At 67.7% G+C, this 56,391-nt stretch carries 51 protein-coding genes and 1 other RNA gene (2 of these 52 running past the window's edge); 33 read left to right on the plus strand and 19 right to left on the minus strand.

What is annotated here, in order from left to right:
* The 4 genes from thrC to CY652_RS04440 form a co-directional block, all read left to right on the plus strand.
* Positions 1-134 carry the final stretch of a threonine synthase gene (thrC, locus tag CY652_RS04425; RefSeq protein WP_102129492.1) on the plus strand. 1,318 nt of this gene lie to the left of the window's left edge, so 134 of the gene's 1,452 nt are visible here — the last part of the coding sequence; the start codon falls outside the window, past its left edge; it ends in the stop codon at positions 132-134.
* A gap of 212 nt (positions 135-346) precedes the next feature.
* Positions 347-1,573: a molybdopterin molybdotransferase MoeA gene (locus CY652_RS04430; RefSeq protein WP_102129493.1), complete on the plus strand. Its 1,227-nt coding sequence runs from the start codon at positions 347-349 to the stop codon at positions 1,571-1,573.
* A 71-nt stretch (positions 1,574-1,644) separates the two neighbouring features.
* Entirely contained in the window at positions 1,645-1,902 is a 258-nt protein-coding gene (gene moaD / locus CY652_RS04435) for a molybdopterin converting factor subunit 1 (protein ID WP_102129494.1), read from the plus strand.
* A 12-nt stretch (positions 1,903-1,914) separates the two neighbouring features.
* Entirely contained in the window at positions 1,915-2,412 is a 498-nt protein-coding gene (locus tag CY652_RS04440; protein WP_102129495.1) for a molybdenum cofactor biosynthesis protein MoaE, read from the plus strand.
* A gap of 46 nt (positions 2,413-2,458) precedes the next feature.
* Here the strand turns inward: CY652_RS04440 and CY652_RS04445 are convergent, their stop codons facing one another.
* Positions 2,459-3,010 carry a group III truncated hemoglobin gene (locus CY652_RS04445; RefSeq protein WP_102129496.1) on the minus strand — a complete coding sequence of 184 codons (552 nt, stop codon included), beginning with the start codon at positions 3,008-3,010 and terminating at the stop codon, positions 2,459-2,461.
* A 266-nt stretch (positions 3,011-3,276) separates the two neighbouring features.
* Between CY652_RS04445 and CY652_RS04450 the strand changes: the two genes are divergently transcribed.
* Together CY652_RS04450 and clpB are read left to right on the plus strand one after the other, a co-directional pair.
* Positions 3,277-3,795, plus strand: a complete 519-nt coding sequence (locus CY652_RS04450; protein ID WP_102129497.1) for an Rrf2 family transcriptional regulator — start codon at positions 3,277-3,279, stop codon at positions 3,793-3,795.
* 138 nt (positions 3,796-3,933) lie between these two features.
* A complete protein-coding gene (gene clpB / locus CY652_RS04455) occupies positions 3,934-6,531 on the plus strand; it encodes an ATP-dependent chaperone ClpB (protein ID WP_102129498.1) in 2,598 nt (865 codons plus the stop codon).
* Positions 6,532-6,640: 109 nt separating this feature from the next.
* Here the strand turns inward: clpB and CY652_RS04460 are convergent, their stop codons facing one another.
* The 8 genes from CY652_RS04460 to trxA all read right to left on the minus strand — a co-directional run bounded on the left by CY652_RS04460 (position 6,641) and on the right by trxA (position 14,701).
* Entirely contained in the window at positions 6,641-7,090 is a 450-nt protein-coding gene (locus CY652_RS04460; protein WP_374703627.1) for a YidB family protein, read from the minus strand.
* Between the two features lie 143 nt (positions 7,091-7,233).
* Positions 7,234-7,827 carry a ComEA family DNA-binding protein gene (locus tag CY652_RS04465; RefSeq protein ID WP_102129500.1) on the minus strand — a complete coding sequence of 198 codons (594 nt, stop codon included), beginning with the start codon at positions 7,825-7,827 and terminating at the stop codon, positions 7,234-7,236.
* A gap of 192 nt (positions 7,828-8,019) precedes the next feature.
* Positions 8,020-9,411 (minus strand): MATE family efflux transporter, encoded by a 1,392-nt coding sequence (locus CY652_RS04470; protein ID WP_102129501.1) that lies wholly within the window; start codon positions 9,409-9,411, stop codon positions 8,020-8,022.
* Positions 9,412-9,421: 10 nt separating this feature from the next.
* A complete protein-coding gene (locus CY652_RS04475) occupies positions 9,422-11,182 on the minus strand; it encodes an ArnT family glycosyltransferase (protein ID WP_102129502.1) in 1,761 nt (586 codons plus the stop codon).
* 251 nt (positions 11,183-11,433) lie between these two features.
* Complete coding sequence (locus CY652_RS04480) at positions 11,434-11,697, minus strand: type B 50S ribosomal protein L31 (RefSeq protein ID WP_102129503.1); 264 nt, start codon at positions 11,695-11,697, stop codon at positions 11,434-11,436.
* Between the two features lie 174 nt (positions 11,698-11,871).
* Positions 11,872-12,708, minus strand: coding sequence for a zinc-dependent peptidase (locus CY652_RS04485; protein WP_102129504.1), 837 nt, complete (start codon positions 12,706-12,708; stop codon positions 11,872-11,874).
* A 200-nt stretch (positions 12,709-12,908) separates the two neighbouring features.
* On the minus strand, positions 12,909-14,171 hold the full coding sequence (gene rho, locus CY652_RS04490; protein WP_102129505.1) for a transcription termination factor Rho: 1,263 nt from the start codon (positions 14,169-14,171) through the stop codon (positions 12,909-12,911).
* A 203-nt stretch (positions 14,172-14,374) separates the two neighbouring features.
* Positions 14,375-14,701: a thioredoxin TrxA gene (trxA, locus tag CY652_RS04495; protein WP_102129506.1), complete on the minus strand. Its 327-nt coding sequence runs from the start codon at positions 14,699-14,701 to the stop codon at positions 14,375-14,377.
* A 414-nt stretch (positions 14,702-15,115) separates the two neighbouring features.
* Between trxA and ffs the strand changes: the two genes are divergently transcribed.
* Positions 15,116-15,214: signal recognition particle sRNA small type (gene ffs / locus CY652_RS04500), an RNA gene on the plus strand.
* A gap of 90 nt (positions 15,215-15,304) precedes the next feature.
* Here the strand turns inward: ffs and CY652_RS23820 are convergent.
* Positions 15,305-15,778: a hypothetical protein gene (locus CY652_RS23820; RefSeq protein WP_146010026.1), complete on the minus strand. Its 474-nt coding sequence runs from the start codon at positions 15,776-15,778 to the stop codon at positions 15,305-15,307.
* A gap of 259 nt (positions 15,779-16,037) precedes the next feature.
* On the opposite strand from CY652_RS23820, the gene dnaX reads away from it, so the two are divergent.
* The 9 genes from dnaX to rlmD all read left to right on the plus strand — a co-directional run bounded on the left by dnaX (position 16,038) and on the right by rlmD (position 25,874).
* Complete coding sequence (gene dnaX / locus CY652_RS04505) at positions 16,038-18,437, plus strand: DNA polymerase III subunit gamma/tau (protein WP_102129507.1); 2,400 nt, start codon at positions 16,038-16,040, stop codon at positions 18,435-18,437.
* Between the two features lie 76 nt (positions 18,438-18,513).
* A complete protein-coding gene (locus CY652_RS04510) occupies positions 18,514-18,840 on the plus strand; it encodes a YbaB/EbfC family nucleoid-associated protein (protein ID WP_102129626.1) in 327 nt (108 codons plus the stop codon).
* A 120-nt stretch (positions 18,841-18,960) separates the two neighbouring features.
* On the plus strand, positions 18,961-19,557 hold the full coding sequence (gene recR, locus CY652_RS04515; RefSeq protein WP_102129508.1) for a recombination mediator RecR: 597 nt from the start codon (positions 18,961-18,963) through the stop codon (positions 19,555-19,557).
* A gap of 118 nt (positions 19,558-19,675) precedes the next feature.
* The gene (surE, locus tag CY652_RS04520; protein ID WP_102129509.1) at positions 19,676-20,434 is read left to right on the plus strand and encodes a 5'/3'-nucleotidase SurE; all 759 of its coding nucleotides are present in this window, start codon (positions 19,676-19,678) and stop codon (positions 20,432-20,434) included.
* Complete coding sequence (locus CY652_RS04525; protein ID WP_102129510.1) at positions 20,404-21,483, plus strand: protein-L-isoaspartate(D-aspartate) O-methyltransferase; 1,080 nt, start codon at positions 20,404-20,406, stop codon at positions 21,481-21,483. Before surE ends, CY652_RS04525 begins: the two co-directional genes overlap by 31 nt.
* 5 nt (positions 21,484-21,488) lie before the next feature.
* Positions 21,489-22,502: a peptidoglycan DD-metalloendopeptidase family protein gene (locus CY652_RS04530; RefSeq protein WP_102129511.1), complete on the plus strand. Its 1,014-nt coding sequence runs from the start codon at positions 21,489-21,491 to the stop codon at positions 22,500-22,502.
* An 11-nt stretch (positions 22,503-22,513) separates the two neighbouring features.
* On the plus strand, positions 22,514-23,602 hold the full coding sequence (gene rpoS, locus CY652_RS04535) for an RNA polymerase sigma factor RpoS (protein WP_102129512.1): 1,089 nt from the start codon (positions 22,514-22,516) through the stop codon (positions 23,600-23,602).
* 3 nt (positions 23,603-23,605) lie between these two features.
* Positions 23,606-24,382: a 3'-5' exonuclease gene (locus CY652_RS04540; RefSeq protein WP_102129513.1), complete on the plus strand. Its 777-nt coding sequence runs from the start codon at positions 23,606-23,608 to the stop codon at positions 24,380-24,382.
* A 187-nt stretch (positions 24,383-24,569) separates the two neighbouring features.
* The gene (rlmD, locus tag CY652_RS04545) at positions 24,570-25,874 is read left to right on the plus strand and encodes a 23S rRNA (uracil(1939)-C(5))-methyltransferase RlmD (protein WP_374703628.1); all 1,305 of its coding nucleotides are present in this window, start codon (positions 24,570-24,572) and stop codon (positions 25,872-25,874) included.
* Between the two features lie 88 nt (positions 25,875-25,962).
* Here rlmD and CY652_RS04550 read toward each other — a convergent pair whose 3' ends face one another.
* On the minus strand, positions 25,963-26,781 hold the full coding sequence (locus tag CY652_RS04550; RefSeq protein WP_258002187.1) for an outer membrane protein assembly factor BamD: 819 nt from the start codon (positions 26,779-26,781) through the stop codon (positions 25,963-25,965).
* Between the two features lie 112 nt (positions 26,782-26,893).
* On the opposite strand from CY652_RS04550, the gene CY652_RS04555 reads away from it, so the two are divergent.
* The 11 genes from CY652_RS04555 (at position 26,894) to CY652_RS04605 (ending at position 40,657) form a co-directional block, all read left to right on the plus strand.
* On the plus strand, positions 26,894-28,114 hold the full coding sequence (locus CY652_RS04555) for an RluA family pseudouridine synthase (RefSeq protein WP_102129516.1): 1,221 nt from the start codon (positions 26,894-26,896) through the stop codon (positions 28,112-28,114).
* Positions 28,111-28,953 carry a peptidoglycan editing factor PgeF gene (pgeF, locus tag CY652_RS04560; RefSeq protein ID WP_102129517.1) on the plus strand — a complete coding sequence of 281 codons (843 nt, stop codon included), beginning with the start codon at positions 28,111-28,113 and terminating at the stop codon, positions 28,951-28,953. Before CY652_RS04555 ends, pgeF begins: the two co-directional genes overlap by 4 nt.
* Before the next feature lie 428 nt (positions 28,954-29,381).
* Positions 29,382-31,310, plus strand: coding sequence for a class I poly(R)-hydroxyalkanoic acid synthase (gene phaC / locus CY652_RS04565; protein WP_180970407.1), 1,929 nt, complete (start codon positions 29,382-29,384; stop codon positions 31,308-31,310).
* Positions 31,311-31,399: 89 nt separating this feature from the next.
* On the plus strand, positions 31,400-32,581 hold the full coding sequence (locus CY652_RS04570) for an acetyl-CoA C-acetyltransferase (protein WP_102129519.1): 1,182 nt from the start codon (positions 31,400-31,402) through the stop codon (positions 32,579-32,581).
* An 83-nt stretch (positions 32,582-32,664) separates the two neighbouring features.
* A complete protein-coding gene (locus tag CY652_RS04575; protein ID WP_102129520.1) occupies positions 32,665-33,405 on the plus strand; it encodes a 3-ketoacyl-ACP reductase in 741 nt (246 codons plus the stop codon).
* 141 nt (positions 33,406-33,546) lie between these two features.
* Entirely contained in the window at positions 33,547-34,143 is a 597-nt protein-coding gene (gene phaR / locus CY652_RS04580) for a polyhydroxyalkanoate synthesis repressor PhaR (protein WP_102129521.1), read from the plus strand.
* Positions 34,144-34,436: 293 nt separating this feature from the next.
* Positions 34,437-35,645 carry a CaiB/BaiF CoA transferase family protein gene (locus CY652_RS04585; protein ID WP_102129627.1) on the plus strand — a complete coding sequence of 403 codons (1,209 nt, stop codon included), beginning with the start codon at positions 34,437-34,439 and terminating at the stop codon, positions 35,643-35,645.
* Positions 35,646-35,680: 35 nt separating this feature from the next.
* Complete coding sequence (locus tag CY652_RS04590) at positions 35,681-37,141, plus strand: MFS transporter (RefSeq protein ID WP_102129522.1); 1,461 nt, start codon at positions 35,681-35,683, stop codon at positions 37,139-37,141.
* A 27-nt stretch (positions 37,142-37,168) separates the two neighbouring features.
* Positions 37,169-38,005, plus strand: coding sequence for a citryl-CoA lyase (locus CY652_RS04595; RefSeq protein WP_102129523.1), 837 nt, complete (start codon positions 37,169-37,171; stop codon positions 38,003-38,005).
* Entirely contained in the window at positions 38,002-38,910 is a 909-nt protein-coding gene (locus CY652_RS04600; protein WP_102129524.1) for an SMP-30/gluconolactonase/LRE family protein, read from the plus strand. The genes CY652_RS04595 and CY652_RS04600 overlap by 4 nt, the downstream gene beginning before the upstream one ends.
* A gap of 259 nt (positions 38,911-39,169) precedes the next feature.
* The gene (locus CY652_RS04605) at positions 39,170-40,657 is read left to right on the plus strand and encodes a SulP family inorganic anion transporter (RefSeq protein ID WP_102129525.1); all 1,488 of its coding nucleotides are present in this window, start codon (positions 39,170-39,172) and stop codon (positions 40,655-40,657) included.
* Positions 40,658-40,759: 102 nt separating this feature from the next.
* Here CY652_RS04605 and CY652_RS04610 read toward each other — a convergent pair whose 3' ends face one another.
* Positions 40,760-41,182, minus strand: a complete 423-nt coding sequence (locus tag CY652_RS04610) for a hypothetical protein (protein WP_102129526.1) — start codon at positions 41,180-41,182, stop codon at positions 40,760-40,762.
* Entirely contained in the window at positions 41,179-41,562 is a 384-nt protein-coding gene (locus CY652_RS04615) for a hypothetical protein (protein WP_258002188.1), read from the minus strand. The genes CY652_RS04610 and CY652_RS04615 overlap by 4 nt, the downstream gene beginning before the upstream one ends.
* Positions 41,563-42,080: 518 nt before the next feature.
* Between CY652_RS04615 and rimO the strand changes: the two genes are divergently transcribed.
* The 4 genes from rimO to CY652_RS04635 all read left to right on the plus strand — a co-directional run bounded on the left by rimO (position 42,081) and on the right by CY652_RS04635 (position 46,415).
* Complete coding sequence (gene rimO, locus CY652_RS04620) at positions 42,081-43,442, plus strand: 30S ribosomal protein S12 methylthiotransferase RimO (RefSeq protein ID WP_102129527.1); 1,362 nt, start codon at positions 42,081-42,083, stop codon at positions 43,440-43,442.
* On the plus strand, positions 43,439-44,434 hold the full coding sequence (locus CY652_RS04625) for a sugar kinase (RefSeq protein WP_258002189.1): 996 nt from the start codon (positions 43,439-43,441) through the stop codon (positions 44,432-44,434). The genes rimO and CY652_RS04625 overlap by 4 nt, the downstream gene beginning before the upstream one ends.
* A 21-nt stretch (positions 44,435-44,455) precedes the next feature.
* Positions 44,456-45,118 (plus strand): hypothetical protein, encoded by a 663-nt coding sequence (locus CY652_RS04630; RefSeq protein ID WP_102129528.1) that lies wholly within the window; start codon positions 44,456-44,458, stop codon positions 45,116-45,118.
* Between the two features lie 109 nt (positions 45,119-45,227).
* Complete coding sequence (locus CY652_RS04635) at positions 45,228-46,415, plus strand: cystathionine beta-lyase (protein WP_102129529.1); 1,188 nt, start codon at positions 45,228-45,230, stop codon at positions 46,413-46,415.
* 27 nt (positions 46,416-46,442) lie between these two features.
* On the opposite strand, the gene serB is transcribed toward CY652_RS04635, so the two are convergent.
* A complete protein-coding gene (serB, locus tag CY652_RS04640; protein WP_102129530.1) occupies positions 46,443-47,306 on the minus strand; it encodes a phosphoserine phosphatase SerB in 864 nt (287 codons plus the stop codon).
* A gap of 552 nt (positions 47,307-47,858) precedes the next feature.
* On the opposite strand from serB, the gene CY652_RS04645 reads away from it, so the two are divergent.
* Entirely contained in the window at positions 47,859-50,306 is a 2,448-nt protein-coding gene (locus tag CY652_RS04645) for an AsmA family protein (protein ID WP_102129531.1), read from the plus strand.
* Between the two features lies 1 nt (position 50,307).
* Here CY652_RS04645 and CY652_RS04650 read toward each other — a convergent pair whose 3' ends face one another.
* Complete coding sequence (locus CY652_RS04650; RefSeq protein ID WP_102129532.1) at positions 50,308-50,808, minus strand: hypothetical protein; 501 nt, start codon at positions 50,806-50,808, stop codon at positions 50,308-50,310.
* A 241-nt stretch (positions 50,809-51,049) separates the two neighbouring features.
* Positions 51,050-51,361: a hypothetical protein gene (locus tag CY652_RS23825; RefSeq protein WP_146010027.1), complete on the minus strand. Its 312-nt coding sequence runs from the start codon at positions 51,359-51,361 to the stop codon at positions 51,050-51,052.
* Between the two features lie 93 nt (positions 51,362-51,454).
* Here CY652_RS23825 and CY652_RS04655 point away from each other — a divergent pair, with 93 nt between their 5' ends.
* Positions 51,455-53,440 carry a hybrid sensor histidine kinase/response regulator gene (locus CY652_RS04655; RefSeq protein WP_102129533.1) on the plus strand — a complete coding sequence of 662 codons (1,986 nt, stop codon included), beginning with the start codon at positions 51,455-51,457 and terminating at the stop codon, positions 53,438-53,440.
* A 166-nt stretch (positions 53,441-53,606) separates the two neighbouring features.
* On the opposite strand, the gene mscL is transcribed toward CY652_RS04655, so the two are convergent.
* The 3 genes from mscL to argE form a co-directional block, all read right to left on the minus strand.
* Positions 53,607-54,053: a large conductance mechanosensitive channel protein MscL gene (gene mscL / locus CY652_RS04660; RefSeq protein WP_102129534.1), complete on the minus strand. Its 447-nt coding sequence runs from the start codon at positions 54,051-54,053 to the stop codon at positions 53,607-53,609.
* A 166-nt stretch (positions 54,054-54,219) separates the two neighbouring features.
* Positions 54,220-55,242 carry a threonine/serine dehydratase gene (locus CY652_RS04665; protein ID WP_102129535.1) on the minus strand — a complete coding sequence of 341 codons (1,023 nt, stop codon included), beginning with the start codon at positions 55,240-55,242 and terminating at the stop codon, positions 54,220-54,222.
* A 26-nt stretch (positions 55,243-55,268) separates the two neighbouring features.
* On the minus strand, positions 55,269-56,391 hold the 3' portion of the coding sequence (argE, locus tag CY652_RS04670; RefSeq protein ID WP_102129536.1) for an acetylornithine deacetylase. 110 nt of this gene lie beyond the right edge of the window; only the last 1,123 of its 1,233 coding nucleotides appear in the window; the start codon falls outside the window, past its right edge; its stop codon occupies positions 55,269-55,271.

Consider the following 56,391-nt stretch of genomic DNA (forward strand, 5'->3'; position numbering starts at 1 on the left):
GCGAGGCGCTGCGGCGCGAGCCCGAGCGCCCGGCCGCGTTCGCCGGGCTCGAAGACCTGCCGCAGCGCTTCGAGGTCGTGCCGGCCGACGCGCGGCGCGTGAAGGACTACATCGCGGCCCACGTGGCCGACTGAGGCCGGGGCGGGCCGGTTCGCGCCCCCGGGCCGGCAGCCTTTCGCTGCCGGCCGCGCCAAGGGGTGCCCGCCGCTGCCCCTTGCGTGGCGTTCGGCCGCTACAATACCGGGAAAGACTGCTTCCGGACCGACAGCCGCCGCGCTGATTTTCCCGACCACCGATGTCCACGCCCCATTCCCCGTCTTCCGCTTCCGAGGCGCCGCGCGCGCCGATGATCTCGACCGCCGATGCCCTGGCGACACTGCTGGGCGCTGCCCGGCCCGTCGACGGCGTCGAAACCGTGGCCACGCTCGATGCGCTGAACCGCGTGCTGGCCGCCGACGTCGTTTCGCCGCTCGACGTCCCGCCGATGCGCACGAGCGCGATGGACGGCTATGCCGTGCGCGTGGCCGATCTCGCGCAGGGCCGGCGGCTGCCGGTTTCGCAGCGCATTCCGGCGGGCCACGTCCCGCAGCCGCTCGCGGCCGGCACGACGGCGCGCATCTTCACGGGCGCGACCGTGCCGCCGGGCGCCGACGCCGTGGTGATGCAGGAGCAGGTTGAGAACGCGGACGGCGCCGTCACGGTCGTGCATACGCCGAAGGCGGGCGAGTGGATCACGGCGCAGGGCGCGGACATCCGCGCGGGCTCGGTGATCCTGCCGGCCGGCACGCGCCTGTCGCCCCAGGCGCTCGGGCTGGCCGCCTCGGTGGGCTGCGCGGAACTCGCCGCAGCGCGGCGCGTGAAGGTGGCCGTGTTCTTCACCGGCGACGAGCTGACGATGCCCGGCGAGCCGCTGCGTCCCGGCGCGATCTACAACTCGAATCGCTTTACGCTGCGCGGGCTGCTCGCGAACTTCGGCTGCGACGTGACGGATTACGGCATCGTGCCGGACCAGCTCGACGCGACGCGTTCGACGCTGCGCGAGGCCGCCGCCGACCACGACCTGATCCTGACCTGCGGCGGCGTATCGGTGGGCGAGGAGGATCACGTGAAGCCGGCCGTCGAGGCCGAAGGCCGTCTGTCGATGTGGCAGATCGCGATGAAGCCGGGCAAGCCGCTCGCGTTCGGCGCCGTGCGCCGGCCGGCAACGGCGGGCGGCGGGGCGAGCGCGCCGGAGGCGTTCTTCATCGGATTGCCCGGCAATCCGGTGTCGAGCTTCGTCACGTTCCTGCTGTTCGTGCGACCGTTTCTGCTGCGGCTCGCCGGCGCGACGCACGTGAGCCCGCGCGCGCTGTCGTTGCGCGCCGATTTCACGCAGGCGAAGGGCGACCGGCGCAACGAGTTCCTGCGCGCGCGCGTGAATCCGGCGGGCGGGCTCGACCTGTTCACGAACCAGAGTTCGGCCGTGCTGACTTCGACGGTCTGGGGCGACGGCCTGATCGACAATCCGCCGAATCACGCGATCAGCGCCGGCGAGACGGTGCGGTTCATTCCGTTTTCGGAGCTGCTGGGCTGAGTGCCGTTGCGGCCAACGTTGACCTGATTGAGGGATGCCTGCCGTGCCCCGGGCGCGGCGAGCGAACGCAGATGAAGATTCAGTTGAAATATTTCGCGAGCGTCCGCGAGGCGCTCGACCTCTCGGACGAGACCGTGACGCTGCCCGACGGCATCGCCACGGTCGGCGACGTGCGCGGCTGGCTGCGCGCGCGCGGCGGCGTCTGGGCCGAGACGCTTGCCGAGGGCCGCGCCCTGCGCATGGCCTGCAATCACGTGATGACGGACGCGGGCACGCGGCTCACCGACGGTTGCGAAGTCGCGTTTTTCCCGCCCGTCACGGGCGGCTGAAGGGGATCGGCCATGCCCGTTCGCGTCCAGACCGAGGATTTCGACCTGACCACGGAGGTGGCGCGGCTGCGCGCCGGCAATCCGTCGGTGGGCGCCGTGGCCTGCTTTGTCGGCACCGTGCGAGACCTGAACGACGGCAGCACGGTCGGCGAAATGGAGCTCGAGCATTATCCGGGCATGACGGAAAAGGCGCTCGAGGCCATCGTCGTGGAGGCGCAGCGCCGCTGGCCCGGCATCGAGGTGTCGATCGTGCACCGCGTCGGCAAGCTCTATCCGCTCGACCAGATCGTGCTCGTTGCGACGACGTCCGCGCACCGCCGCGACGCGTTCGCGTCGTGCGAGTTCGTAATGGATTATCTGAAGACGCAGGCGCCGTTCTGGAAGAAGGAGATGACCGGGAACGGCGCGCGCTGGGTCGATGCGCGCGCGACCGACGATGCGGCGCTCGCGCGTTGGGGCATCGCCGGATCGGCGAACGCCCCGGACGCAGGCGGCACGGGCCGCCAATAGGCCAGGCGCTGTCGGGGTTCAGGCCTTGTCGCCGGCTGAGGCCCGATCAGGCGCCGCCAGATGGTTGCCCGACGATTTTCGCCGGAAACGGCTCGCCGGCGGAACGCTCCGGCCGCGCATGGACCTCGTGATCGTCGTCCGCCGGCCGGCGGCGCGGCGCGATGCGTTCGAGCAGCGCCTGCTGCTCCGCGGGAATCGCGTAGTCCCAGCCGTACCGGCTGAATTGCAGGCTTTGCGCGATGCGCAGCGCGGGCTCCATGAAACGCACGGCGGCGGCCGGCGTATAGCGCGATTCGACGGTGTCGAGAAACAGATACAGCCAGCGGCTGAAGTGCTGCGGCTCGATGCCTTCGAGCGGCTGGTGGGCCTGCACGAGATTGCCCTGATACGTTTTCGCGCCGAGCACGAGGCTGGCCCAGAACCGGCACATCTTCGGCAGATGGGTGTCCCAGCGGCCGGCCAGCGCGGCCTCGAACACCGGGCCGAGCGTCGCATCTTCGCGAACGCGGTCGTAGAACGTGTAGACCAACGCGCGGATGTTGGTTTCGTCGGGCTCGTCGTGCCGCGTTCCGGCGGCTGGAATGGCGGATTGGGTCATCGGTTCGGGTGGGAAAGATGGGCGGGGGTTTTGCTGCGGAGCTGGGGGCGGTAAGCGTCGCCTCGCGGTTTCCCGGCGGCACTTCTTCCGGACTGCGCAACATGCCGCACCGGGCACGTTCGCCGTGGCGGCGGGACAAACTGGGACACAATGATACCCGCGCGTGTCGGAGCGTACCGTGCGTCGTAAGGTCCGTCGCGACGACGAGGGGCCCGGCGTGGCGGCACGGGCCCCGTGCCGCGGCAACTGGCGATCGACGCTCCCCAATGAGACTGACCGATTACACCGACTATTCGCTGCGCACGCTGCTCTACCTCGCCGTCCGGCCCGACGGGTTCGCGACGGTGCAGGAGATTTCGGATGCCTATGGTATTTCGAAGAACCATCTCATGAAGGTCGTGCGGCGGCTGGGCGAGCTGGGCTGGGTCGAGACGGTCCGGGGCCGCAACGGCGGTCTGCGGCTTGCGGCGGGTTCGGTCGCGTTGAGCATTGGCGAAGTGGTGCGGGCGACGGAGAGCGATTTTGCGCTGGTCGGCTGTTTCCCCGACGAGCATGGCGCGCGACGCGGTTGCGTCATCGAATCGCAATGCCGGCTCAGACACGTGCTCGATGCGGCGCGCCGGGCTTTTCTTGCCGAGCTGGACCGGCATACGCTGGGCGACCTGGCGCAGCCGGCCGACGTGCTCGCGGAGCTGCTCGGCATGGCACGGCCGTTGCGGCCGGGCGCGCGCGTGCCGGCGGCCAGCCGGTCCGTCGACCCGGCGGATCCGGCCGCCGGCTGCTGAGCCCCGGCCGGGGCGGACCCGATTCGGGCCCGTCCGGACGAATGCCGGAATCGGCGGAAAAGTGCCGAATTCGCGCTTGAAACCGCCGCAGTCAACCTCAAATTTGGTGACAGTCAGCATACGGAGGTCTCGTTCCAGATGAGAATCGACAAACTCACCACCAAGTTCCAGGAAGCGCTGGCGGACGCGCAGAGTCTCGCGGTCGGCCACGACAACCAGTACATCGAGCCGGTCCACCTGCTCGCGGCGCTCGTCGCCCAGCAGGACGGCTCGGCGCGCTCGCTGCTCTCGCGCGCGGGCGTCCACGTGCAGGCGCTGCAAGGCGCGCTCGAGCAGGCAATCGGCCGTCTGCCGCAGGTGCAGGGCACCGACGGCAACGTGCAGGTCGGCCGCGACCTCGCCGGGCTGCTCAACCAGGCCGACAAGGAAGCGCAGAAGCTCAACGACACCTACATCGCCAGCGAAATGTTCCTGCTCGCCGTCGCCGACGACCGGAGCGACGCGGGCCGCATCGCGCGCGAGCACGGCCTGACGCGCAAGGCGCTCGAAGCTGCCATCGCCGCCGTACGCGGCGGCTCGCAGGTGCACAGCCAGGACGCGGAGAGCCAGCGCGAAGCGCTCAAGAAGTACACGGTCGACCTGACCGAGCGCGCGCGTTCGGGCAAGCTCGACCCCGTGATCGGCCGCGACGACGAAATTCGCCGCTCGATCCAGATCCTGCAGCGCCGCACCAAGAACAACCCGGTGCTGATCGGCGAGCCGGGCGTCGGCAAGACGGCGATCGTCGAGGGGCTCGCGCAGCGCATCGTCAACGGCGAGGTGCCCGAAACGCTCAAGGGCAAGCGCGTGCTCGCGCTCGACATGGCGGCGCTGCTTGCCGGCGCGAAGTATCGCGGCGAGTTCGAGGAGCGCCTGAAGGCCGTGCTCAACGACATCGCGAAGGACGAAGGGCAGACCATCGTCTTCATCGACGAAATCCACACGATGGTCGGCGCGGGCAAGGCCGAGGGCGCGATGGACGCCGGCAACATGCTCAAGCCGGCGCTCTCGCGCGGCGAGCTGCACTGCATCGGCGCGACCACGCTCGACGAATACCGCAAGTACATCGAGAAGGACGCGGCGCTCGAACGCCGCTTCCAGAAGGTGCTCGTCGACGAGCCGTCGGTCGAGGCGACCATCGCGATCCTGCGCGGTCTGCAGGAGAAGTACGAACTGCATCATGGTGTCGAGATTACCGACCCGGCCATTGTCGCGGCCGCGGAGCTTTCGCATCGCTACATCACCGACCGGTTCCTGCCCGACAAGGCGATCGACCTGATCGACGAGGCTGCCTCGAAGATCAAGATGGAAATCGATTCGAAGCCCGAGGAAATGGACCGGCTCGACCGCAGGCTCATCCAGTTGAAGATCGAGCGCGAGGCCGTCAGGAAGGAGAAGGACGAGGCGTCGCAAAAGCGTCTGCAACTGATCGAGGAGGAAATCGAGCGGCTGAATCGCGAGTATTCCGACCTCGAGGAAATCTGGACGGCCGAGAAGGCGGCCGTGCAGGGCAGCGCGCAACTGAAGGAAGAGATCGAGCGGACGCGTGCGGAAATCGCGCGTCTGCAGCGCGAGGGCAAGCTCGAGAAGGTCGCCGAACTTCAGTACGGCAAGCTGCCCCAGCTCGAGGCTCAGCTCAAACAGGTGACGCAGGCCGAGGCGAAGGAGCAGGGCAATCCGGGCCGGCCGCGTCTGTTGCGCACGCAGGTCGGCGCGGAGGAAATCGCCGAGGTCGTCTCGCGCGCGACGGGCATTCCCGTCTCGCGCATGATGCAGGGCGAGCGCGAAAAGCTGCTGCACATCGAGGAGAAGCTGCACGAGCGCGTGGTCGGCCAGAACGAGGCCATCGATGCGGTCGCCGACGCGATCCGCCGCTCGCGCGCCGGGCTGTCGGACCCGAACCGGCCGTACGGTTCGTTCCTGTTCCTTGGCCCGACGGGCGTGGGCAAGACCGAGCTCTGCAAGGCGCTCGCGGGCTTCCTGTTCGATTCGGAGGAGCATCTGATCCGCATCGACATGAGCGAGTTCATGGAGAAGCACAGCGTCGCGCGATTGATCGGCGCGCCGCCGGGCTACGTCGGCTACGAGGAGGGCGGCTACCTGACCGAGGCCGTGCGCCGCAAGCCGTATAGCGTGATTCTGCTCGACGAGATCGAGAAGGCGCACCCGGACGTGTTCAACGTGCTGCTGCAGGTGCTTGACGACGGCCGCATGACCGACGGGCAGGGACGCACGGTCGACTTCAAGAACACGGTGATCGTGATGACGTCGAACCTGGGTTCGCAACTGATCCAGTCGATGGCCGACGAGTCGCAGGAAGCGGTGAAGGACGCGGTGTGGGCCGAGGTGAAGCTGCATTTCCGGCCCGAGTTCCTGAACCGGATCGACGACGTCGTCGTGTTCCATTCGCTCGGTCGCGAGAACATCCAGTCGATCGCGAAGATCCAGCTACAGCGGCTGCACGACCGGCTGGCGAAGCTAGACATGCAGCTCGTGGTGTCGGACGAGGCGCTCGAGCAGATCGGCAAGGTCGGCTACGACCCGCTCTTCGGGGCGAGGCCGTTGCGGCGCGCGATTCAGCAGGAGATCGAGAACCCGGTCGCGAAGCTGATTCTCGCGGGCCGGTTCGGTCCGAAGGACGTGATTCCGGTCGACGTCCACGACGGCAAGTTCGTGTTCGAGCGCGTCGTGCACTGAATGCGTACCGGGCGCATGCCGCGCCCGGTACGACGTCACGAAAGCGGCGACGAAAAAAGCAACGAAGCAGGGCGACGAAGTGATTCGTCGCCCTGCTTTTTTTGCCGTCTCAGGAGGCGCTCTTGCCGCCGAACAGCGAGGAGGCCAGTCCGCCGAGCGAGCCCAGCACGTTCTCGCTGCCGAGCGTGCCGTCGGCCGGCGCCTGGCCGTCCGGCGTGGCCGCGTTGACGACGTGAGGCAGCACCTGCGATAGCAGGCCGCTCACCTGGTCCGGCTGCAGGCCGATCTTCTGCGCGATGCCGGATACGGCGTCGGAACCGAGCAGGTTCTGGAGCTGGTCGGCCCCGATCGGCTGGTTTTCGCCGTTGCCGATCCACGACTGGATGACGTCGCCCGCGCCGCCTTGCTGGAACTTCTCGACCAGGCCGTTCAGCCCGCCGGGCTGGTTGTTGACGAAGTCCATCGCGGCGGCGACGAGCGCCTCGTGGCCGCCCTGCGGCGACGGCGAGTTGGACGAATTGAGCAGGGAACCGAGGGTGTCTAGCAGGCTCATGACGATCTCACTTGAAGAAAGGCGCGACGGGCTTGCGCCGTCGCGACGACATGCGGGCCGGTCGATCCCGTCGGGCTCGTCCGGCGCCGCGGAGCCGGACGGGACGGCCTATCGTCGTCCCGCCCGAATGCTTGTGTGGGAACGCGGGTTTAGCCGCCCGATGCGGTAGCCGCCGAGGCCGCCTTGCCGTGGTGTCCGCGTCTCGAGCGCGAGGTCTTCGCGGACGAGGCTGCCGTCGGCGCGCTGGCCCCGGCAGCGTCCGTCGCCGATGCGGCGCTCGCGGCTGCGCTGTTCTTCCTGCCGCGGCGTCTCGTATGCGCGGACCTGGCCGACGACGCGGTGTCGGCTGTCGTCGTCGCTGCGGGCGAGGGCGTGGCCGTGTCGGCTGCAGCGGCCGCGGTGGTCGTCGTGCCGGCGCCGGCGATGGCGCTGCTCTTGCCGCCCTTGCCGGCCTTGCTGCCGGTGGGCGCTGCTGCCGAGCCGTTGATGGTGAGTCCGGCCGCCTCAAGATTCACGACTGATTTCGGACCGATGCCCTTGACCCGGGCGACGAGGTCGTCCGCGTTCCTGAAGGGTCCGTTCTTCGTCCGCTCGTCGATGATGGCCCTGGCGTGGGCCGGGCCGATACCCTTTACCGTTTCGAGCGCGGCTTCGTCCGCGGTGTTGACCTCGACGGCCGACGCCAGCGCGGCGCCGAGCGACAGGCCGACGACAATGCACAGCATCAACAGCTTTTTCAGCATGATGGTCACTCCATTGAGGGCAAAAAGCCGGCGCCGGGAACGGCGGCGGCATTCATCGGTTAGTGATGCTGCGTTTCGCGTGTAGTGCAAGTCCGGTGGTATACCGGAAATGGACGAACCGTGCTTTTTGCGTGCCGGGAGGCAGGGGAGATCGACGGTGAGCGCGGGCGGAGGCGTCCGCCCGGCCCAGGCTCAGGCGCGCGGCTGGGCGCCTTGCGCCCCGGGCGTTTCGCGAGCCTCGTGCAGCGTTCGCGCGCTCACGCGGGACAGATAGACGGCGAGCCCGACGCCCGCGATCACGAGGCTCGCCATGTTTGCGAACCAGAAGCCGCGCGCGCCCGTGAGGGCGGTGGGCGTCGCGCCGATCACGTCGAAGCCGAGCAGATAGCCGCCGCCGAGCCCGACGCCCCAGAGCGCGAGCGCGTAGATCACGGTCGGCACGACCACCACCTTGTAGGCGCGCAGCGCGAACACGGTGGTGATCTGCAGCGCGTCGAACAGGTGGTAGAACGTCACGATCGTGACGAGCGGCATCGCGGCCGCCGCAACGGCCGGGTTCGGCGTGTAGCCGCCGATGATCAGCGGTCGCAATGCCAGCACGATGGCCCCATAGCAGCAGGCGATGACGCAGGCCGTGGCGATGCCGTGGCGCGCGAGCAGCCGCGCCTCGGCCGGACGCTGCGCGCCGAGCGCCTGGGCGACGAGCGTCGAGGTGGCGACGCCGATCGACAGCGGCGTCATGTACAGCACCGCGCCGAGGTTGCTCGCGATCTGGTGGCCGGCGAGCGTCGTCGCGCCGAAGCGCGCGATGAAGAGCGCCATGAACGTGTAGGACGTGACCTCGATCAGGTACGAGAGCCCCATCGGCAGGCCGAGCTTGAGCAGTTCCGCCTGGCGGCGCCATTGCGGCCAGCCGGCGCGCCGGAAGATGCCGAACGGCGCGAACACGTCGAGCTTCGCCATCGCGACGACGGCCAGCACGGCGAGCGCCCAGTTGAGCGCGGTGCTCGCCAGCGCGCAGCCGGGGCCGCCGAGCGAGGGGATGCCGAAGCCGCCGAAAATCAGCCAGGTGTTGAGCGGCACCTTCAGCGCGAGCGCGCCGACCTGCAGGATCATCACGAGGCGCGGGCGGCCGACCGCGTTGGAGAGCGAGCTGTAGAGGCGGAACACGAGGCTGCCGGGCAGGCCGAACGAGAGCAGCCGCAGGTAGTCGAGCGTGCGCTCGCGCAGCGCGCCGTCCGCGTGGGCGAGGTCGAGCAGCGGGCCGGGAAAATAGAGGATCACGAAGCCGATCGCCATCAGCGCCAGCGCGAGCCACAACCCCTGGCGGACCTCCTCGCCGATCTCCTCGTCGCGCCGCGCGCCGTAGAGCTGCGCGGCGACGGGTTGCAGGGCGGTCAGAATGCCGGTCAGTCCGATGTACACGGACACGTAGATCGACGAGCCGAGCCCGAGCGCGGCGAGGTCGAGCGCGGAGTAGCGCCCGACCATCGCGGTGTCGATGACCCCGAACGCGATGATGGCGAGCTGACCGATCAGCACCGGCCACGCGAGGCCGGCGATCCTGCGCAGATGTTCGAACACGCGCGCGCCCTCAATCCGGGCGCTTGCGCCAGTAGTGATGCCGCACGGTCGGCGGCTTCGGCCGGTCGGTGCGCACGTACAGGCGGAAACGTTCGTCGCGGTCGGCGGCGCGGCGGCCTTCCCAGACCAGCTTCCAGACGAAGTTCGGCATCGCGCTCGGGTCGCTGAAGTCCTGGCTGTCCTGGCGCAGGATCACGTCGCAGTCTTCGTCGAACGAGAAGCGCATCTTGCCGAAATAGGCGAACGTCGCGATCTGCGCATCGCCGAGCCGCACCGGCGAGATGCAGGTGTAGTCCTCGGGCAGGTGGCTCGCGATCTGCTGCGCGACGTCCCGGTACGTACGGCTGTAGTTGACGACGGGCAGCCAGAGCGTCATCAGCAGCACCCACATCAGCGTGGTGCCGGCGCTCGACAGCACGACGCTGCGCCAGAGCACCTTCGGCTGGCGCGAGATGCGCCACTGCACGAGCGCGATCCAGCCGAGCGTGACGGCCAGCGCGCAGACGAACGACTCGATCCGGAATTGCGGCGCGAAGCCCGGCGCGAAACGCGCGAGATTGCGCGCGAGCGGCGCGGGAAAGCCCGTCAGGCTGGCGAGCCAGACGAGCCAGACGAACGAGCCGAGAATCGTGAAGCTCAGAACGGCGAACCAGTCGATGGCGTTGATCGCGCCGCGCTTGAGCGTCGGCAGCGCGAAGGCGGCGAGCGTCGAGAGCGCCGGCAGCAGCAGGATGAAGAGGCGGTTGCTCTCGTGGCTCTGCGCGATGACGAGGAGGAGCAGCGGCAGCGCGACCGCGAGCGGAATCGCGATGTGCGGCGCGCGCCGCAGGCCGGTCCAGCTAATCCATGCCCAGAGCGCGAGCGGCCAGGCGGGCCAGGTGAAAAGCGGCAGGTTCTTGGCCGCGTAGCCCAGCATCGAGCCCGGCGGCCCGGAGAAGGCGTCGACGCTGGCGCGCATCCACTGGTCGAGGAACCACGAGGCGTCGTCGGGGTAGGCGTGCAGCGCGACGAGCGGCCAGGAGAGCGCAAGCACCACGGCGACGGGCAGGCCGGCGAGGGCGAGCCAGCGCGTGCGGGTCTGGGGCGCGAGGACGAGCATCGCGAGCGTGCCCACGAGCAGCGCGCCGGCCAGCACCGGGCTGCTCGCCAGCATCATGATGCCGATGGCGAGTCCCCACCAGAGCGAGCCCTGGATCGGCTTGTCGACGGCGCGCACGAGCCCGTAGACGAGCATCGCGACGGCGACGAACTCCGTGAGTTGCGGCGTGGTTTCGTGGCCGCGCTCGGCGAGGCCGAAGCAGGCGAGCAGGATCAGCAGGGCGCCGTCGGCGAGCGTGCGGCCGTAGTCGCGCGGCTCGGGCTCGCCGCCGAACGCGTACTTGAACGGCTGTACCTCGGCGCGGCGGCCAAGCAGATAGGCGCTGTACCATACGAACGCGCAGGCGAGGCAGAACAGCACGCCCGTCGCCACGCGCGAGGCGTCGCTGGCGTCGAGCCACGGCCCGAAGATCCGGATGCAGGCCGCGCCGGGCCAATAGCCGAACGGGCCCTCGGTCGTCAGGTACTTGCCGACGAGATTGGGCAGCAGCCAGTCGTGCGCGGTGCCGTCCGCCATCGTCCACATCACGCCGAAGCCGGCCGCATCCTCGTTTTTCCACGGATCGCGGCCGAACAGGCCGAACGCCGCGTAGACGATGCAGATGGCGAGCAGCAGCCAGCGCGGCAATGCGCTGGTGGCGGAGGCAGTGAGGCGAAAAGCGACTGGCTTCATGCAATGCGAAGGTGTCGGGTGGGCGGACCCGCGCGCCGGTAGACGCGCTGCCGGGCCGGTGGGCGGGTCCGGAGCATCCGGCATTGTAGTCGTGCCGGCTGCGGCGCGTCACGACGCACCGCGGTCCGACAACGTTTGGGTCCGCACGGGAGACCCGGTTCATGCGCCGGTAAGTGCGCCGACGAAAAAGGGCAGCCGAGGCTGCCCTTTTCTCCGTGCGGGGAGACGGCTCGAGGCCGGCGTCGCGAAGCTTACTTCGCGGCCTTGCCCGTGGCGCGCACGCCGAACTTCTTGTTGAACTTTTCGACGCGGCCGGCCGTGTCCATGATCTTTTGCGTGCCCGTGTAGAACGGGTGCGATTCCGACGACACTTCGATCTTCGCGAGCGGATAGGTCTTGCCGTTGAATTCGGCGGTCTCGCGGGTCTGGATGGTCGAGCGGGTCACAAACCTGAAGTCGTTCGAAACGTCGATGAACAGAACTTCGCGGTAATCCGGATGGGTGTTCTCTTTCATGGTTTTTCCTGAAACGGACGGTAGCCAACCCGCGTGCCGCCCGTGCATGCGCCATGCGTTGCCTTGCACGGGCGGCGACTGAGAGCGATTGGGCGCGAGCCACTTGCCTGAGGTCGAAAAAAGGCGATTATGCCAGAAAATCAGCTACCTGGCGAGTTTCTCGAGGTTTTCCGTTCAGGTAATCGGGCCGGCGAGCGCGCCGACCTTTGCCGGGTCCTGCCGGTAATAGCGCGCGAGGAGCCGGTACAGTTCCGGATATTCGGCCTCGAACGCGTGCGGCTGCACGAACAGGGCTTCGCTGCAGACCGCGAAGAATTCAGACGGATGATCGGCCGCATAAGGGTCGATCAGCGATTCGCGCTCGAAGCGCGACCAGCGCCGCTGCGGGACCGCGTCCACTTTCGCGCAGAACTGGTCGTAGGCGTGGTCGTATACGTCGGCCCAGGCCGCCGCGTCGAGCGGCGCGTGCCAGCGGCGAAAGAGCGGTGGATGCCCGTCGGCGGCGCCGTTCAGCATGTCGATCTTGTGGGCGAATTCGTGGATCACGACGTTGTAGGCGTCGCGCTCGTCCGTCATCTGCGCGTCTTCCCACGACAGGATCACGGGACCGCCGTCCCAGGCCTCGCCGCTCGCGTCCTGCTCGACTTCGTGGACGACGCCGGCCTCGTCCTCGACCGTCTTGCGGATCACGAACTCGCCCGGATAAACGATGACGCCGACCCAGCCCCGGTAGAAGTCGAGGCTCAGGTTCAGCACCGGCAGCGCGGCCTGGGCCGCGATCGCCGTGACCATCTCGTCGGTCAGTTCGAGCGCGTGCGCCGTCGAAAACTCCTTCTGCGCGAGAAAGAGGCTCGTCAACTCCCGCAACCGGGCGAGGTCGGCGGTTTCGAGATGGGCGAGGAACGGCAGGCCGTCGAGCGTGCGTTGCCATAGCGCGTCGTCGACCGGATGGGTGCGCAGCGCGCGCGAGCGGCGTCGCGTGTCGAGCCAGTGTGCAAGTTTCGTCAGCATCGGGTGAGGGGCGGATGTCGATCCGTTACGCGAATGCGTCCTGATACACGCCGAACGATAGCAGCAAACTCCGGCCGGCAAACCGCGCAACGGCAGCGGCGCGTTCGTCGTCCGGCGAGACCGGGCAAGCGGCCCAACGAAAAACGCCCGCATGAGCGGGCGTCGGGCGTGAGCGAGAAGCCGGCAACCGGCAACCGGCGTCAGCCGCCGCGCCGCATCATCTCGAAGAACTCGGAATTGCTCTTGGTCTGGCGGACCTTGTCGAGCAGGAATTCCATGGATTCGACTTCGTCCATGTCATGGATGAACTTGCGCAGCACCCAGATCTTTTGCAGGATGTCCGGCTTGATCAGCAGCTCTTCGCGGCGCGTGCCCGACTTGTTCAGGTTGATCGAAGGGTAGACGCGCTTTTCCGCGAGACGCCGCTCGAGGTGCACTTCCATGTTGCCTGTGCCCTTGAACTCTTCGTAGATCACGTCGTCCATGCGGCTGCCCGTTTCGATCAGCGCGGTGCCGATGATCGTGAGCGAGCCGCCTTCCTCGATGTTGCGCGCCGCGCCGAAGAAGCGCTTCGGCCGCTGCAGCGCGTTCGCGTCGACACCACCCGTCAGCACTTTGCCCGAGGCCGGCACGACCGTGTTGTAGGCGCGCGCGAGACGCGTGATCGAATCGAGCAGGATCACGACGTCGTGCTTCATTTCGACGAGACGCTTGGCTTTCTCGATCACCATTTCGGCGACCTGCACGTGGCGCGCGGCCGGCTCGTCGAACGTCGAGGCGATCACTTCGCCCGCCACCGAGCGCTGCATTTCGGTCACTTCCTCGGGGCGTTCGTCGATGAGCAGCACGAACAGCACGACGTCGGGATGGTTCTGCTTGATCGCGTGCGCGATGTGCTGAAGCATGACCGTCTTGCCCGACTTCGGCGAGGCCACCAATAGGCCGCGCTGGCCCTTGCCGATCGGCGCGATCATGTCGATGATGCGGCCCGTCACGTTCTCCTCGCCGCGCATTTCGCGCTCGAGCAGCAGCACCTTGTTCGGGTGCAGCGGCGTGAGGTTCTCGAACATGATCTTGTGCTTCGAGGCCTCGGGCGGCTGGCCGTTGACCTTGTCGACCTTGACGAGCGCGAAGTAGCGCTCGCCGTCCTTCGGCGTGCGGACTTCGCCTTCTATCGTGTCGCCGGTGTGCAGATTGAAGCGGCGGATCTGCGAGGGGCTGATGTAGATGTCGTCCGTGCTCGCGAGGTACGAGGTTTCCGGCGAGCGCAAAAAGCCGAAGCCGTCCGGCAGCACTTCGAGCGTGCCGTCGCCGAAAATCGTTTCGCCGGTCTTGGCGCGCTTCTTGAGAATCGCGAACATCAACTCCTGCTTGCGCAGGCGGTTCGCACTTTCGATCTCGAGGCCGTTGGCCATCTCGATCAATTCGGACACGTGCAGAGACTTAAGCTCGGATAAATGCATACGGAGAACCCGCCGGGGAGGAGTGCGACGAATGAAATCTGGGAGGAGAAGTGAGCGGAACCGCTCGAAAGGCTTTATGCGTCTGTCCGACGCTTTATGAATTCTAGCATAGCACACGCGGCGGACCGCCGCCGTGGCTCGCGTGTTTTCGCGGAGCGTGTTGTCAGCCGACAACACGCTCCGGAAGCGGGCGCAGCATCGCTTTACAGATGGCTGTCGAGGAACGCGGTCAGTTGCGATTTGGAAAGCGCGCCGACCTTTTGCGCGGCCACGGCGCCGTTCTTGAACAGGATCAGCGTGGGGATGCCGCGCACGCCGAACTTGACCGGAATCGACTGATGCTCGTCCACGTTGATCTTCGCGATCTGCAGACGGTCACTGTAGTCCTTCGCCACTTCGTCGAGAATCGGCGCGATCATCTTGCACGGGCCGCACCATTCGGCCCAGAAGTCGAGCAGCACGGGCTTGTCGGATTTCACGACGTCCTGCTCGAACGACGCGTCGCTGATATGCTTGATTTGTTCGCTCATTGTGTGAATACCTCTTTGCATCGAGGCTGACTGAATTGCCCGCCACGATACACTAAAACTAAAAAAATATCCGGGCCGCCGTGGGGCTGGCGGCACTGCGAACGCATCCGATAAAAAAGATGTTCCGCGGCTGTGCCGGGACGAATGGTCAGGCCCCCGGGACAGTCCTTTATTCTCAGCGCCAGTGTAGCCTAAATCGCTATGCGTTGCCGGCAGGCGATAGCAGGCCTGCCGGCAGCAGGGTTTTGTGCGAACGGGCCGATCGGGCGGGCGTGTTGGCCGATGAACCGGCATCGATCCCGTGGCCGGCGCGAACCGTTTCGAGGCGTTTCGAAGATACGGATCGGCGCGATTTTCGTTTGCGGGCTGAGGTAGCGGTCGCATTGCCGCGCGAGCGATGTTAGAATGCACCGTGACGGGCCTCCTCGCATGGAGGCGCGGTCAACCTGGTCAGGTCGGGAACGAAGCAGCCACAGCCGTTTTCCGCCAGTGCCGAGGGTCAGGCTCGTCACCTTCCTTCCTCACCGTCTTTCCATTCCCGGGCAGTCGCTGGCTACATGCCGCACGCCGACTTTAAAAATCCCCAATCCGCCGATAGCGTTCTTATCGTTTTCTGACGAAATGAACATTCTCCAGGTGATTTAATTTGCCGTTTGGATCGGCCTGGAATGTGCCTCGCGTGATATGGCCGTTTTCAACGGCAGAACGCCGCTTGTCGTTTTTGAGCGTGCTTTGCGTTGCCTCGATGCCGGGTTGCCCCCATGTAAAAGTCGCCTTGGAGACTCCTTGGGGCGAATTGACTTGGGTCGGGATCCGTTTGCTACCGCTGCGGTGCTGATAACTGGTAGAAGTCGACGTGTACGGAGAAATACCCTGCAACTGTTGGCTGATCTGGCGGTTATCCCCCGAGCGCAGGCGCGTGTTGTTCGGAATATTCTGATTTTGTACCGGGCGATGGTTCTGGTCGGACTGGGCCCGGCCCGATCCGATTTCATGATGCCGCAGGTATTCATCCGAGGCATATTCGTTGCCGTTGCCGTGGTTGGTATATCGGGAAGAAACGGGATTGTTGCCCATGAGCGCGCTCCGTCAATATCTGAATTGGTCTGCTAATAATGGGCGGGAACAGGTTTTGTGCGGAGGTCGGCTGCGAAAAGACGGCCTTCGGGGCGAAGTTTTTACATTGGCCGTAACAGGAAAATAAACGGCCGGACTGCCTGGACTGCTGCTCGAATCGCTCGCTCTTCCGGCAGGGCGGCACCGTGCTCCGGTTGTTGCCCGCTTCGCCCGCCGTCGATCCGGTTTTTCGACCGGACGATGCTGATACAATTTCCGGATGACCTATCAAGTTCTCGCACGCAAGTGGCGGCCGAAGGATTTCGCTTCGCTCGTCGGACAGGAGCACGTGGTGCGCGCGCTCACGCATGCGCTCGACGGCGGGCGTCTGCATCACGCGTATCTGTTCACGGGTACGCGCGGCGTCGGCAAGACCACGCTGTCGCGGATCTTCGCGAAGGCGCTCAACTGCGAGACCGGCGTGAGCTCGACGCCGTGCGGCGTATGCCGGGCCTGCCGGGAAATCGACGAAGGGCGTTTCGTCGACTACGTCGAGATGGACGCGGCGAGCAACCGCGGCGTCGACGAGATGGCCGCGCTACTCGAGCGCGCCGTCTATGCGCCGGTGGATGCGCGCTTCAAGGTCTACATGATCGACGAAGTGCACATGCTCACGAACCACGCGTTCAACGCGATGCTGAAGACGCTCGAGGAGCCGCCGCAGCACGTCAAGTTCATTCTTGCGACTACCGATCCCCAGAAAATTCCGGTGACGGTGCTTTCGCGCTGCCTGCAGTTCAACCTGAAACAGATGCCGGCGGGACACATCGTGTCGCATCTGGAACGCATCCTCGGCGAGGAGCAGGTCGCGTTCGAGCCGCAGGCGCTGCGGCTGCTCGCGCGCGCGGCGGACGGCTCGATGCGCGATGCGCTTTCGCTGACCGACCAGGCGATCGCCTATTCGGCGAACCAGGTCAGCGAGGAGGCCGTGCGTGGCATGCTCGGCGCGCTCGACCAGAGCTATCTGATCCGGCTCATCGACGCGCTCGTGGCCGGCGACGGTCCGGCGGTGCTGGCGATCGCCGACGAGATGGCGCTGCGCAGCCTGTCGTTTTCCACGGCCCTGCAGGATCTGGCGAGCCTGTTCCATCGCATCGCCTGGGCGCAGTTCTCGCCGTCGTCGGTACTCGACGAATGGCCGGAAGCGGGTGACCTGCGCCGGTTCGCGCAGGGGATCGATCCGCAGCAGGTGCAGCTTTTCTATCAGATCGCGACGCTCGGACGTAGCGAACTGGGGCTGGCGCCCGACGAGTACGCCGGGTTCACGATGACGTTGCTGCGCATGCTGGCGTTCGAGCCTTCCGCCTCGGCGGGAGGCGGCAGCGGTAGCGGGCCGGTTTCGAAGCCGGCTCAGGCGACGGGCACGGGCGGCCGTTCGCCGGCGCCGGCGATGACGGCGGGGCAGGGAGCGGCAAGCGCGGCGGCGGCCGGCGTGGCGGTGCAGCCGAAGCCGGTGGTTCCGTCCGCGGAGGGGCTTGCCGGCACGACAGAATCTCCCGTCGTTGGCAAGACTGCGGACGAACCGTCTTCTTCTGTGCCGGAGGCGACGGACGTGCCGGCGCCTCAGCCGGTATCCGTCGAGTCTGCTTCCTCGAACTCCGTTGCCACGCTGCCTGAAGACAAGGCGGCGAATGTCGTCGAGGTCTCCACCGTCGATAGCCAGGGGCCGCAGGCGCTGCCGGCAAAAGAGGAGACCGAAAAAGCCGTATTGCCGGCACCCGGCGAAAACGCCGTAGCGACGGCGCCCGATGCCGCGCAACGTCGAGGCGGCGGCGCCAGCGCGGCGCTCGACGTGCTGCGCAACGCCGGCATGAAGATTTCGTCCGGTCGCGGGGCGCACGTCGTGCCGGCGGCTCCGTCAAAGCCGGCCGCGCCGCGCGCCGCCGTCGTCGTGCCGACGCCGGACCCGTCGCGTCGCGTCGCGTCGCAAGGCGCGCGGGCCGGCGTCGAAGCGCGCAACGGCGCGGCCCGGCAGGCGGGCGGAGCGAATAGGGCGGAAGCCGTTCCGCCCTGGGACGACGCGCCGCCGCCCGACGACTACGTGCCGGCGACGGCCGACGACGCCTGGTTCGCACCGCCCGACGACGGCTTCGTGCCCGTGTTCGATCACGATCCCGGCGAGTCGCCGCGACGCGGCGCGGCGGCGGAGCCGCCGGTCGAGGTCGTCGACGTGAGCCAGTTGCCGCCCGGCATCGCGCTCGACGCGCTCGGCTTTGCCGGCGACTGGCCCGAATTGGCGGCCGATCTGCCGCTCAAGGGCATTGCGTATCAGCTCGCGTTCAACAGCGAGCTGACCGCGCTCGACGGCGAGACGCTGCGGCTCAACGTGCCCGTGCCGCAATACGCCGAAGCTTCCCAGGTGGCGAAGCTCAAGGCCGCGCTGGCCGGGAAGCTCGGCAGGCCGCTCGACGTGCAGGTCACGGTCGGTCCCGCGCGGCGCACGGCCGCCGTGCTCGATGCGGCTGCGCGGGCCGAGCGTCAGCGCGAGGCCGAGCGCGAGATCGGCGGCGATCCGTTCGTCCAGGCGCTGATCCGCGACTTCGGCGCGAGCATCGTGCCGGGTTCGGTCCGGCCGCTCGCGTCCGATGCGGGGCCCGGCGGCACGCAGACCGTCCATTGAATCGAAAATAACCGCGCGTCCCCGCACCGACGGGGCGTATGTCCCGAATTCCACCCGATCCTGAAGGAGCATGACGATGATGAAAGGCCAACTTGCCGGGCTGATGAAGCAGGCCCAGCAGATGCAGGAAAACATGAAGAAGATGCAGGAGCAACTCGCCGAGATCGAGGTGGAGGGGCAGTCCGGCGCGGGGCTTGTCACGGTGACGATGACCTGCCGCAACGACGTGCGCCGCGTCTCGATCGATCCGAGCCTGCTCGCGGACGACAAGGACATGCTCGAAGACCTCGTCGCGGCGGCGTTCAACGACGCGATCCGCAAGGCCGAGGCGACGAGCCAGGAAAAGATGGGCGGCATGACGGCGGGCCTGCCGCTGCCGCCGGGCTTCAAGCTGCCGTTCTGAGCGTTCCGGCACGAGGCCTTCCCGGGCGGACGAACGCCGCCTGGCGCCCATGGCAGGCGCGCTTCGCCTGCCGGACGAACGCCGCATTTTTCCTCCGCCGACTTGCCACGCCGACTCCGCATGAAACAGCCTTCCGCCCTGGCGGCCCTTGTCGAAGCGCTGCGCGCGCTGCCCGGCGTCGGGCCGAAGTCGGCGCAACGCATGGCCTATCATCTGATGCAGCACGATCGCGAGGGCGCCGAAAAGCTCGGCCGCGCGTTGCTGTTCGCGACCGGTAATCTGCAGCACTGCGAGAAGTGCAATACCTTCACCGAGGCGTCGATCTGCGAGGTCTGCCTCGACGAGACGCGCGACCCCACGCTGCTGTGCGTGGTCGAGACGCCGGCCGACCAGATCATGCTCGAGCAGACGATGACCTATCGCGGGCTGTATTTCGTGCTGATGGGGCGGCTGAGCCCGCTCGACGGCATCGGTCCGAAGGAGATCCACTTCGATCGCCTCGTGAAGCGCGCTACCGACGGCGTCGTGAAGGAGGTCGTGCTGGCCACCAACTTCACGAACGAGGGCGAGGCGACCGCGCACTATCTCGGTCAGACGCTCAAGGCGCGCGGCCTCGCGGTGACGCGGCTCGCCCGCGGCGTGCCGGTGGGCGGCGAGCTCGAATACGTCGACGCCGGCACGATCGCGCGCGCGATGCTCGACCGGCGCTCGCTCTAGCCGCCGGCACCGCTTCCGATACCGCCTCAGACGTTCGCCGGACGCCGCCCCGGCGGGCCCCGTTCCGGGGCGCTCGCACGTCGTTCGCGTGCCATCTTTCCTCGGTTACAATCCGCTGATGCGAATCCTGATCAGCAACGACGACGGCTATCTCGCGCCCGGCCTGAGCGCGCTTCACGACGCGCTCAGGCCGTTCGCCGAGGTCACGGTGATGGCGCCCGAGCAAAACTGCAGCGGCGCGTCGAATTCGCTCACGCTGTGGCGTCCGCTGTCGGTCCTGCGCTCGGCGAACGGATTCCATTACGTGAACGGCACGCCGACCGATTCGGTGCACATCGCCCTGACGGGCATGTTCGACGAGATGCCCGACCTCGTCGTCTCCGGCATCAACAACGGACAGAACATGGGCGAGGACACGCTGTATTCGGGCACCGTCGCGGCCGCGACCGAAGGCATCATGTTCGGCGTGCCGGCGATCGCCTTCTCGCTCGTCGACAAGGACTGGGTCCACCTCGACGCCGCCGCGCGCGTGGCGGCCGAGATCGTCGCGCACTACATCGCGCATCCGTTGCCCGGGCATCCGCTCCTGAACGTCAACATTCCGAACCTGCCTTACGACGAGATGGGCGAGTGGCGCGTGACGCGTCTCGGCAAGCGTCATCCGTCGCAGCCCGTGATCCGGCAGACCAACCCGCGCGGCGAGCCGATCTACTGGATCGGTCCGTCGGGAGGCGCGCGCGACGCGAGCGACGGGACGGATTTCCACGCGGTCTCGCAGGGGCACGTGTCGATCACGCCGCTGCAGCTCGACCTCACTCACACGCAGATGCTGTCGGCCACGCGCGAATGGGCGCGTGCCGGCGGCGGCGCTTCATGACCAGCGGCGCGCGTCCGAAGCGTTTTCCGCTGGGTCTCGCGGATCTCGAGCGCGAGCCGCGCCGGCGCGACGAGCGGCCCGGCGAGGCACGCGTGTCTCAGCCCGGCACGGGCAAGGGCGCCGTCGGCGCCGCGCGCCACAAGTCCGCGACGGCGGCGGGGGGCACCGCGACGGCGGCGGTGCCGGCCCGCGCGTCGTCCGCCGCGCCGGCCGGCATCACGAAGGTCGCGGGCGGACCGAAAGCCGTTGCCGCGACCGGCCCGGCGCGACATGCGGCCGGGCCGGCCGGCAAGCCGCCGGCCCGGCGCCCCGATTTTCCTCTCGCCGCCGCCCTCCCGCGCGCGAGTCTGCCGTCCGTCGGCGGCGCGCCCGCCGTCGCGCTGAACGGGGCGCTCGCGCTGACTTCGGAACGGGTGCGCGAGCGCATGGTCGAACGCCTGCGCGCGAACGGCGTAACCGACCCGCGCGTGCTGCAGGCGCTCGCGGGCGTGCCGCGCCACATGTTCGTCGATCCGGGGCTCGCCGCCCAGGCCTACGAAGATGCCGCCCTGCCGATCGGCCATCATCAGACGATCTCGAAGCCCTCGGTGGTGGCGCGCATGCTCGAACTCGCCGGCGCGGGCCGCGACCTCGACCGCGTGCTGGAAATCGGCACGGGCTGCGGCTATCAGGCCGCGGTGCTGAGCCGGATCGCGCGCGACGTGTATTCGATTGAGCGCATCAAGCCGTTATACGAGAGGGCCAAGACGAACCTGCGCCCCCTGCGCATTCCGAACATCCGGCTCCACTATGGCGACGGGCGGCTCGGCCTGCCGCCGGCGGCGCCGTTCGACGCGATCGTGATCGCGGCTGCGGGGCTCGACGTGCCGCAGGCGCTGCTTGAGCAGCTCGCCATCGGCGGCCGGCTGGTCGCGCCGGTGGCGGAGCAGGGCACGCCCGGCGAGGCCTCGCAGGTGCTTACGCTCGTCGAACGCACCGGGCCCGCGCAGTGGCGGGAGTCGCGGCTTGATCGCGTTTTCTTTGTCCCCTTAAAATCCGGAGTGATCTGAAACCGATGAGTATGTTGCGCGCGATGCAAAGAACCCGCCTCCCCGTCGACCTGACCGTGGCCCAGCGTAGCGTATGCGTGGTTGTGCTTTCCCTGCTGACGGCCTGTGCGACGCGGCTGGATCAGGCGCCGGTGGTCGATTACTCCACCCAGCCCGGTGCGATGGCGGCTCAGCCGCCCGCGCCGCTCGGCCCGCCCCCTCCGGGTTATTACCGGGTCAAGCCAGGCGATACGCTATATCGGATCGCGCTCGAAAACGGGCAGAATTATCGCGACATCGCGGCGTGGAACAATCTCTCGGATCCGAATCAGATCGAGGTCGATCAACTGCTGCGTGTCGTGCCGCCGGGCGCCAACGGCGCCGCCTACACGCCGGGCGTCGCGACGGCGCCGGTGGGCGGCGGGGCCGTGGAGAGCGCGCCGCTCGGCGCGCCGCCGCCGGCCGGCGCAATAGCGCCGGGCTCGGGCGCGCCGCCCGCCGGGGTTCCGCCGACCGCCATGGCGCCGCCGCCCGGCGCCACTGTGCCGCCGGGTGCCGGGGTTCCGCCGCCCGCTGCCGCCGTGCCGCCGACCTACGGTCCGGGCAGCACCGCGACGATGATTCCGCCGCAACCGCCCGGTGCGAGCGACACGACGGGCGCCGCCGCGCCGGGCTCGATCGATTTCGCCTGGCCGGCCCGCGGTCCGGTGCTCAACGGCTTCGACGATGCGCAGAACAAGGGCATCAATATCGGCGGGGCACCGGGCGATCCGGTGCGGGCGGCTGCGGACGGACGAGTGGTTTATGCGGGAAATGGGCTGCGCGGATACGGCAATCTCATTATCATCAAGCATGATGCGACGTTTCTCACGGCCTATGCACACAACCAGGCTTTGATGGTAAAAGAAGGGGACGTGGTGACGAAGGGGCAGCAGATCGCGCAGATGGGCAACACGGACTCGGACCGCGTGATGTTGCATTTCGAGGTACGCCGTGATGGCAAGCCTGTCGATCCGTTGAAGTATCTGCCGCCGCAATAAGCGAGCCGACCATGCCGAAATCGAAGCGCCGCCTGCAGAAAACCGAGTCTGACAGCCCAGCCGGCCCGGTTTCGGTCGACGAGGGCGGCGCGTCCGGCGACGACGACGGGCTCGCGGAGCTCGACGGCGGTCGCGATTTCGAGGGGCGCGACGGCGCCGCCGCGGAGGGCGGCGCCTCGCGCGAGGAAGGCTCGGGCGAGACGATTCCGGACGCCGACGATTTTCGCTCGCTGTTGCAAGCCGAGTTGACGGCCGACACGATCCAGCATTATCTGAACCGGATCAGCGTGAAGCCGCTCCTGACCGTCGAGGAGGAACAGCGCTACTCGCGGCTCGCGAGGGAGGGCGAGTTCGAGGCGCGGCAGGTGATGATCGAACGCAATCTGCGGCTCGTGGTCAGCATTGCGAAGGGCTATCTGAACCGGGGCGTGCCGCTGCTCGATCTGATCGAGGAGGGCAACCTCGGCCTCATGCACGCCATCGAGAAGTTCGACCCGTCGCGCGGCTTCCGTTTCTCGACCTACGCGACCTGGTGGATTCGCCAGAGCATCGAGCGCGCGATCATGAACCAGGCGCGCACGGTGCGTCTGCCGGTCCACGTGATCCGCGAGCTGAACCAGGTGCTGCGCGCGAAGCGCCATCTGGAAAAGAATTCGCTCAACGCCGGTCCGGCGGCCGAGCGGCGCGACGCCAGTATCGACGACATCGCCTATCTGACCGGCAAGACCACCGAGGAAGTGACCGACATCCTCGCCCTCAACGAGCACACGGCCTCGCTCGACGCGCCGCTCGACCTCGATCCCGCGAGCAGCCTGCTCGATCTGCTCTCCGACGACCAGAGCCAGTCGCCCGACGCCGAGGTCCAGCATCGCGAGCTCGAAACGCTCACGCGCGCCTGGCTGGCGCGCCTGTCGGACAAGCACCGGCACGTGATCGAGCGCCGTTTCGGCCTGAACCACATCGAACCCGCCACGCTCGAGGAACTCGCCGACGAGATGGGCCTGACGCGCGAGCGCGTGCGGCAGATCCAGCAGGAGGCGCTGGTGCGGCTCAAACGCTTTTTCGCCTCCAACGGCGTGCGCAAGGACGCCGTTCTGTAATTCATGACACCCGTACTCGTATTCGACATCGAAACGATTCCCGATGTCGACGGCATTCGCCGTCTCGACGACCTGCCCGCCACGCTGACCGACGCCGAGGTGGCCGAACACGCGTTCGCCGCCCGGCGTGAGAAGACCGGCAGCGATTTCCTGCCCCATCATCTGCAGCGCGTCGCGGCGATCTCGTGCGTGTTCCGCGACAACGGCGGGTTCCGCGTGCGCTCGCTCGGTTCGGGCGCCGACGGCGAGGCTTCGCTGATCCAGTCGTTCTACCGCACCATCGAGAAGTACACGCCTCAGCTCGTGTCGTGGAACGGCGGCGGCTTCGATCTGCCCGTGCTGCACTATCGCGGGCTGGTTCACGGCATCCGCGCGTCGCGCTACTGGGATCTCGGCGAGGACGATCGCGACTTCAGGTGGAACAATTACATCAGCCGCTATCACTCGCGCCATACCGACCTGATGGATCTGCTCGCCATGTACCAGGCGCGCGCGAACGCGCCGCTCGACGCGCTCGCGAAGCTCTGCGGCTTTCCGGGCAAGCTCGGCATGGACGGCGGCCAGGTCTGGGAGGCCTTCCGGGCGGGGCGTATCGACGAAATCCGCAACTACTGCGAAACCGACGTCGTCAACACCTACCTGCTTTACTGCCGCTTCCAGTTGATGCGCGGCGGTTTTTCTGCCGAGGAATACGAGGACGAAATCGCTCTCGTGAAACAGTCCCTCTCGATCGAGCCCGCGCCTCACTGGGCCGAGTATCTGGCGGCGTTTTCCGCCTGAGCGGTTTCCTGGCGCGATCCGGCACGGGCCGCCCGCGCGTCGGCGGGCGCCGCGGCGACATCGTCTACAATCTCGCCTTTCGCGGCGTTTCGCCGTCTCCGTTCATCGTCTGTCAGTCAGGAATTCGCTGGTGTCCCAAGTCGCTCCCGAACGTCACGCCCCGGTTCTCGAAATCGATTCGCTCGACATGGAGGCGCGCGGCGTCGGCCGTACCGTCACCGAAACGGGCGAGCCGGGCAAGGTGATCTTCGTCGAGGGCGCCTTGCCCGGCGAGCGCGTGATCTATTCGAGCTACCGAAAAAAGCCGAGCTTCGAGCAGGCCCAGGTGGTCGACGTGCTGCGCGAGAGCGTGACCCGCGCGCATCCGCGCTGCGCGTTCTTCGGGACCTGTGGCGGCTGCTCGATGCAGCATCTGGAGGTGCGCGCGCAGATCGCCGTCAAGCAGCGCGTGCTCGAGGACAACCTCGCGCATCTTGCGAAGGTACGCGCCGAAACGATGTTCCGGCCGATCCACGGTCCGTCGTGGGGCTATCGCTACCGCGCGCGCCTGACCGTGCGCCACGTGCCGAAAAAGGGCGGCGTGCTGGTCGGTTTTCACGAGCGCAAGAGCAGCTACGTCGCCGACATGACGAGCTGCGAAGTGCTGCCACCGCACGTTTCGGCGCTGCTCGTGCCGCTGCGCGAGCTCGTCGGGCAGTTGTCGATTCGCGATCGGCTGCCGCAGATCGAACTGGCCGTCGGCTCGACAGTGACGGCGCTCGTGCTGCGCATTCTCGAGCCGCTCGACGCGGCCGACGAGGCGCTGCTGCGGACCTTCGCCGACGCGCATCGCGTGCAGTTCTGGCTCCAGCCGAAGGGGCCGGACACCGTCGTGCCGTTCTATCCTCCCGACGCGCCGCTCGACTACACGCTGCCGGAGTTCGGCATCCGGATGCCGTTCAAGCCGACCGATTTCACCCAGGTCAATCACCCGATCAATCGTGTGCTCGTCGCCCGCGCGCTGCGGCTGCTCGCGCCCGGGCCCGGCGACCGCGTGCTCGACCTGTTCTGCGGGATCGGCAACTTCACGCTGCCGCTGGCGCGGCTCGCGCGCGAGGTGGTCGGCATCGAGGGCAGCGAGACGCTAACGGCGCGCGCGCTCGAGAACGCCCGCGCGAACGGCGTGGACGGCCATACCTCGTTCGCGTGCCGCAACCTGTTCGAGGTGAGCGCCGACGATCTGCGCGCGCTCGGCGCGTTCGACAAGTTCCTCGTCGATCCGCCCCGCGAGGGCGCGCTGGCCGTCGCGAAGGCGCTCGCGGAGATCGCGCAGGCCGGCGACGGGCCGTTGCCGGCGCGCATCGTCTACGTGTCGTGCAATCCGGCCACGCTCGCGCGCGACGCCGGATTGCTGGTCCACGAGGCCGGTTACCGGCTGCGCGGCGCCGGGGTCGTCAACATGTTTCCGCATACGTCGCACGTCGAATCGATCGCGCTGTTCGAGCGCGATTGAGCGTGCCCGAGCGCGCAGGCGCGGGGCCTCCCAGCCATAAAAAACGCCACGGCATGCCGTGGCGTTTTTGCTTGAGAGCCTTATCGGATCAGAACTGCCACCAGGGCCGTTTCGTCGCGTCCGGGCGCGGATGGCCGGTGATATACGGGCTGTCCGGGAACGTCGAGGCCAGAATGCGGCGCGTGTCGCTGGCGAGCTTCGGCTGGTCGAGCTGCTGGTAGGACAGGATCATGATGTGCAGCGCGTCCTCGATGGCCGGCGCGTTGCGGTAGTCCTGGATGGCGAGCTGCGCGCGGTTGATGGCCGCGACGTAGGCCCCGCGACGATAGTAATAGTCGGCCGCGTGCACTTCGTGCGAGGCCAGCGCGTTCACGATGTAGCGCATCCGTTGCGCCGAGTCGGGCGCATACTGGCTGTTCGGATACTTGTCGACGACGGTCTTGAACGCGTCGTACGATTCGCGCAGCGACTTCGGATCGCGTTCGCTCATGTCCTGGCCCGAGAAGCGGCCGAGAAACCCGAGGTCGTCGTTGAAGTTGATCATGCCCTTCAGGTAGTACGCGTAGGCGATGTCCGGATGATCCGGGTGCAGCTTGATGAAGCGGTCGATCGCGTCGTTGGCTTCGTCGTTTTCGTTGTTCTTCCAGTGGCAATAGGCGACGTCGATTTGCGCCTGCTGGGCGAAATGGCCGAACGGGTCGCGGCCCTCGAGTTCCTGGAAGTATTGCGCGCACTTGGTCCAGTCGCCGCTCGTGAGCGCGTCCTGAGCCTCCGTATATAATCTGTTGCCCGACCAGGTCGCCGTTTCGTCGGTCTTTTGCGGCAGACCGTGGCACGCGGCCACCATGGCGAGCGCGGCACCGCACGCGACGAGACGCAGCGCGTCGCGGAGCTTGCCGACAGTCATGCTTCCCGTCTTCGTTCGGGCCAGCGCACGTTGGGCCAGTTTCGTGATGGTGTTCAAGGCTCGCATTTTCCAGTTCAGCTTCAGGTCCAGGTAACCCGGACTCTCAGACTCGATGACCCGTTCAGTTCGTCCAGGTGCCGGCGTGGCCGGCGCCCAAAATATCGACAGGCATTATAGCCTGGGCACACCCCCCGGCGACGCACCGTCGGACGATGCCCTCGATGACGACCTCGCCGCCGACGCGTCGGACGGCGGCGCGCGCGCGGCGCCGGACGCCGCCGGCGGAACGCGGCGCGCGCAGGTGCCGGACGAGCTGGCCGGCGAGCGGCTCGACAAGGTGCTGGCGAAAGTCTTTCCCGAGTTCTCGCGCAGCCGCCTGCAGGGTTGGGTCGAGGCGCAGCGCGTGCGCGTCGACGGCGCGCCGGCCAGGGTGCGCCAGCCGGTGGCGCTCGGCGCGACGATCGAGCTCGAGCCCGACCTGCTGCCCGAGCAGCTCGCGTTCGCGCCCGAGCCCGTGCCACTCGCCGTGGTCTACGAGGACGACACGCTCGTCGTCGTCGACAAGCCGGCGGGCCTCGTCGTGCATCCCGCGGCCGGCAACTGGAGCGGGACGATCCTGAACGGTCTGCTGTACCGCTACGGCGACGCGGCGGCGGGGCTGCCGCGCGCGGGCATCGTGCACCGGCTCGACAAGGAAACCTCGGGCCTGATGGTCGTCGCCCGCACGCTCGAAGCGCAGACCGATCTTGTGCGCCAGTTGCAGGCGCGCACGGTCAAGCGCCGCTACCTCGCGCTCGTCTGGGGCAACATGCCCGACGAGGGCACGATCGACGCGCCGATCGGCCGCGACTCGCGCGAGCGCACGCGCATGGCCGTCGTGGCCGGCGCCGCGGGCAAGCCGGCGCGCACGCATTTCCGTCGCGTCGATGCGACCGTCTGGCAGGGCCAGCCGGTCAGCGCGATTCACTGCGATCTGGAGACGGGGCGCACGCACCAGATCCGCGTGCATTGTGCGCATACCGGCCATCCGCTGCTCGGCGATCCCGTCTACGGCCGCGCGCGCGGCAAGCGCTCGGTGGCGGCGTTGCCGGACGGTTTCGCGCGGCAGGCGCTGCACGCGTGGCGGCTCGGCCTCGTGCATCCGCGCACGAAGCGCGCCATGCAGTGGCGCGCGGACTTGCCCGACGACATGACGGCGCTGATCGCGGCGCTCGGCTTCGGCGGCCACGACGATTTCGACGCCGCCGATGCTGGCCATGACGGGGCGTTCGACCTGACGTGGGACGACGGCCGCGACGATGACGAATACGACGACGGAGACGAACCCGCATGACCCAGCCTGAACTGACGCCGGCCGATCTGCTGTACCCGGCGTGGAACGTCTCGCCGCGCGTGCGCGCGTTCGTGACGACGCGCAACGGCGGCGTGAGCGAGCCGCCGTTCGGCCGCTGGCGGTCGGGCGAGGGCCGGCCGGGCGGACTGAACCTCGGGCGCCGCTCGGGCGACGATCCCGCGTCCGTCGAGGCCAACCGCGCGCGGCTGCTGGCGTTCGCCGGCGTGCCGGCCGCGTGGCTCGAGCAGGTGCATGGCGCGGGCATCGCGGACGCTCACGAGGTGTTTGCGCGCGCGCAGGCCGGCGAGCCGCCCGTGCGCGCCGACGCGAGCGTGACCGATCGCGCCGGCGTGGCCTGCGTCGTGATGGTGGCCGACTGCATGCCCGTGCTGTTCTGCGACGGCGAGGGGCGCGCGGTCGGCGCGGCCCACGCAGGCTGGCGCGGGCTCGCGGCCGGCGTCGTGGAGCGGACCGCGGCGCGCGTCGCGGCGCTCGCGGGCGTGGGGGCCGACGCGCTGCATGCGTATCTCGGCCCGGCGATCGGTCTGACGGCGTTCGAAGTCGGCGCGGACGTCCTCGAGGCATTCCTGGACGGCGCCGGACACGCGGGCGCCGCCGAGCGCGAGGCGACCGCCGCCGCGTTCGCGGCGCGTCCCGACGCGCCGGGCAAGTATTTCGCCGATCTCGCGGCGCTGGCGCGGCTGCGGTTGCGGCGGCTCGGCATCGGGCGGATCAGCGGCGGCGATGCCTGCACGGCGACGCAGCCCGAGCGGTTCTATTCGTATCGGCGGGATCGCGTGACGGGGCGGATGGCGGCGCTGATCTGGATTGCGCCCTGACGTCGTGACAGGATGCCGGCCGCGTTTTTGCTGCGCCGCATCGACGTTTTCCGGGGACGGCGGCAGTGGCGTCGGGGAGTATTTTCAGCGCGAGGCCGAAACGGCAGTGCGCCGTCGCGATCGTATCCGCAGGGCATAAGGCGCGGGACGAAAAAGGCCGCCGACGGCGCGGGCGAAGCCGGTTCGAACGCGTTTTCGTCGTCCTGGAATCGTTACGCGAAAATTACATCGGGAAAACGATAATTAAAAAAATCTCGCGGTGCGGCAAAATCGGGGACAAGCATTGACATGCCTTCTGGCGGGGAGCAAGAATGTTCCTCACCGACCGGGCAGGGCGTGACAACGGACGCGAAGCAACGGCGCGTCCCTGCGCGGACAAGCCTGCCTCTAACCAGTCCCTCCCCGGGACGCATCGGCCTCAAGCAGGTATGACGGCATCACAACGCACCACGACTTCCGCGCGCCGGAGCGCTCCGGCCGGGGGAGCCGAGCAGCCGTATCGCGATGTCGCCGGAATGCAGCAGATGTTCGATGCGTGGGTTCGCGCATGGCAGTCCGTCGCGAATGCTGCGCAGCAAATCCCATCCCCGACAGCCGGAATCGCGCCGTTCGCCGCGCCGGCATCGGCGTGGCCGTGGAGTGCGGCGGCGAACGGCGCGGGCGCGCATTTCGCGCCGTTTCCGTCGGCGGTGCCGGGACAGGGGCGACACGGGCAACATGAACAACACGCTGCGACGGGCGCGTTCGGGCTGCCCGGCGCGGCGATCGATCCCGGGCGGCTGCAGAAACTCCAGGCCGAGTATTCCCGCGAGGCCGCCGCGCTGTTGCAGCAGGCCGCCGAGTCCGATCCCAGGCGGCCCGCGCTGACCGACCGGCGCTTCAGCGCCGGCGAATGGAAGGACACGCCGGCCTATGCGTTCACGGCCGCCTGGTATCTGCTCAACGCGCGCTATCTGCGCGAGCTCGTCGACGCCATCGACATCGATCCGAAAACCCGCGAGCGCATCCGCTTCGCGGTCGAGCAGTGGACGGCCGCCGCGTCGCCGAGCAATTTTCTCGCGCTCAATCCCGAAGCCCAGAAGGCCCTGCTCGACAGTCGCGGCGAAAGCCTGCGGCAGGGCGTGAGGAATCTGCTGGCCGATCTGCAGCGCGGCAAGATTTCCCAGACCGACGAATCGCGCTTCGTCGTCGGCCGTAATCTCGCGACGACGCCGGGCGCGGTCGTGTTCGAGAACGAGCTGTTCCAGTTGATCCAGTACCGGCCGCGCACGCCGACGGTCCGCGAGCGGCCGCTTCTGATCGTGCCGCCGTGCATCAACAAGTTCTACATCCTCGATCTGCAGCCCGGGAATTCGCTCGTCGGCTATGCGCTGGACTCGGGGCATCAGGTGTTCATGGTGTCGTGGCGCAACGCGGACGCGTCGATCGCGCACAAGACCTGGGACGACTACATCGACGAGGGTGTGCTGACCGCCATCGAGACGGTGAGCCGCATCAGCGGCCGCGAGCAGATCAACACGCTCGGCTTTTGCGTCGGCGGCACGATGCTCGCCACCGCGCTGGCCGTGGCCGCCGCGCGCGGCGAGCATCCGGCGGCCTCGATGACGCTGCTCACCGCGATGCTCGATTTTTCCGACACGGGCGTGCTCGACGTGTTCGTCGACGAGGCGCACGTGCAGATGCGCGAGCGGACCATCGGCGGCCAGGGCGGCGCGCGGCCCGGGGTGATGCGCGGCATCGAGTTCGCGAACACGTTCTCGTTCCTGCGTCCGAACGATCTCGTCTGGAACTACGTGGTCGACAACTACCTGAAGGGCCGCACGCCGGCGCCGTTCGACCTGCTCTACTGGAACAGCGACTCCACGAGCCTGCCCGGGCCGATGTATGCCTGGTATCTGCGCAACACCTATCTCGAGAACCGTCTGCGCGAGCCCGACGCGCTGATGGTCTGCGGCGAGCCGGTCGACCTGTCGCGCATCGACGTGCCCACGTTCGTCTACGGCTCTCGCGAGGACCACATCGTGCCGTGGCGCACGGCCTACGCGTCGATGCCGCTCCTCTCCGGGCCGCGCCGGTTCGTGCTGGGCGCGTCGGGTCACGTCGCCGGCGTGATCAATCCGCCGTCGAAGAACAAACGCAGCTACTGGCACGTCAAAGCGGAAGCGAAGCATTGGCCCGGGAGCGCCGACGACTGGCTCGCGCAGGCCGAGGAGCAACCCGGTAGCTGGTGGCCGGAATGGGCCGGCTGGCTCGATGCGCACGCGGGCCGCAAGGTCAGGCCGCGCGTGCACCCCGGCTCGGCCGCGTTTCCCGAAATCGAACCCGCGCCCGGCCGTTACGTGCAGCAGCGCGACTGAAGACGCGTTTCGCCTGGGACGGCGCAAACGGATGATCAACTCGATGGGCGCGCGTTCGCACGACGCCGCGTGGCCCGAAGGAACCGGAAATGACTGACATCGTGATCGTATCGGCCGCGCGGACCGCGGTCGGCAAGTTCGGCGGCTCGCTTGCGAAAATCGCCGCACCGGAACTCGGCGCCGTGGCCATTCGCGCCGCGCTGGCGCGCGCGGGCCTGAAGCCGGAGCAGGTGAGCGAAGTGGTGATGGGCCAGGTGCTGACGGCCGGCTCGGGCCAGAATCCGGCGCGCCAGGCCTCGATCCGGGCCGGCCTGCCGGCGGCCGTGCCGGCGATGACGATCAACAAGGTCTGCGGCTCGGGGCTCAAGGCCGTGATGCTGGCCGCCAACGCGATCATTGCGGGCGACGCGGAGATCGTCGTCGCGGGCGGGCAGGAAAACATGAGCGCGGCGCCGCACGTGCTGCCGGGCTCGCGCGACGGCTTCCGGATGGGCGACGCGAAGCTCGTCGACAGCATGATCGTCGACGGTCTCTGGGACGTCTACAACCAGTACCACATGGGCGTCACGGCCGAGAACGTCGCGCGGGAGTACGGCATTACGCGCGAGGAGCAGGACGCGTTCGCCGCCCAGTCGCAGAACAAGGCCGAGGCCGCGCAGAAGGCGGGCCGCTTCGACGCCGAGATCGTGCCCGTCGAGATTGCGCAGCGAAAGGGCGAGCCGCTCGCCTTCAGGACCGACGAATTCGTGCGCCACGGCGTGACGGCCGAGTCGCTGGCGAGCCTGAAGCCCGCATTCCAGAAGGACGGCACGGTGACGGCCGCGAACGCGTCGGGCCTCAACGACGGCGCGGCGGCCGTGGTCGTGATGTCGGCGAGCAAGGCCGCCGCGCTCGGCCTGGCGCCGCTCGCGCGGATCAGGTCCTACGCGAACGCCGGCGTCGATCCGAAGGTGATGGGCATGGGGCCTGTGCCGGCGTCGCGGCGCTGTCTCGAGCGCGCGGGCTGGACGCCGCAGGAGCTGGACCTGATGGAGATCAACGAGGCATTCGCGGCGCAGGCGCTTGCCGTGCATCGGCAGATGGGCTGGGACACCTCGAAGGTGAACGTGAACGGCGGCGCGATCGCGATCGGTCATCCGATCGGCGCGTCGGGCTGCCGGATTCTCGTGACGCTGCTGCACGAAATGCAGCTGCGCGACGCGAAGCGCGGTCTCGCCTCGCTGTGCATCGGCGGGGGGATGGGCGTGGCGCTCGCGGTCGAGCGGCCCTGACGGAGGAGAGCGCCGCGCTCGCGACAGCGGGCGCGGTCGGGGCGGCGGCCGGGGCCGCCCGAAAATGACGAGGGAGCAGGTTTATGTCACAACGTATTGCGTATGTAACGGGCGGCATGGGCGGCATCGGCACGAGCATCTGCCAGCGTCTGCACCGGCAGGACTTCAGGGTCGTGGCCGGGTGCGGACCGAATTCGCCGCGCCGCACGAAATGGCTCGAGGACCAGAAGGCGCTCGGCTTCGATTTCATCGCCTCGGAAGGCAACGTCGGCGACTGGGAGTCGACGCGCGAGGCGTTCGACCGGGTCAAGGCCGAGGTGGGCGAGATCGACGTGCTCGTGAACAACGCTGGCATCACGCGCGACGTGGTGTTCCGCAAGATGACGCACGAGGACTGGACGGCCGTCATCGACACCAACCTGACGAGCCTCTTCAACGTCACGAAGCAGGTCATCGACGGCATGGTCGAGCGCGGCTGGGGGCGCATCATCAACATCTCGTCGGTGAACGGCCAGAAGGGGCAGTTCGGGCAGACGAACTACTCGACGGCGAAGGCCGGCATTCACGGCTTCACGATGGCGCTGGCGCAGGAAGTGGCCACGAAGGGCGTGACGGTCAACACCGTGTCGCCGGGCTACATCGGCACGGACATGGTGAAGTCGATCCGCCAGGACGTGCTCGAGCGGATCGTCGCGACCATTCCGGTGCGGCGTCTCGGCGCGCCGGAGGAAATCGCCTCGATCGTGGCCTGGCTCGCCTCCGACGAGTCGGGTTTCGCGACGGGCGCCGATTTTTCGCTCAACGGCGGATTGCATATGGGCTGACCCGCGCGGGACGTTCGCGCGCTGGCGGCGGGCGTTTCGTACGGGTCGGCAACGGTGGCGGCCCACCGGGCGCGCGGGCGTTCGCCGGCGCGACGCTGGCGGGCCGCTTCTGCTTCACCGACGCATAAAAGGGCAAACAGGATGACGACTACAAAGAAAAACGCCGAACGACTGATCAAGAAGTATCCGAACCGTCGGCTGTACGACACCGAGACGAGCACCTACATCACCTTGAGCGACGTGAAGCAGCTCGTGCTCGAGCAGGAGGCGTTCAAGGTCATCGACGCGAAGTCGGGCGAGGACCTGACGCGCAGCATCCTGCTGCAGATCATTCTCGAGGAGGAGAGCGGCGGCCTGCCGATGTTCTCGTCGTCGATGCTCTCGCAGATCATCCGCTTCTACGGGCATGCGATGCAGGGCATGATGGGCACCTACCTCGAAAAAAACATCCAGGCGTTCATCGACATCCAGACCAAGCTGACCGACCAGTCGAAGAACCTTTACGAAGGTAACGCGATGAACCCGGAGGTCTGGTCGCAGTTCATGAACATGCAGGCGCCGATGATGCAGGGCATGATGACGAGCTACATCGAGCAATCGAAGAACATGTTCGTGCAGATGCAGGAGCAGATGCGCAACCAGGCGAAGTCGATGTTCAGCAGCTTCCCGTTCAAGCCGCCCGCGAGTCCCTCGCATCCCTCGCACGAGCAGCCCGGCGAGGGCGAGGAGAAAAAGTAAGTGAGGCTCGCCGGTTGCGCGTATCGCCGGCCGTATCGACGTTTTTCCTTTCCGCTTCCCGCCTGACACGCATGCGCATCGCCCCGATGCGCATGCCGTTCCTCCCGAGTTTCCCGCCCCGCCGATCCGCCTGCTCGCCGCTGCCGCCGGGCTTGCGCATGCCGATCGCGCCGGCACTCGGGTAAGCCCTGATTTCCTCGTCGCCGCCTGGCAAACTAGCATTCGGCCTGCGTTATTTCAGAACATCGTTCTGTCAGAAAGAACGATCGAACATCCGGACGGCTTTCCCCATGATTTCGCTTCCGCTTTCGGGCATCCGCGTGCTGGACCTGTCGAACGTGCTGTCGGGGCCGTTCTGCACCTATCAACTGGCGCTGCTCGGCGCCGACGTTCTCAAGATCGAGAACCCCGACGGCGGCGATCTCGCGCGGCGGCTCGGCGCCGATCCGCAGGCGTCCGCCCGCAACATGGGCGCGTCGTTCGTCGCGGTCAACGCGGGCAAGGAGTCGATGACGCTCAACCTCAAGCACGAGGCGGGCAAGGACATCCTGCGCAGGCTCGTGGCCGACGCCGACGTGCTCGTCGAGAACTTCCGCCCGGGCGTGATGGAGCGGCTCGGGCTCGGCGCGCCGTCGCTGCTCGAACGCAATCCGCGTCTCGTCTACTGCGCGATCTCGGGCTTCGGCAACGACGGCCCGCTCGCGCACCGGCCGGCCTACGACCAGATCATCCAGGGCATGTCGGGCGCGATGAGCGTGACGGGCGACGCCGACAGCGCGCCGCTGCGCGTCGGCTATCCCGTCTCGGACACGGTGGGCGGCATGAGCGCGGCGCTCGCGATCTGCGCGGCCGTGCTCGCCGCGCAGCGGACCGGCGAAGGCCGCATCGTCGACGTGTCGATGCTCGAGGCGACGCTCGCGACGATGGGCTGGGTGGTGTCCAACTACCTGAACGCCGGCGTTCGGCCGACGCCGATGGGCAACGAGAACTTCACCGCCGCGCCGTCGGGCACGTTCGCGTGCGGCGAGGGCAGGCTGAACATCGCGGCGAACGAGACGCGGCAGTTCGTAGCGCTGTGCGAGACCATCGGCCGCCCGGACCTGCCGCAGGACGAGCGCTTCGCCGACCGCAACACCCGCAAGCTGAACCGGGCCGAGCTGAAGCGCGAGATCGAGGCCGCGCTCGCCGCGGACAGCGCGGCCAACTGGGAGGCGCGTCTCGCCGAAGTCGGCGTGCCGGCCGGGCTCGTGCTGAGCGTGCCGGACGCGATCGACCAGCCGCAGATCGCCGGCCGCCAGTTCGTGCACGCGTTCGCCGACGGCGAGACGGTGCAGCGCGTGACCCGCGCGGGCTTCCGCTTCGCCGACGCGAAGGGCGAGACGCAGGACGGCCGCCCGGCGACGCGCGCGCCGCATCTTTCCGAGCACACGCAGGCGCGCCTCGAGCGGCTCGGCTTCGATCCGGCGACGATCGCGAAGCTCAAGGACGAAGGGGCGATCTGACGCCCGCCGACAACGATCAACGACTGGAGGAGTTCATGAGACAACCGTTTCCCGCGGCGCCGGTCGCGCCCGGGCACGCGAGTCCGTTGCAGGCCGTGCGCCGCGACGCCGATCCCGAGACGGTCGCGCGCAGCATCGTCGCGCGCCTCGACCGCCTGCCGGCCACGCGCTACGTCTGGACCATCGTCTTTCTGCTGTCGCTCGGCGGCTGCTTCGAGTTCTACGACCTGTTCATGACCGGTTACGTCGCGCCGGGCCTCATCGCGAGCGGCCTGTTCGCGAAGGCGTCGACGTCGATCTTCGCGATGGACAGCATCGCGTCGTTCGTCGCGGCCACGTTCATCGGCCTCTTCATCGGCACGATGGGGCTCGGTTTTCTCGCCGACCGCTTCGGCCGGCGCCGGATCTTCGTCGTCGCGCTGCTGGCCTATACGGCCGCGAGCATCGCGATGGCGTTCCAGCAGAGCGCGCTCGGCGTAAACCTGTTTCGTCTCCTGGCCGGGCTCGGCCTCGGCGTCGAGATGGTGACGATCAACACCTACGTCGCCGAGCTGATGCCGAAGGACCTGCGCGGCCGCGCGTTCATCATCACGCAGATCGTGCCGTATTGCGCCGTGCCCGTCGTCGCGCTGATGTCGTGGTGGCTCGTGCCGCAGCACCCGTTCGGCATCGACGGCTGGCGCTGCGTGGTGCTCGCGAGCGCGATCGGCGCGGCTTTCGTCTGGCTGATCCGCCTCGGCATTCCGGAAAGCCCGCGCTGGCTCGTCGCGCGGGGCCGGCTCGACGAGGCGCAGCGCGTCACGGAGCAGATCGAGCGCGTGGTCGAGCGCGAATACGGCGCCGCGCTGCCGCGGCCGGTGCCCAACGAGCACCGCGCGCCGACCACGGAGCGGCGCTTCGTCGACATCGTCCGCGCGCCGTACCTGAAGCGCACGATCATGATGTCGGTGTTCAACGCGGTTTCGGTGATCGGCTTCTACGGCTTCAGCAACTGGATCCCGTCGCTGCTCGCGAGCAAGGGCTTCGGCCTCGTCCACAGCCTGCAGTACTCGTTCCTGATGTCGATCGCGCTGCCGCTCGGGCCGGCCGTGTTCTTCTACTTCGCCGACCGGGTCGAGCGCAAGTGGAGCCTCGTCGGATCGTCGGGCGCCGTCGCGGTGTTCGGCCTGCTGTTCGCGGGGCAGACCGGTTCCGCGGGGCTCATCGTGTTCGGGTTCTGCATGAACCTCTCGCTGACGGTCATGACCTACTCGTTCCAGACCTATCAGTCCGAGCTGTATCCGACCGAAATCCGCGCGCGGGCGATCGGCTTCGTCTATTCGTGGAGCCGGCTGGCCGCGATCTTCTCGGGCTTTCTCGTCGCGTTCTTCCTGCGGGACTTCGGCGCGACCGGGGTCTTCTACATGATCAGCGGCTGCATGGTGTTCGTGATGCTGCTGATCGGCGTGATGGGGCCCGCGACGAAGGGGCGGGCGCTCGAAGACATCAACCGCTAAGACCGTACAACCGAGGGACATTCACCCATGACCAACCCACAGGATTTTCAGGCCCTCGCGGCCGACTACTGGAGCACGTCGATCATCGACATCCATCCGGGTTCGATCCGCGTGCGCGGCTATCCGATCGAGGAGCTCATCGGCGCGATCAGCTTTCCGCAGATGATCTGGCTGATGCTGCGCGGCGAGCTGCCCGGCACCGGCGAGGCGCGCCTGCTCGAGGCCGCGCTCGTCGCGTCCATCGACCACGGTCCGCACGCGCCCTCGATCGCGATCTCGCGCATGGCGGTGAGCTGCGGGCTGCCGTTGAACGGCGCGATGGCCTCGGCGCTGAACACGCTCGACGACGTGCACGGCGGCGCGGGGCAGCAGTCGGTCGAGCTGTTCCATCAGATCGAGCAGGCCATGGAGCGGGGCGCCGCGCTCGGAGCGGCCGTCGAGACCTGCGTCGACGCGTTCATTGCCGGGCACGGCAAGTATCTGCCGGGTTTCGGCCATCGCTTCCATCCCGTCGATCCGCGCGCGGGCCGCCTGCTGGCGATGGTCGACGAAGCGGTGGCCGCGGGCGTCGTGTCCGGCCGCTACGCGGCGATCGCGCGCGGCATCGAGGCGCTGCTGAAGGCGCGCAAGGATCGCCCGATCCCGATGAACATCGACGGCGCGACCGCCGTCATCTACGCGGAACTCGGTTTCGCGCCGGAACTGGCGCGCGGCATCTTCTGCCTGTCGCGCGCGGTCGGCATTCTCTCTCACGCCTGGGAGCAGCGCGGTCGCGCCGAACGCAACAAGGGACCGATGCCGCGCCAGATGCCCTACCGATACACGGGCGCGGCCGAGCGCCACTACGACGGAGAAGAACGATGAGCTGGACGCCTGCCCCGAAAATCATCGGCACGACCGTCTATGCGTCGATGCCCGACGCGCTGCGCAAGCATGGCGTGGTTTCCGAATGGTCGCGCGCCAACAAGGGCGGCGAGCCGATCGACTGCTTCATCGAGGGGCCGTGCTTCGATCCGCAGGGCAACCTGTACATCGTCGACATTCCGCACGGACGCATCTTCCGGATCACGCCCGCGCTGGAATGGAGCGTGGTGGCCGAGTACGACGGCGAACCGAATGGGCTCGCCTGGCATGCGCAGCACCACCTGATCATCGCGGATTACAAGAACGGCATTCTCAAGCTCGATCCGGCCGAAGGCCGGGTCCGGCCGCTGCTCGCGCGCCGCAACAGCGAGCGGTTTAAGGGCGTCAACGACCTGATCGTGGCGCGCAACGGCGACATCTATTTCACCGACCAGGGCCAGACGGGCCTGCACGATCCGACCGGCCGCGTGTTCCGCTTCGGCGCAGACGGACGGCTCGACTGCCTGATCGACAACGGCCCGAGCCCCAACGGGCTCGTGCTCGACGGCAAGGAGAAAGTGCTGTTCGTGGCGATGACGCGCGACAACTCGGTCTGGCGTCTGCCGTTGCTGCCGGACGGCAGCACGAGCAAGGTCGGGCGTTTCGCGCAGTTCTACGGCACGAGCGGCCCCGACGGACTGACGATCGACGCGGACGGCAATCTGTTCGTCGCGCATGCCTCGCTGGGCGCGGTGTTCGTGCTGAACGCGCACGGGGAGGGCATCGCGAAGATCGAGTCGTGCGCGGGACGCACGATCACCAACGTGACGTTCGGCGGTCCGCAGAAGAGCACGCTGTTCATCACGGATTCGAGCAGCGGGGCGGTGCTGAATGCCGAATGGGGCGTGCGCGGACTCGTTGCCTGACCCAATGCGGCCGAGCCGGCGATAGCGACGATCTGCGCCGTCTCGCCGGTACGCCGCTCCGATCTTGCCCTTTCAGGTCGTCACCCGGCCCGTTCGATAGGGTCGCATTTTTTCGCGGCGCGACGCCGCTTCGCGGACCAGGGTACACTCTCCAGCCGCCGGCAGCGGGCGCGCCCGCTGCCGGCGGCTGGCTTCCGCCCGTTCTTCATCGCTTCCCTTACGTTTTTCAGGCCCGCCCCACGACCGCGGGTCGCATCCCATGAGAACCCAGTGTCCGCGGGAGCAATGGCTCTCGAAACCGATCGGCAACATCCTGGCCGGCGTCACGTCGTCGTTCGCCCTCGTGCCGGAATGCATCGCCTTTGCGCTCGTCGCCCACCTCAATCCGCTGATGGGGCTCTACGGCGCATTCATCATCTGCGCGCTGACGGCTGCCTTCGGCGGGCGCCCGGGCATGATTTCCGGCGCAGCCGGATCGATGGCCGTGGTCATCGTCGCGCTGGTCGTGCAGCACGGCGTTCAGTACCTGCTCGCGACCGTCGTGCTGGGCGGTGCGATCATGATGCTGTTCGGTCTGCTGCGGCTCGGAAAGCTGATCCGCATGGTGCCGCATCCGGTGATGCTGGGCTTCGTCAACGGCCTTGCAATCATCATCGCGGCGGCCCAGTTGGAGCATTTCAAACAGGCTACGCCGGCCGGAGAGGTCTGGCTGCACGGCACGCCCTTGCTGATCATGGGCGGACTCGTCGTGCTCACGATGCTCATCGTCTATCTGCTGCCGCGCGTGACGAAGGCCCTGCCGCCGGCGCTCGTCGCGATCGTCTGCGTCGGCCTGCTCAGCGAATTCGCGCATGTGCCGACCCGCACGCTCGGCGACATGGCGCACATCGCCGGCGCGTTTCCCTCGTTCCGGATGCCGGGCGTTCCGCTCGACTTCGAGACGCTCCGGATCGTGCTGCCCTATGCCGGGCTCATGGCGACCGTCGGTTTGCTCGAAACGCTGCTGACGTTCAACCTGACCGACGAGATCACGGAAACGCGCGGCCGTCCGAATGCCGAGTGCCTGGCGCTCGGCGCGGCCAACGTCGTCTCGGGATTGTTCGGCGGCATGGGCGGATGCGCGATGATCGGCCAGACCATGATCAATCTGGGCTCCGGCGGCCGCAGTCGCGTTTCCGGCCTGACGAGCGGCGTGATGATCCTGCTGTACATCCTGTTCCTGTCGCCGCTCATCGAGCGGATTCCGCTCGCCGCGCTCGTCGGGGTGATGTTCGTCGTCGCGCAGCAGACCTTTTCGTGGGCCTCGCTGCGCGTGCTGCACAAGGTGCCGCGCAACGATGCGCTCGTGATCATCGCCGTCACGATCATCACCGTGTTCACGGACCTCGCCGTTGCCGTGCTCTGCGGCATCGTCATCGCGGCGTTGAATTTCGCCTGGCAGCACGCGCGCGAGATTCGGGCCGACGTGAGCGACGAAACGGCGGATACGCGCACCTACACGCTTTACGGCACGCTGTTTTTCGCTTCGACGGCGCATTTCCAGGCCCTGTTCCGACCGGGCGACGACCCGCGCAGCGTGATGATCGACTGCCGGCACTGTCGCATTGCCGACCACTCGGCGATCGCCGCACTCGAGACGCTTCAGGAGCGCTATCGGAAGGCGGGCAAGTACGTTACGTTCTCGCATCTGTCGTCGCGGTGCCGGCACGTTGTCGAGCGGGCGGGCGTTTCGGTCGCGGGCCGGTGATCGTCGGGCCGCGCTGTTGAAAGACGCCGCGCCCGGAAAAACGGCCGGGCGTTGTCGCGCGAAACGGCTCATCCTGGGGGAGGGACGGCAAATAGCGGTAATTCACGCTGATAGGCGCCGGCGCCTTGCGATCATCCAGCCGAAGGCAGCAATGACTGCCGTTAGTCCCCCGCTTTCCAGCATTCCCTGGCGAGTCAGATAGCGGTTGAACGGCACGCCTTGCCTGGCTAGCACGTCCAGTATTTCAGGAGACGAAAGCATCGAGAATATGCAGAGCAGCAGGAAGGCATTCGCTGCTGAAGCACACAGCATTCCTATCCCGACTGGCTTGAACCGGCTCGCAAAATTACCGATGGCAATGGCAATGCCGAACATGATCGCTGCAACGAGCAGAAATATTCTGGTCATCCATACTTTGGTGCCTTGACCGGGCAGGCTCAGGAGAGCGATCACTTCTCCATAAAAGACAAAGAGGCTTGCCAGACCATGCAGCACCATGCTGACCACTTTTCGCAGAAGGTTCATCCGGCGGCCCGACGAAAATAGGCATTGGCAGCAGGGCGGAACAGGATATAGCTGATCAGTGCAAGGATGACCAGCCCGGGAATCAGCATAGCCTTGTCCGGCGTGACAACGAAGGAAATCACAAGTCCAGTCACGGCTACGCCGACGTACAGTTTGCGTGCCCACGGATATCCCTTCAGTATGCCGAAGCCGACGACGAGATTCAGCAACGAAGTGACGATCTCGATCGCGACCGTTGCCCATAACGGCAATAGCGATAGCCTGGATAGTTCTGGCGAAATGGGGTTGTGTAGCAAGGTATGCAGATTCAGGAAATTAATTGCACAACTGACAATAAGAAACCATCCGGTAATACTGAGCGAAGTCGGTCTTTTCATCATGTTGGTCGTTTTATGTTTTTCGGATCGGCAGGGAAAGGTCTATGGAGCCCTGATGGCGCGGGGGCATTTATATTTCCGTCGCATGCGAGCGGCATAGGGCAATCCACAGATAAGCAGGCTGGTTATTTGCAGGAGCAAGTCGGCCCGTTAAATGCTTTCTTTCGTTCCGTTGCCTTGTTGTCGCCCGGCCAATGAAAGAGATAATCCCTTACATTTACGCCAACCATAGAGTCCCAAATTTGTTCTGTATAGCTGCAGCCAATCTATCCGGTTAAAACCGCCCCCGGATTTTTCGACCGCCTGGCTTCGTGCTCCGGCGCGGGCTGCTCGCGGCCCGCGCCGGTCTGACCACGGACCCGCCCCGACGTCCCACCTTTCCCGGGTCGCCCGAACCCAAATCGCTGTAAACTCACGCTTTTACCGAATTTCTCCGGCTCATCCATGTCCAGGTCGTACAGCGTAGGCATAGTTTCCCCCGGTTGCCCGAGGGCCGCTCAAAGTAACCCCGAGGTCATCGCATGAAAGGCGCGCCTCGTATAGGCATGATTTCCCTCGGCTGCCCGAAGGCCCTGGTCGATTCCGAGCAGATCATCACGCAGCTACGCGCCGAGGGGTACGAAATCTCCGGCACCTACGACGGGGCGGACCTCGTCGTGGTCAACACCTGCGGCTTCATCGACGAGGCGGTGCAGGAAAGTCTCGACGCCATCGGCGAGGCGCTGAACGAGAACGGCAAGGTGATTGTGACGGGCTGTCTCGGCGCGAAGAAGAGCGCGAGCGGCACGGGGCTCATCGAAGACGTGCATCCGAAGGTACTCGCCGTGACGGGCCCGCACGCAGTCGGCGAAGTCATGCAGGCCGTGCACAGCCATCTGCCGAAGCCGCACGATCCGTTCATCGATCTCGTGCCGGCCGCCGGCGTGAAGCTGACGCCGCGCCACTACGCCTATCTGAAGATTTCCGAAGGCTGCAATCATCGCTGCACGTTCTGCATCATTCCGTCGATGCGCGGCGATCTCGTGTCGCGTCCGGTCGCCGAGGTGATGCTCGAGGCCGAAAATCTCTTCAAGTCCGGCGTGAAGGAACTGCTCGTCATTTCGCAGGACACGAGCGCCTACGGCGTCGACGTGAAGTTCCGCATCGGCTTCTGGAACGGCCGGCCGCTGAAGACGCGCATGACCGAACTCGTCGGCGCGCTCGGCGAACTCGCGGCCCAGTACGGTGCCTGGGTACGCCTGCATTACGTCTACCCGTATCCGCACGTCGACGAGATCGTTCCGATGATGGCCGACGGCCCGTTCAGGGGCCACGTGCTGCCGTATCTCGACGTGCCGTTCCAGCACGCGCATCCCGAGGTGCTGCGGCGGATGAAGCGGCCGGCCAACGCGGAGAAAGTGCTCGAACGCGTGCAGGCATGGCGGGCCGCGTGTCCGGACCTGACGATCCGCAGCACGTTCATCGCGGGCTTTCCGGGCGAAACCGAGGCGCAGTTCGAGACGCTGCTCGACTTCATCCGCGAAGCGGAGCTCGACCGCGTGGGCTGCTTCGCCTATTCGCCGGTCGAAGGCGCGAGCGCCAACGAGCTCGACGGCGCGCTGCCCGACGAAGTGCGCGAGGCGCGCCGCGCGCGCTTCATGGAAGTGGCCGAAGCGGTGTCGGCGAAGCGGATCGGCCGCAAGGTCGGCAAGACGCTCAAGGTGCTCGTCGACGAGATCAACGAGGACGGCGGGATCGGCCGCACGGCGGCGGACGCGCCGGAAATCGACGGCGTCGTCTATGTCGCGCCGGCCACGAAGGCGTCGAAGCGCTACAAGGTCGGCGACTTCGTGTCGGTGAAGATTACCGGCGCGGACGGTCACGACCTCTGGGGCGAGGTTTGAGCACGCCGTCGCAGCGCGGCGATTCGAAGGCGCTCTCGCCCGCAGCGCGGGTGCTCGCGTTCGGCGAGGCGATGGTCGAGTTCAATCAGGTGTCGGCGGCCAAGCCCGAGTATCTGCAGGGGTTCGGCGGCGACACCTCGAATTTCTGCGTCGCGGCCGCGCGCCAGGGCGTACGCACGGGCTTCGTCTCGGCCGTCGGCGGCGACCGTTTCGGCCAACTGCTGCTCGACCTGTGGGCGCGCGAGGGCATCGATACCGCATGCGTGCGGATCGATCCCGAGGCGCCGACCGGCGTGTATTTCGTCTCGCACGGCCCGCAGGGCCACGTGTTCGATTACCTGCGCGCGGGTTCGGCCGCGAGCCGCTACGCGAGCGCGCATCTGCCGCTCGCGACGATCGCCTCGGCGGACGTGCTGCATCTGTCGGGCGTCAGCGTCGCCATTGGCGAGCGCGCGTGCGACGCGGGGCTGGCCGCGCTCGAACACGCCCGCGCGAACGGCGTGCGCGTGAGCTTCGATACGAACCTGCGGCTCAAGCTCTGGCCGCTCGCGCGCGCCCGTGCCGTCATGCTCGACGTGCTGCGTCGGACCGACATCTGCCTGCCGAGCTGGGACGACGTCACGGCCCTGACGGGACTGACCGATCGCGACGCCATCGTCGACTTTCTGCTCGCGCAGGGCGCAACGGTCGTGGCGCTCAAGCTCGGCCGCGAGGGCGTGTACGTCGCGACGCCCGGGACACGGCATCTCGTGCCCGGCCACGCGGTGCCGACCGTCGACGCGACCGGCGCCGGCGACTGCTTCGGCGGCGCCTTCGTCGCCCGGCTCGTCGCGGGCGACACGCCGTTCGCTGCCGCGCGCTATGCGAACGTCGCCGCTGCGCTGTCGACGCAAGGCTATGGCGCGGTCGCGCCGATTCCGCGGCGCGACGCGGTCGAGCGGGCACTCGCGAATGCCGTGGGCGCCGGAGCGGCAACGAAACAGGAAAACTGAAAGCAGGAGAGGAAGACGTCGATGTCGATACGGCATGTCCGTGCGGTCGTGTTCGCTGTCTCGGCGCTTGCCGTGCCGCCGGTCGCGTTCGCCCAGCAGGGGGCGCAGAGCACTCAACCTGCGCAGCCGGTGCGCCAGCGGCTCGAACCGAACCCCGAATTCGCGCATTTCCCGCGCTATGCCGGCACGCTCGGCAAGCGCCGGATCGTGCTGCGCCTCGGCCCGCAGACGCAAGCTGGCGATCCCGGCGGCCTGCGCGGCGAATACCAGTTCGTCGATACCGGCGAGGTTGTCCTGATCGCCGGCGATCGCGAGGGCGACACGCTCGAGGCCGAGGAATCGGACGACGGCACGAACATCGCCGGCAACTGGGTCGGCACGTTCGCGGCCGACGGCTCGCTGTCGGGCGACCGGATGAACGTGGACGACTCCGATCCGCAGCCGTTCGATTTGCACCCGCTCGCGGCCGGTACGCCCGTGCCCGCGGCAGGCGGGCCGGTGCCGCCGGATGCTGTGGCGCCCGGCGCGGCCGTACCCGCGACGGACGGGCAAGCGTCGCCGGCCGATGCGGCTCCCCGTGCGGTCGCGCCCGTCGATCCACCCGCCGCGAGTCCGCCTGCCAATCCAGTGCCGCCCGGCCCGCACCCGGTCGGCGGCGTCGGCAATCTGACCACGGACGACTGATTCGCGGTTGGGCCGCCCGGCCTGCCACGGCTCCGGTTATGCTTCCAGGTGCGCGGCGGCGCCCCGCACGCGCCGCTCCGATCAGCGTTTTCCTCGCTCCTCTTTCGACATGAACCATAAATCCGACCCCAGCCGCGCATTGCAGACGCGCATCGTGCATCCGCAGGACGACCTCGCGCCCGGCTTCGAATCGTTCTCGGTGCCCGTCGCGCGGGCCTCGACCGTGGTGTTTCCCGACGTCGCATCCGTGCACGCGCTCGACTGGCGCAACGACGCGCAATGGCGCTACGGGCTGCACGCCACGCCGACCTCAGCCGCGCTTGCGCAGCGGCTCGCGGCGATAGAGGGCGGGGAGCAGGCGCTGCTGTATCCGTCGGGGCTGGCGGCCATTTCGAACGTCTATTTCGGTCTGCTCAAGGCGGGCGACGACGTGCTGATTCCCGATAACGTCTACTCGCCCAACCGCGAGCACGGCGACTGGCTCGCGCGCGACTTCGGCCTGAGCGTGCGCTACTACGATCCGATGATCGGCGAGGGCATCGCGGAACTGATCCGCCCGGAAACGAGGCTGATCTGGCTGGAGGCGCCGGGCTCGGTGACGATGGAAGTGCCCGACGTGCGCGCGATCGCGGCCGCCGCGCGCGCGCGCAACGTCGTCACGGCCATCGACAACACCTGGTCGGCCGGGCTCGCGTTCCGGCCGTTCGAGCACGGCCTCGACATTTCGGTGCAGGCGCTGACGAAATACCAGTCGGGCGGCAGCGACGTGCTGATGGGCGCCGTCGTCACGCGCGAGCAGGAACTGCACCTGAAGCTCAAGCTCGCGCGCATGCGCATGGGCGTGGGCGTGTCTGCGGACGACTGCTCGCTCGTGCTGCGCAGCCTGGCCAGCATGAAGGCGCGCTTCGAGACGCACGACCGCAGCGCGCTCGCCATCGCGAAGTGGCTGAAAACGCGGCCCGAAATCGCGGCCGTGCTGCATCCCGCGTTGCCCGACTGCGCAGGGCATGCGTTCTTCGTGCGCGACTTCAGCGGGGCGGGCGGCCTGTTCTCGGTGGTGTTCGACGAGCGCTACAGCGCCGCGCAGATCGACGGGTTCTGCGAGTCGCTCGCGCTGTTCGCGCTCGGCTGGAGTTGGGGCGGCGCGCACAGTCTCGCGATGCCGTACAACATCCCGGCGATGCGCACGGCCGCGCGCTGGCCCTATCGCGGCACGCTCGTGCGCTTCTACATCGGTCTCGAGGACGAGGCCGATTTGCGCGCCGACATCGAGCGGGCACTCGCGACGCTGGGTTGAGCGTCGCGTTGTCGCCAGCGCACGAGGTCAGGCCGGCTGCGCCGGGCCGTTCCCGAAGAGCCTGAGCAGCCCGTCGAGCCCGACGAAATCGAACGAGACGCTCGCGGCTTCGCGCACGACGGGCTTCGCGCGGAACGCGACCGAAAGGCCGGCCCGGGCCATCATCTTCAGGTCGTTCGAGCCGTCGCCGAGCGCAATCGCGCGGGACGGCTCGATGCCGAGCCGCGCGCAGGTCTCGACGAGCGTGCGCGCCTTCACGTCGGCGTCGACGATCTCGCCGCTCACGCGGCCGGTCAGCTTGCCGTCGACGATCTCGAGCGTGTTCGCGTGCGCGTAGTCGAGGCCGAGCCGAGCCTTGAGCCGGTCGGTGAAGAACGTGAATCCGCCCGACACCAGCAGCGTATTCAGCCCGGCCGCCTTCGCGCCCGCGAGCATCTGCGTCGCGCCCGGCGAAAGCTGGAGCCGCTCTTCGTAGACGCGTTCGAGCGTTTGCGCGTCGAGCCCCTTGAGCAGCGCCACGCGGCGGGCCAGGCTCTCGTTGAAGTCCCGGATCTCGCCGCGCATCGACGCCTCGGTAATGGCCGCGACCTGCGGTTTTACCCCGCAGAAATCGGCGATCTCGTCGATGCACTCGATCGTGATGAGCGTCGAGTCCATGTCCATGACCACGAGCCCGAAGTCGGCCAGCGTGCGCCCGGCCTCGACGAACCCGTAGTCGAGCCGGTGCGTGCCGCAATAGGCGTCGAGGTCGCGGCGTTGCGCGGGATCGGCGTCCTCGATGCGGATGGCGTGCGCGTCGACGGCCGTGACGCGGCTACCGCGCGCGAGGGCCGCGAGCGGCTTGTGATGGGCAAAGGCAAGCGGCTCGGGGCTCTGGATGACGAGATTCATGGCTGAAGGTCGGGAGGGCGCGCGCCGGCGCGGGAAAAATCCGGCTATTGTAGCCTCAGGCGTGCTCGGGCCGGAGCGGCATCCCGGTACGACGGGTTGCCGAAAGGTTTGCCGGGACGATCGATAACGGCGAGCGTTTTGGACGGCGCGAACGCGCGGCGCGGGTAGAGGGATCGCCCAGATGAGAGAGGATCGACGCTCCGGCGGGCGAGTGGCGTCGAGTCCGATCGCACAGTGGGAGACCGGGTTTGACGCTGACCGCCTCGTCGTTCACTAAGGCGACATGTCCGCCCGGTTGAAGGCGAGATCGGCTTAGGCCTTCGACGCGAGAGGGGACTGGCCCAGTCGTCCGTTCGGGCTCGGGGCGGTTCGTCGTTCACGGTTCGTGGTTCGTTTCGCGGACCCGACGGCGAGGCCGGCGGCGCAGGCCGGGAACGACCAGGGCCGCACCGCGCAGCGCATCGCGGTGTACGATGGCGGCGCGGCCCGAATCGGGCACGTAAACTGCGGTCAACTGCAGTCGTAAGAGCGAAGAAAAACAACGGAGCCTGCATGACGTCCCAACGTCCTCAAGCGCGCCGTATCGGCCGAATCGTCGGCAAGAGCGTCGCGTGGTTTGTCTCGATCGTCGTTGTCCTGATCGCGGCGATCGTTGTGTTTGCCCTGACGTTCGACTGGAACCGTGCAAAGCCCTGGGTCGACGACAAGGTGAGCGTGGCCATCGGGCGGCCGTTCGCGATCGAGGGCGACCTGAAGATCGACTGGCGTCGTCCGGTCGGCGAGACGGGCTGGCGCGCATGGGTGCCGTGGCCGCGCTTTTCGGCGACCCGGATCGTCGTGGCCAATCCCGGCTGGGCGAAGCAGCCGCGCTTCGCGGGGCTCGACGAAATCGATTTCGAAGTCGAGGTGCTGCCGTTGCTCGCGCACGAGATCGCGATTCCGGCCATCGACCTCGTCAATCCGTCCGTCGATCTCGAGCGGCTCGCGGACGGACGCAACAACTGGACGTTCCCGACGCCCAGCTCGAGCGGGCCCTCGATCTGGCGGCTCGATCTGCACGACATCGCTTTCGCGAAGGGCAGCATCGGCTACGACGATGCGCAGGCCCACACGGACGTGCAGTTGACGCTCGATACGCTGGGCCAGGCCATTCCGATCGGCGAGGTGATGCAGCAGCAGGAAAACGCCTCGCGCAGCGGCTCGGCGCAGGTGGTCGGCCGCAGCGGCGCCGACCGGCTCGCTCGCCAGGCGAACGCAGTCGAGGCTTCCGAGGCGGCTTCGGCCTCGGCCGCCACGGCTGCTTCCGGGGCTTCGGGTGCTTCGGCGGCGAACGCGTCGTCTTCGGCAGAAGCTTCCGCCGCATCCGGCGCCCGCGCCGCGTCCGCCACGGCATCGGCGGCAAGCGTGGCCGGAGCCGTCCGTCCCGCCGCGCCGCTCTACTCGATCGGCTGGACGCTGAAGGGCACCTACAACCGCACGCCGGTATCGGGCAGCGGCCGGCTCGGCGGCGTGCTCGCGCTGCAGGACGCGAGCCGGCCGTTTCCGGTACAGGCGGACGTGCGGGCCGGCGACATGCACGTCGCGCTGGTCGGCACGCTGACCGACCCCGCCCATCTGGCGGCAATCGACTTGCGGCTCTGGCTGCAGGGCGTCAGCATGGCCCATCTCTACGGCCTGACCGGCGTGACGCTGCCCGAGACGCCGCCGTTCGCGACCGAAGGCCATCTGATCGGCGCGTTCCATCCGCACGCGAGCGAGTTCCGCTACGACCACTTCACGGGCCGCGTCGGCGGCAGCGACCTGAACGGCTCGCTCACCTATTTCCAGCGCGAGCCGCGACCGTTGCTCAAAGGCGACCTCGTGTCGAACCTGCTGCAGTTTTCCGACCTCGCGCCGATCATCGGCGCGGACAGCCAGGCGAGCAAGGTCAAGCGCGGCGACGCGGTGAAACAGCCCACCGGCCGCGTCTTGCCGGTCGAGGCATTCCATACGGATCGCTGGAAGGCCATCGACGCCGACGTGACCTTCACGGGTCGGCGCATCGTCAGGCAGGGCAGCCTGCCGATCAGCGATCTCTATACGCACGTGACGATGACGGACGGGGTGCTCTCGCTCGATCCGCTGCGCTTCGGCGTGGCCGGCGGCACGCTTGCCACGAACCTGCGGCTCGACGGCAGCGGCGCGCCGCTCAGGGCGCGCGGCACGGTCGAGGCGCGTCACCTGAAGCTCAGGCAGCTTTTCCCGCGCGCGAAGTCGATGCAGTCGGCGCTCGGCGAAATCAACGGCGACGCGGCGCTCTCGGCCACCGGCAACTCGCCGGCGGCGCTCGCTGGCACCTCGAACGGCGAGGTGAAGGGGCTCGTCACGCAGGGCACGATCAGCCGGCTCCTGATGGAAGCGGCGGGCCTGAACGTCGCGAACGTCGTGTACGAGAAGCTCTTCAGCAACAAGGACGTGCGGATCAACTGCGCTGCGGCGGACTTCGTCGTGACGAACGGTGTGCTCGACTCGCGCATATTCGCGCTCGACACCGACGACGCGGTCATCGACATCAACGGCAACGTCGATCTGCGCGACGAGTCGATGAACCTGAGCATCCATCCGCACACGAAGGGCTTCCGGGTTTTCTCGCTGCGCTCGCCGCTTTACGTGAAGGGCACGTTCGAGGCGCCGCACGTCGGCGTCGACGTCACGGCGCTCGCCCTGCGCGGCGGGGCGATGCTCGGCCTCGGGCTGATCAATCCGCTCGCCGCGTTGATCCCGCTGATCGCGCCGAGCAACAACCAGCCGCTGCCGTGCTCGACGCTGATCGCGCAGATGCGCGAGCAGCCTTCGGCCACGCCGCACGCGCCGGGTGCGCGGCAAACGCGCGGCCAGAGCGCTGCAAGGAGATCGGAAGGAAAGGGCGCGGCGGGAGAAAAAGGGGGCGCAGCGGGCGCGTCGTCCGGGGCGGCCATGCCACCGGGCGACGACACGTCGAACCTATACAGCCACGGATGAACTAACGCAGCGAGCGCGGCGCCGTATCGCTGGCCGGACTCTGGCGACGCGTATTGCGCCGCGTCGTGGTTCCGGCGGGGCCCGCCGCGCCGAACTCCTGGAGGATGCGGCCGCGCGCGCGGCTCGCGAAGACGAGGAAGCCGAAGCCGTCCGCCGCGTACCAGTAGCCGCCGTTCTCGAGCCCTTCGATCGGCTGCTCGAGCGCATGCGCGATCGATTCGATGCAGCGCCGGCGCAATTCGGCCGTGCCCGGATAGGGCGGCTGCGCACCGCGCACGCTGCACAGCAGGACGTCGAGCCCGGGCAGCACGTGCGCGTACAGCACGGGTTCGTCCTGTGCGCGAGCCCGCGCGATCTTGGTGTCGAGCTGACCGAACGGCCTGAAACGGGTCAATACGGCGAGAAACGATTCCTCGCTATCCGCTTTCACGCGCTTACGCTTTTTCGGGTAGGACATAAAAACTCGCCTGAAAAAGAATTGCAAAAAACGCAGCGTTCTCATGCGACCACTCCCGGCTGCGCGCGGCGCACGTCGATCTTTTATAGCACACGGACAAGCCGGATTCACGACGAGTGGCGGCTGCCGCCATTCCCGTGCGGGTCTCGCATGTCCCGTGCCAGACCGAAGGCCGCGCACGGTCTTGTGCTTGTGCGTCCTGGCTCTGTCTTCGTCTCAATAATAGACCCGTGAGCGCCGGCGGTGGTGCGCTTTTCCAGAAAAAAAGCCGGATAGCCGCGTATTTTTACGCGCAGCGCCCGCGTTGAAATCCCGCCGATTCGCGTCGATAATGAACTAATTCTTCTGGTTCATCTGGCGCGGTTCGCGCGGCGAGTGCGGCGTTGCTTGCCGTGACGCACCGTGACGCGAGCGTCGGCGTGGTCTCATGCAGGAACTTGCGCGAGGCGCTGTCCCGCGCGCCGGCGTGCCGCGCGCGTTTCGTCCGCCGGAACGGCAAGACTGCCATGTTCTGCATTTCGCCCGGAAACGGCGCATTGTCCCGCGCGGCCGCCTTTTGTTCATGCAGGCGGGCCGGCGGGTTCTTCGGAGGCAACATGACGGACGGTGAACGAGGCGGCGGGGCCGCCGCCCGGGGCGGCTGCGGATGGCCGGATCGCCTCGCGGCCGGCCGGCCGGAGGTCGCCCGCGCATGATCGGACGGATGCCGATGCTGGCGGAGGCTGGCGTGCTCGTCGTCGACGACGACCCGGCCGTTCTCGAACACACGCGTCTCTCGCTGGCGGGCGCGGGCGCCGCCGTGACGGGCTGCCCGAATCTCGACGACGCGATCGCGCTGCTCGGTGCGCAAACGCCGGACCTGCTCGTGCTCGACGACCAGCTCGGCGGCCCGGAGACGGGACTCGATTTCTTCGTCCGTCTGCGGGCGTCGGGCATGCGGATTCCGGCCATTCTCGTGACCGATTTCGCCGACGAATCGCGCGTGATCGCGGCGATGCGCGCGGGCGTGTCCGACGTCGTGCCGAAGTCGGGCGACTATCTCGGCTATCTGCCCGAGGCCGCGGCCCGCGTGCTGGCCCAGATCGACATGCAGCGCGCGTCCGCCGAGGCGTTGCTGCTGCGCGATCGTGAGGAACACTACCGGACGCTTTCGGAGGCGCTGCCGCACCTGGTGCTGACCTGCGGCGCGGACGGCAACTGCGATTTCGTCTCGACGCAATGGCTCGCCTACACGGGGCTCGACGAGGCGAGCTCGCTCGGGCTCGCGTGGCTCGACGCCGTCCATCCCGAGGACCGCGAAGAGATTCGCCACACGTGGCTGAGCGCGGTCGGCAGCGGCGCGACCGACTATCGGCACGAGCTGCGAATTCGTCGCCGCGACGGCATCTACCGCTGGTTCGACGTGCGCATCGTCGCGGTGCGCAACGCGCGCGGCGGAGTCAGCAAATGGTTCGGCAGTTGCACGGACATTCACTCGCAGCACGAGTCGATCGAGGATCGCGAGCGGCTGCTGACGTCGGAGCAGGCCGCGCGGCAAGCGGCCGAGGAAGCCAACCGCGCGAAGGACCGCTTTCTGGCGATGCTTTCGCACGAGCTGCGCACGCCGCTCACGCCGGTGTTGGCCGGCACGCGGCTGCTCGAGCAAATTCCGGGGCTGCCCGACGCGGCTCGCGCGGGCGTGCGGATGATCCGCCGCAACATCGAGCTCGAGGCGCGGCTCATCGACGATCTGCTCGACCTCACGCGCGTCGCCAACGGCAAGCTGAGCCTCGCGCTCGAAACGGTGGACGTGCACGAGGTCATCGACAGCGTGCTCGAGCTGTTCCATAGCGAGATCCAGGTGAAGCAGCAGGACGTCCGCCTCGATCTGCGCGCCGAGCGGCATCACGTGCGCGGCGACCGGGCGCGACTGCAGCAGATGCTCTGGAACCTCGTGCGCAACGCTGCGAAATTCACGCCCGACGGCGGCTATATCTTCGTGCGCACGCGCGACGACGAGACGGGACGGCTGCAGATCGAGGTCGAGGACACGGGCATCGGCATCGCGCCGGAGCAGATCGGCAAGCTGTTCAACGCGTTCGAGCAGGGCAGCCACAACATGACGCGCCAGTTCGGCGGACTGGGGCTCGGCCTCGCGGTGACGAAGGCGCTGACCGACGCGCACGGCGGCAGCGTGGTGGCGCGCAGCCCGGGGCCGCATTGCGGCGCGACGTTCTCGATCACGCTGCCCGCCACCCAGCCGCAGCCCGAGGCGCCCGCGCCGCCGGACCGGCCCGGTTCGAACCCGGCGGGCCCGCTGAACATCCTGCTGATCGAGGACCACGAAGATACCGCCGAGGTCATGGCCCAACTGATCCGCTCGCTGGGCCACGAGGTCAGCGTGGCGGGGCGCGTGGCCGACGCGCTGGCGCTCACGCAGACGACCGCGTTCGATCTCGTGCTGAGCGACGTCGGCCTGCCCGACGGCACGGGGCTCGACTTCATCGATGCGTTCCGCCGCCGCAGCGCGGTCCCCGCCATCGCGCTCACGGGCTTTGGCACCGACGAGGACGTTCGCCGCTGCATCGAGGCGGGCTTCAGCTCGCATTTGACGAAGCCCGTGAACTTCGCCCAGCTCGAGCAGTTGATCGAGCAGGCCGGCAGCGGCCGGCTGGGCGAGGAGGACGGGGCGGGCTGAGCCCGATGGCGCGTGATCGGCGCCTCGCGCCGTCGTTTCCGCAGGCCGGAGGGGCGTCGTCGCTCCCCGGAATTTCCAAAAGAATCGGGCCCGCGACGCAGAAGCGAGGCGGGCCCGATTTCCGGCGCATGGCCCGCGACGGGCCGTACACCGCGGCGGCGCGGTTTTAGCGCGGTGCGCTCTTGAGCGAATCGCGGATTTCGCGCAGCAGCAGGACGTCCTCGGGCGTCGGCGCCGGGGCGGCTTCTTCGGCCGGAGCCGGCTTGCGCAGTTTGTTGATGAACTTGACCATCAGGAAAATGATGAACGCCAGGATGATGAAGTTGATCAGCACCGTGATGAACGAGCCGTAACCGAATACGGCGACGCCCGCGGTTTGCAGGTCCTTGTACGAGTCGGGGTTGCCCTTGAAGCTGGCCGGAATGTCGCCGAGGCGGATGAACTTGTTCGAGAAGTCGAGGCCGCCGGTGACGACGCCGATGATCGGCATGATCAGATCCTTGACCACCGAATTCACGATGTTCGAGAACGCGCCGCCGATGATGACGCCGATGGCGAGATCCATCACGTTGCCCTTGACGGCGAATTCCTTGAATTCCTTGATTATGCTCATAGGCAGACTCTCCCTGTGAAATTTCATATTGGGCGACCGCAAATACGGGCGCGATGGCGCAATGATAGCGAACGCGGGGGAACAGCGGTAGCGACTTGAAGGTTCTTGACATCGTGGCGGCGGGATCCGCGCCCGCCGTCGCGCAATCTGGCGCGTCCCGGGTCGGTCAGGGCGCGCCCGTGCGCGAGCGCGCGAGCTGCGCGCCGAAGCTGACCGGATCGGTATTGGTGCCGCACAGGAGCACGCCGACGCGTTTGCCCTGGAGCGCATCGCGCAGCGGGCCGAGCAGGCCGGCCGTCGCGGCCGCGCAGGCCGGCTCCACGGCCAGTTTCAACTCGTCGAACAGCAGCCGCATCGCGATGCGCAGCGCATCGTCGGACACGGTGACGACCGCTTCGAGGTGCCGCCGGCACAACTCGTAGCTGTACTGCTCGGTGTGCGGCGACATCAGCGAATCGGCGATCGTCTGCATGTGGTCCATGCGCACCGTGCGATTGGCCGCGAAGCTGCGGCCCATCACGTCGGCGCCCTCGGGCTCGACGCCGTACACGCGCACGTGCGGGTTCGCGAGCCGCAGCGCCGTCGACACGCCCGCCGCGAGCCCGCCGCCGCCCACCGGCACGATCACGGCGTCGAGGTCGGGCGACTGCGTGGCCCACTCGTAGCCGAGCGTGGCCGTGCCGAGCACGGTCCGGTAGCCGTTGAACGGATGGACGAAATAACGGCCTTCCTCGGCCTCGATCCGGCGCACGATGTCGAACGCCTCGGCACTGTTGCGGGCCATCACCACTTCGGCGCGGTACTGCCGGCACTGCTCGACGCGCGCCGGGCTCGCCGTGTGGAACAGCACGACCTTGGCGCCGATGCCGAGCCGCATGGCCGCATAGGCGACCGCGATCGCATGGTTGCCGCCCGATACGCAGGTGACGCCCGCGCTGCGCTGCGCGGCGTCGAGCGAAAGCAGATGGGCGAAGGCGCCACGCACCTTGAAGCTGCCGCTCGCCTGCAGCAGTTCGAACTTGAAGTTGACGAGCGTGTCGTCGAGGCCGGGCAGGTCGTGGCGCTCGAAGACCGGCGTGCGCCGCACCCAGGGCGCAAGCGCGAAATGCTGGGCGGCGATGTCGTCGAGCGTGGGAATCGCTTCCCCGTCGATGGTCGGGCCTGCGTGCTGCGGCGAACCGGTGGACATGGCGGGAGCCGGTGGGCGACCTGGGCTTACTGACGCGGCAGCGCGTCCACCGACATGCCGTGAACGAACTTGCGCAGGAAATCCTCGCAGGCGCCCAGTTGCTCGAGGGCGACGAACTCGTTGGCCTTGTGCGCCTGCTGGATGTCGCCGGGCCCGCAGATCACGCTGGGAATGCCGGCGCGCGCGAACAGGCCCGCCTCGGTGCCGTAGGCGACCTTGCGGCGCGTGTCGTCGGCGGTCAGCGCGCGCACGAGTTGCGTGACGGCGGCCTGCTCGGTGGCGTCGAGCCCGGGCGCCGAGGCAAGCTTCGTGAACTCGATCGCGCCGACCGCGTGTTCGCGCTGCATCTTCGGCAGCAGCGTTTCGCGCGCGTATTGCTCGATGCGCGCGAAGATCGCGTCCGGGTCGAGCGTCGGCAGATTGCGGAATTCGAAGTCGAAACGGCACTCGGCCGGGACGGTGTTGATCGCGTTGCCGCCTTCGATCGTGCTCGTCTGCGCGGTCGTGAACGGCACGTCGAACAGCTCGTCGAACGGGCCCTGCGCGCGGAACTGATCGGCGAGGTCGCGGATGTGGCAGATGAGCCGTGCCGCGTATTCGATGGCATTCAGGCCGCGCGGCGTCAGCGACGAATGCGCGGCCTGGCCGCGCACGCAGCAGCGGTAGGTGTTGATGCCCTTGTGGGCGATGACGGGGCGCATGCTGGTCGGCTCGCCGACGATGCAGCCCTCGGGCGCGACGCCGCGCTTCACGAGTTCCTCGATCATCAGCGGCGCGCCGGCGCAGCCCACTTCCTCGTCGAACGAGAGCGCGAAATGAATGGGTTTCGCGAGTTTCGTCTGCTGCATGAGCGGCACGAGCGAGAGCGCCGCGCCGATGAAGCCCTTCATGTCGCAGGTGCCGCGACCGTAGAGCAGGCCATCGCGGATTTCGGGGCGAAACGGATCGCTGTCCCACTGCTGGCCGTCGACCGGCACGACGTCGGTGTGGCCCGACAGCACGATGCCGCCGTGCGTCGTGCCGTCGTGGGCGGGCAGCGTCGCGAACAGGTTCGCCCACTTGCCGCTCTGGTCATGCGTGATCGTCGTCTCGACGCCGCGGGCGCGCAGGTCGTCGCGCACGACTTCGATGAGCGCGAGGTTCGGGTTG

Origin of the sequence: Burkholderia sp. WAC0059 (assembly GCF_002870125.1) — a bacterium.
Taxonomy (GTDB): Bacteria; Pseudomonadota; Gammaproteobacteria; order Burkholderiales; family Burkholderiaceae; genus Paraburkholderia.

What these genes read in the sequence shown, in the direction of transcription:
- CY652_RS04605 (WP_102129525.1), top strand. Translation starts at nt 39,170, where the DNA reads ATGAGAACCCAGTGTCCGCGGGAGCAATGGCTCTCGAAACCGATCGGC.
- CY652_RS04570 (WP_102129519.1), top strand. Translation starts at nt 31,400, where the DNA reads ATGACTGACATCGTGATCGTATCGGCCGCGCGGACCGCGGTCGGCAAG.
- dnaX (WP_102129507.1), top strand. Translation starts at nt 16,038, where the DNA reads ATGACCTATCAAGTTCTCGCACGCAAGTGGCGGCCGAAGGATTTCGCT.
- CY652_RS04590 (WP_102129522.1), top strand. Translation starts at nt 35,681, where the DNA reads ATGAGACAACCGTTTCCCGCGGCGCCGGTCGCGCCCGGGCACGCGAGT.
- CY652_RS04445 (WP_102129496.1), bottom strand. Translation starts at nt 3,010, where the DNA reads ATGACCCAATCCGCCATTCCAGCCGCCGGAACGCGGCACGACGAGCCC.
- rimO (WP_102129527.1), top strand. Translation starts at nt 42,081, where the DNA reads ATGAAAGGCGCGCCTCGTATAGGCATGATTTCCCTCGGCTGCCCGAAG.
- CY652_RS23825 (WP_146010027.1), bottom strand. Translation starts at nt 51,361, where the DNA reads ATGTTGCCTCCGAAGAACCCGCCGGCCCGCCTGCATGAACAAAAGGCG.
- CY652_RS04485 (WP_102129504.1), bottom strand. Translation starts at nt 12,708, where the DNA reads ATGCTGACGAAACTTGCACACTGGCTCGACACGCGACGCCGCTCGCGC.
- surE (WP_102129509.1), top strand. Translation starts at nt 19,676, where the DNA reads ATGCGAATCCTGATCAGCAACGACGACGGCTATCTCGCGCCCGGCCTG.
- serB (WP_102129530.1), bottom strand. Translation starts at nt 47,306, where the DNA reads ATGAATCTCGTCATCCAGAGCCCCGAGCCGCTTGCCTTTGCCCATCAC.
- CY652_RS04575 (WP_102129520.1), top strand. Translation starts at nt 32,665, where the DNA reads ATGTCACAACGTATTGCGTATGTAACGGGCGGCATGGGCGGCATCGGC.
- recR (WP_102129508.1), top strand. Translation starts at nt 18,961, where the DNA reads ATGAAACAGCCTTCCGCCCTGGCGGCCCTTGTCGAAGCGCTGCGCGCG.
- CY652_RS23820 (WP_146010026.1), bottom strand. Translation starts at nt 15,778, where the DNA reads ATGGGCAACAATCCCGTTTCTTCCCGATATACCAACCACGGCAACGGC.
- rpoS (WP_102129512.1), top strand. Translation starts at nt 22,514, where the DNA reads ATGCCGAAATCGAAGCGCCGCCTGCAGAAAACCGAGTCTGACAGCCCA.
- CY652_RS04430 (WP_102129493.1), top strand. Translation starts at nt 347, where the DNA reads ATGATCTCGACCGCCGATGCCCTGGCGACACTGCTGGGCGCTGCCCGG.
- CY652_RS04465 (WP_102129500.1), bottom strand. Translation starts at nt 7,827, where the DNA reads ATGCTGAAAAAGCTGTTGATGCTGTGCATTGTCGTCGGCCTGTCGCTC.
- CY652_RS04655 (WP_102129533.1), top strand. Translation starts at nt 51,455, where the DNA reads ATGATCGGACGGATGCCGATGCTGGCGGAGGCTGGCGTGCTCGTCGTC.
- CY652_RS04630 (WP_102129528.1), top strand. Translation starts at nt 44,456, where the DNA reads ATGTCGATACGGCATGTCCGTGCGGTCGTGTTCGCTGTCTCGGCGCTT.
- pgeF (WP_102129517.1), top strand. Translation starts at nt 28,111, where the DNA reads ATGACCCAGCCTGAACTGACGCCGGCCGATCTGCTGTACCCGGCGTGG.
- CY652_RS04635 (WP_102129529.1), top strand. Translation starts at nt 45,228, where the DNA reads ATGAACCATAAATCCGACCCCAGCCGCGCATTGCAGACGCGCATCGTG.
- CY652_RS04615 (WP_258002188.1), bottom strand. Translation starts at nt 41,562, where the DNA reads ATGATGAAAAGACCGACTTCGCTCAGTATTACCGGATGGTTTCTTATT.
- rlmD (WP_374703628.1), top strand. Translation starts at nt 24,570, where the DNA reads ATGGAGGCGCGCGGCGTCGGCCGTACCGTCACCGAAACGGGCGAGCCG.
- CY652_RS04510 (WP_102129626.1), top strand. Translation starts at nt 18,514, where the DNA reads ATGATGAAAGGCCAACTTGCCGGGCTGATGAAGCAGGCCCAGCAGATG.
- CY652_RS04480 (WP_102129503.1), bottom strand. Translation starts at nt 11,697, where the DNA reads ATGAAAGAGAACACCCATCCGGATTACCGCGAAGTTCTGTTCATCGAC.
- phaC (WP_180970407.1), top strand. Translation starts at nt 29,382, where the DNA reads ATGACGGCATCACAACGCACCACGACTTCCGCGCGCCGGAGCGCTCCG.
- trxA (WP_102129506.1), bottom strand. Translation starts at nt 14,701, where the DNA reads ATGAGCGAACAAATCAAGCATATCAGCGACGCGTCGTTCGAGCAGGAC.
- CY652_RS04540 (WP_102129513.1), top strand. Translation starts at nt 23,606, where the DNA reads ATGACACCCGTACTCGTATTCGACATCGAAACGATTCCCGATGTCGAC.
- clpB (WP_102129498.1), top strand. Translation starts at nt 3,934, where the DNA reads ATGAGAATCGACAAACTCACCACCAAGTTCCAGGAAGCGCTGGCGGAC.
- CY652_RS04665 (WP_102129535.1), bottom strand. Translation starts at nt 55,242, where the DNA reads ATGTCCACCGGTTCGCCGCAGCACGCAGGCCCGACCATCGACGGGGAA.
- moaD (WP_102129494.1), top strand. Translation starts at nt 1,645, where the DNA reads ATGAAGATTCAGTTGAAATATTTCGCGAGCGTCCGCGAGGCGCTCGAC.
- rho (WP_102129505.1), bottom strand. Translation starts at nt 14,171, where the DNA reads ATGCATTTATCCGAGCTTAAGTCTCTGCACGTGTCCGAATTGATCGAG.
- phaR (WP_102129521.1), top strand. Translation starts at nt 33,547, where the DNA reads ATGACGACTACAAAGAAAAACGCCGAACGACTGATCAAGAAGTATCCG.
- CY652_RS04650 (WP_102129532.1), bottom strand. Translation starts at nt 50,808, where the DNA reads ATGAGAACGCTGCGTTTTTTGCAATTCTTTTTCAGGCGAGTTTTTATG.
- mscL (WP_102129534.1), bottom strand. Translation starts at nt 54,053, where the DNA reads ATGAGCATAATCAAGGAATTCAAGGAATTCGCCGTCAAGGGCAACGTG.
- CY652_RS04530 (WP_102129511.1), top strand. Translation starts at nt 21,489, where the DNA reads ATGAGTATGTTGCGCGCGATGCAAAGAACCCGCCTCCCCGTCGACCTG.
- CY652_RS04475 (WP_102129502.1), bottom strand. Translation starts at nt 11,182, where the DNA reads ATGAAGCCAGTCGCTTTTCGCCTCACTGCCTCCGCCACCAGCGCATTG.
- CY652_RS04450 (WP_102129497.1), top strand. Translation starts at nt 3,277, where the DNA reads ATGAGACTGACCGATTACACCGACTATTCGCTGCGCACGCTGCTCTAC.
- CY652_RS04525 (WP_102129510.1), top strand. Translation starts at nt 20,404, where the DNA reads ATGGGCGCGTGCCGGCGGCGGCGCTTCATGACCAGCGGCGCGCGTCCG.
- CY652_RS04440 (WP_102129495.1), top strand. Translation starts at nt 1,915, where the DNA reads ATGCCCGTTCGCGTCCAGACCGAGGATTTCGACCTGACCACGGAGGTG.
- CY652_RS04550 (WP_258002187.1), bottom strand. Translation starts at nt 26,781, where the DNA reads ATGACTGTCGGCAAGCTCCGCGACGCGCTGCGTCTCGTCGCGTGCGGT.
- CY652_RS04595 (WP_102129523.1), top strand. Translation starts at nt 37,169, where the DNA reads ATGACCAACCCACAGGATTTTCAGGCCCTCGCGGCCGACTACTGGAGC.
- CY652_RS04555 (WP_102129516.1), top strand. Translation starts at nt 26,894, where the DNA reads ATGACCCGTTCAGTTCGTCCAGGTGCCGGCGTGGCCGGCGCCCAAAAT.
- CY652_RS04610 (WP_102129526.1), bottom strand. Translation starts at nt 41,182, where the DNA reads ATGAACCTTCTGCGAAAAGTGGTCAGCATGGTGCTGCATGGTCTGGCA.
- CY652_RS04600 (WP_102129524.1), top strand. Translation starts at nt 38,002, where the DNA reads ATGAGCTGGACGCCTGCCCCGAAAATCATCGGCACGACCGTCTATGCG.
- CY652_RS04645 (WP_102129531.1), top strand. Translation starts at nt 47,859, where the DNA reads ATGACGTCCCAACGTCCTCAAGCGCGCCGTATCGGCCGAATCGTCGGC.